This window comes from Rhodospirillaceae bacterium (assembly GCA_002746255.1).
In the GTDB taxonomy this organism is placed as follows: domain Bacteria; phylum Pseudomonadota; class Alphaproteobacteria.
On record NVWO01000013.1, the window covers coordinates 1 to 46,806 of the forward strand.

37 protein-coding genes and 2 pseudogenes are annotated in these 46,806 nt (G+C 56.7%); 16 read left to right on the forward strand and 23 right to left on the reverse strand.

The genetic code is table 11. The features are described 5' to 3' along the window. Positions 1 to 633 (forward strand): hypothetical protein (locus COA65_07690; protein PCJ58516.1); only part of this gene is annotated, 633 nt, incomplete at its 5' end. Here COA65_07690 and COA65_07695 read toward each other — a convergent pair. Both COA65_07695 and cysE read right to left on the reverse strand, forming a co-directional pair. Next, positions 534 to 824: pseudogene (locus COA65_07695) on the reverse strand (Rrf2 family transcriptional regulator). The gene COA65_07690 and the pseudogene COA65_07695 overlap by 100 nt on opposite strands. Continuing rightward, complete coding sequence (cysE, locus tag COA65_07700; protein PCJ58517.1) at positions 821 to 1,534, reverse strand: serine O-acetyltransferase; 714 nt, start codon at positions 1,532 to 1,534, stop codon at positions 821 to 823. The pseudogene COA65_07695 and the gene cysE overlap by 4 nt, the downstream one beginning before the upstream one ends. A 229-nt stretch (positions 1,535 to 1,763) precedes the next feature. On the opposite strand from cysE, the gene COA65_07705 reads away from it, so the two are divergent. Then, positions 1,764 to 2,420: an alpha/beta hydrolase gene (locus tag COA65_07705; GenBank protein PCJ58518.1), complete on the forward strand. Its 657-nt coding sequence runs from the start codon at positions 1,764 to 1,766 to the stop codon at positions 2,418 to 2,420. On the opposite strand, the gene COA65_07710 is transcribed toward COA65_07705, so the two are convergent. Continuing rightward, positions 2,417 to 3,532, reverse strand: a complete 1,116-nt coding sequence (locus tag COA65_07710) for an anhydro-N-acetylmuramic acid kinase (protein ID PCJ58547.1) — start codon at positions 3,530 to 3,532, stop codon at positions 2,417 to 2,419. The two genes, COA65_07705 and COA65_07710, sit on opposite strands and share 4 nt — an antisense overlap. Before the next feature lie 123 nt (positions 3,533 to 3,655). Between COA65_07710 and COA65_07715 the strand changes: the two genes are divergently transcribed. Continuing rightward, on the forward strand, positions 3,656 to 4,915 hold the full coding sequence (locus COA65_07715; GenBank protein ID PCJ58519.1) for a tyrosine--tRNA ligase: 1,260 nt from the start codon (positions 3,656 to 3,658) through the stop codon (positions 4,913 to 4,915). A 10-nt stretch (positions 4,916 to 4,925) separates the two neighbouring features. Here the strand turns inward: COA65_07715 and COA65_07720 are convergent, their stop codons facing one another. Next, positions 4,926 to 8,306, reverse strand: coding sequence for a hypothetical protein (locus COA65_07720; protein PCJ58520.1), 3,381 nt, complete (start codon positions 8,304 to 8,306; stop codon positions 4,926 to 4,928). On the opposite strand from COA65_07720, the gene COA65_07725 reads away from it, so the two are divergent. Together COA65_07725 and COA65_07730 are read left to right on the forward strand one after the other, a co-directional pair. Continuing rightward, positions 8,065 to 11,121 carry a bifunctional [glutamate--ammonia ligase]-adenylyl-L-tyrosine phosphorylase/[glutamate--ammonia-ligase] adenylyltransferase gene (locus tag COA65_07725; GenBank protein PCJ58521.1) on the forward strand — a complete coding sequence of 1,019 codons (3,057 nt, stop codon included), beginning with the start codon at positions 8,065 to 8,067 and terminating at the stop codon, positions 11,119 to 11,121. The genes COA65_07720 and COA65_07725 overlap by 242 nt on opposite strands. Beyond that, positions 11,111 to 11,575 (forward strand): thioredoxin-dependent thiol peroxidase, encoded by a 465-nt coding sequence (locus COA65_07730; GenBank protein PCJ58522.1) that lies wholly within the window; start codon positions 11,111 to 11,113, stop codon positions 11,573 to 11,575. The genes COA65_07725 and COA65_07730 overlap by 11 nt, the downstream gene beginning before the upstream one ends. On the opposite strand, the pseudogene COA65_07735 reads toward COA65_07730, so the two are convergent. The 3 genes and pseudogenes from COA65_07735 to COA65_07745 all read right to left on the reverse strand — a co-directional run bounded on the left by COA65_07735 (position 11,572) and on the right by COA65_07745 (position 16,385). Further along, positions 11,572 to 12,666: pseudogene (locus COA65_07735) on the reverse strand (peptide chain release factor 2). The gene COA65_07730 and the pseudogene COA65_07735 sit on opposite strands and share 4 nt — an antisense overlap. A 50-nt stretch (positions 12,667 to 12,716) precedes the next feature. Beyond that, positions 12,717 to 15,185, reverse strand: a complete 2,469-nt coding sequence (locus COA65_07740) for a penicillin-binding protein (GenBank protein ID PCJ58523.1) — start codon at positions 15,183 to 15,185, stop codon at positions 12,717 to 12,719. 51 nt (positions 15,186 to 15,236) lie between these two features. Next, entirely contained in the window at positions 15,237 to 16,385 is a 1,149-nt protein-coding gene (locus COA65_07745; GenBank protein ID PCJ58548.1) for an N-acetylmuramoyl-L-alanine amidase, read from the reverse strand. A gap of 518 nt (positions 16,386 to 16,903) precedes the next feature. On the opposite strand from COA65_07745, the gene COA65_07750 reads away from it, so the two are divergent. Next, positions 16,904 to 19,450: a ribonuclease E/G gene (locus COA65_07750; protein ID PCJ58524.1), complete on the forward strand. Its 2,547-nt coding sequence runs from the start codon at positions 16,904 to 16,906 to the stop codon at positions 19,448 to 19,450. Here COA65_07750 and COA65_07755 read toward each other — a convergent pair whose 3' ends face one another. Then, a complete protein-coding gene (locus tag COA65_07755; GenBank protein PCJ58525.1) occupies positions 19,451 to 20,599 on the reverse strand; it encodes a 1-aminocyclopropane-1-carboxylate deaminase in 1,149 nt (382 codons plus the stop codon). It abuts the gene before it with no gap. A gap of 49 nt (positions 20,600 to 20,648) precedes the next feature. Continuing rightward, a complete protein-coding gene (locus COA65_07760; GenBank protein PCJ58526.1) occupies positions 20,649 to 22,379 on the reverse strand; it encodes a hypothetical protein in 1,731 nt (576 codons plus the stop codon). On the opposite strand from COA65_07760, the gene COA65_07765 reads away from it, so the two are divergent. After that, positions 22,360 to 23,730 (forward strand): peptidase, encoded by a 1,371-nt coding sequence (locus COA65_07765; GenBank protein PCJ58527.1) that lies wholly within the window; start codon positions 22,360 to 22,362, stop codon positions 23,728 to 23,730. The genes COA65_07760 and COA65_07765 overlap by 20 nt on opposite strands. 14 nt (positions 23,731 to 23,744) lie before the next feature. Further along, positions 23,745 to 24,572, forward strand: a complete 828-nt coding sequence (locus COA65_07770; GenBank protein PCJ58528.1) for a hypothetical protein — start codon at positions 23,745 to 23,747, stop codon at positions 24,570 to 24,572. A 6-nt stretch (positions 24,573 to 24,578) separates the two neighbouring features. Here the strand turns inward: COA65_07770 and COA65_07775 are convergent, their stop codons facing one another. From COA65_07775 to thiS, 4 genes are all read right to left on the reverse strand, one after another. Then, positions 24,579 to 25,721: an ornithine decarboxylase gene (locus COA65_07775; protein PCJ58529.1), complete on the reverse strand. Its 1,143-nt coding sequence runs from the start codon at positions 25,719 to 25,721 to the stop codon at positions 24,579 to 24,581. Between the two features lie 93 nt (positions 25,722 to 25,814). Continuing rightward, on the reverse strand, positions 25,815 to 26,252 hold the full coding sequence (locus tag COA65_07780) for a hypothetical protein (protein ID PCJ58530.1): 438 nt from the start codon (positions 26,250 to 26,252) through the stop codon (positions 25,815 to 25,817). Positions 26,253 to 26,268: 16 nt separating this feature from the next. After that, on the reverse strand, positions 26,269 to 26,778 hold the full coding sequence (locus COA65_07785) for a hypothetical protein (protein PCJ58531.1): 510 nt from the start codon (positions 26,776 to 26,778) through the stop codon (positions 26,269 to 26,271). 167 nt (positions 26,779 to 26,945) lie between these two features. Further along, complete coding sequence (gene thiS, locus COA65_07790; GenBank protein ID PCJ58532.1) at positions 26,946 to 27,968, reverse strand: thiamine biosynthesis protein ThiS; 1,023 nt, start codon at positions 27,966 to 27,968, stop codon at positions 26,946 to 26,948. Between the two features lie 166 nt (positions 27,969 to 28,134). On the opposite strand from thiS, the gene aroQ reads away from it, so the two are divergent. The 4 genes from aroQ to COA65_07810 are packed head-to-tail and all read left to right on the forward strand — an operon-like array spanning position 28,135 to position 31,014. Further along, positions 28,135 to 28,584 (forward strand): type II 3-dehydroquinate dehydratase, encoded by a 450-nt coding sequence (gene aroQ / locus COA65_07795; GenBank protein PCJ58549.1) that lies wholly within the window; start codon positions 28,135 to 28,137, stop codon positions 28,582 to 28,584. Continuing rightward, positions 28,574 to 29,014: an acetyl-CoA carboxylase biotin carboxyl carrier protein subunit gene (locus tag COA65_07800; GenBank protein PCJ58533.1), complete on the forward strand. Its 441-nt coding sequence runs from the start codon at positions 28,574 to 28,576 to the stop codon at positions 29,012 to 29,014. The genes aroQ and COA65_07800 overlap by 11 nt, the downstream gene beginning before the upstream one ends. Positions 29,015 to 29,023: 9 nt before the next feature. After that, entirely contained in the window at positions 29,024 to 30,367 is a 1,344-nt protein-coding gene (gene accC / locus COA65_07805; GenBank protein PCJ58534.1) for an acetyl-CoA carboxylase biotin carboxylase subunit, read from the forward strand. A 32-nt stretch (positions 30,368 to 30,399) separates the two neighbouring features. Further along, positions 30,400 to 31,014, forward strand: a complete 615-nt coding sequence (locus tag COA65_07810; GenBank protein PCJ58535.1) for a leucyl/phenylalanyl-tRNA--protein transferase — start codon at positions 30,400 to 30,402, stop codon at positions 31,012 to 31,014. Positions 31,015 to 31,040: 26 nt separating this feature from the next. On the opposite strand, the gene COA65_07815 is transcribed toward COA65_07810, so the two are convergent. From COA65_07815 to COA65_07830, 4 genes are all read right to left on the reverse strand, one after another. Further along, positions 31,041 to 31,430: a glycosyl hydrolase family 5 gene (locus tag COA65_07815; GenBank protein PCJ58536.1), complete on the reverse strand. Its 390-nt coding sequence runs from the start codon at positions 31,428 to 31,430 to the stop codon at positions 31,041 to 31,043. A gap of 17 nt (positions 31,431 to 31,447) precedes the next feature. After that, positions 31,448 to 31,903 carry an outer membrane lipid asymmetry maintenance protein MlaD gene (locus COA65_07820; protein ID PCJ58537.1) on the reverse strand — a complete coding sequence of 152 codons (456 nt, stop codon included), beginning with the start codon at positions 31,901 to 31,903 and terminating at the stop codon, positions 31,448 to 31,450. A 64-nt stretch (positions 31,904 to 31,967) separates the two neighbouring features. Then, positions 31,968 to 32,426 (reverse strand): outer membrane lipid asymmetry maintenance protein MlaD, encoded by a 459-nt coding sequence (locus COA65_07825; GenBank protein PCJ58538.1) that lies wholly within the window; start codon positions 32,424 to 32,426, stop codon positions 31,968 to 31,970. A gap of 67 nt (positions 32,427 to 32,493) precedes the next feature. Then, positions 32,494 to 32,847 (reverse strand): NADH:ubiquinone oxidoreductase subunit NDUFA12, encoded by a 354-nt coding sequence (locus COA65_07830; protein ID PCJ58539.1) that lies wholly within the window; start codon positions 32,845 to 32,847, stop codon positions 32,494 to 32,496. Positions 32,848 to 33,201: 354 nt separating this feature from the next. Here COA65_07830 and COA65_07835 point away from each other — a divergent pair, with 354 nt between their 5' ends. Both COA65_07835 and COA65_07840 read left to right on the forward strand, forming a co-directional pair. Beyond that, a complete protein-coding gene (locus COA65_07835) occupies positions 33,202 to 36,879 on the forward strand; it encodes a ribonucleoside-diphosphate reductase, adenosylcobalamin-dependent (GenBank protein ID PCJ58540.1) in 3,678 nt (1,225 codons plus the stop codon). Positions 36,880 to 37,016: 137 nt separating this feature from the next. After that, positions 37,017 to 37,496: a hypothetical protein gene (locus tag COA65_07840; GenBank protein PCJ58541.1), complete on the forward strand. Its 480-nt coding sequence runs from the start codon at positions 37,017 to 37,019 to the stop codon at positions 37,494 to 37,496. A gap of 49 nt (positions 37,497 to 37,545) precedes the next feature. Here the strand turns inward: COA65_07840 and clpA are convergent, their stop codons facing one another. After that, on the reverse strand, positions 37,546 to 39,843 hold the full coding sequence (clpA, locus tag COA65_07845; protein PCJ58542.1) for an ATP-dependent Clp protease ATP-binding subunit ClpA: 2,298 nt from the start codon (positions 39,841 to 39,843) through the stop codon (positions 37,546 to 37,548). Between the two features lie 3 nt (positions 39,844 to 39,846). Then, positions 39,847 to 40,173 carry an ATP-dependent Clp protease adapter ClpS gene (locus COA65_07850; protein PCJ58550.1) on the reverse strand — a complete coding sequence of 109 codons (327 nt, stop codon included), beginning with the start codon at positions 40,171 to 40,173 and terminating at the stop codon, positions 39,847 to 39,849. 192 nt (positions 40,174 to 40,365) lie between these two features. Between COA65_07850 and COA65_07855 the strand changes: the two genes are divergently transcribed. Continuing rightward, positions 40,366 to 41,490 carry a D-alanyl-D-alanine carboxypeptidase gene (locus tag COA65_07855; GenBank protein PCJ58543.1) on the forward strand — a complete coding sequence of 375 codons (1,125 nt, stop codon included), beginning with the start codon at positions 40,366 to 40,368 and terminating at the stop codon, positions 41,488 to 41,490. Between the two features lie 15 nt (positions 41,491 to 41,505). Here the strand turns inward: COA65_07855 and COA65_07860 are convergent, their stop codons facing one another. The 4 genes from COA65_07860 to COA65_07875 are packed head-to-tail and all read right to left on the reverse strand — an operon-like array spanning position 41,506 to position 46,081. Beyond that, positions 41,506 to 42,918 carry a phosphomannomutase gene (locus tag COA65_07860; protein ID PCJ58544.1) on the reverse strand — a complete coding sequence of 471 codons (1,413 nt, stop codon included), beginning with the start codon at positions 42,916 to 42,918 and terminating at the stop codon, positions 41,506 to 41,508. Further along, the gene (locus COA65_07865; protein PCJ58545.1) at positions 42,915 to 44,240 is read right to left on the reverse strand and encodes a UDP-glucose 6-dehydrogenase; all 1,326 of its coding nucleotides are present in this window, start codon (positions 44,238 to 44,240) and stop codon (positions 42,915 to 42,917) included. Before COA65_07865 ends, COA65_07860 begins: the two co-directional genes overlap by 4 nt. A gap of 51 nt (positions 44,241 to 44,291) precedes the next feature. Next, positions 44,292 to 45,167: a UTP--glucose-1-phosphate uridylyltransferase gene (galU, locus tag COA65_07870; protein ID PCJ58551.1), complete on the reverse strand. Its 876-nt coding sequence runs from the start codon at positions 45,165 to 45,167 to the stop codon at positions 44,292 to 44,294. 8 nt (positions 45,168 to 45,175) lie between these two features. Then, the gene (locus tag COA65_07875; protein ID PCJ58552.1) at positions 45,176 to 46,081 is read right to left on the reverse strand and encodes a 3-hydroxyacyl-CoA dehydrogenase; all 906 of its coding nucleotides are present in this window, start codon (positions 46,079 to 46,081) and stop codon (positions 45,176 to 45,178) included. Positions 46,082 to 46,425: 344 nt separating this feature from the next. On the opposite strand from COA65_07875, the gene COA65_07880 reads away from it, so the two are divergent. Beyond that, a partial coding sequence (locus COA65_07880; GenBank protein PCJ58546.1) for a histidine kinase occupies positions 46,426 to 46,806 on the forward strand: 381 nt, incomplete at its 3' end.

Consider the following 46,806-nt stretch of genomic DNA (forward strand, 5'->3'; position numbering starts at 1 on the left):
TCGTATATCCGGGGCAGCGCATTAGATGCGCCATCTCCAGTTCAAATTATCGACAAAGAAACGATGAGAGCTCAAGGCGCTGCCAATGTCTGGGACGTTATTAAGAATTTGGAAATAAATTCTGGATCGACGACCGGCAAAGGCGGCCCCAATGAAGGCGGCGGCATAGAAGGCACTGCGAACATAAACCTGCGAAACCTTGGCCAAAATGCGACATTGACGTTAATCAATGGCAAGCGTCAAGTGTCGGCGGCGACCACAACTCGAGGGGGCGGCGAATTCGTAGATATTAATTCTATACCTACCACTATGGTAGAGCGAATCGAAGTGCTTACCGATGGTGGATCAGCTTTGTATGGCTCTGATGCGATTGCCGGCGTAGTTAATATCATCATGCGAACCGATTTTGTCGGCACCGATGGCGAAGGCGGGGATAAATTTATTGATGCCCAGACCCTGGCCGATGCGGTGCAACAGTTTTGGCCTAAAGGTGGCCCCGAAGGCGAAGGCCAGCGCTTTGTAATCTTGACCGGCGGCGAGCCGGGCTTGCAGCGGGTCGCCGCAATCGGTTCGTCCACCGCCATGATAACATCCGAAATCCGCATATCTTCACAATTGCGGGCAAGCAGATAACCGCCGCCCGGACCACGCACACTTCGCACCTGCCCGCCGCGCCGCAGCTTGGCGAAGAGTTGTTCGAGATAGGAAACTGAAATTTCCTGCCGCGCGGCGATGTCGGCCAGCGCTACCGGCGCACCATTGCCATGGATCGCCAGATCGACCATCGCCATAACGGCATAGCGGCCTTTCGTGCTAAGCTTCATGACTTCTCTCCCACCACTTTTCGTTCCGTATCCGGTGCCGCTTCCGACGCCGGTTCAAGCTGCGTTTCCAATTTCGCTACGCGCGCGGCAAGTGCGTTCAGTTGGCCATGCAGACCGTCAATGGCGCCAATTGCCGGATCCGGCAAGTTCGCGGACGGCGTTCCATAGGCGCAAAAGCTGTCCGTATGACTTTCGTCCCGCGATGCAACGATGCGCGCCGGCACGCCGACCATCGTGACGCCACCCGGCACATTCTTTAGAACAACGGCGTTCGAACCGATCCGCGCACATTCGCCCACCTCAATGGGCCCAAGAATTTGCGCGCCCGACCCGACAATCACGCCGTGCTTCAATGTCGGATGCCGCTTGCCTTCTCCCCTTGAGGTGCCGCCAAGGGTCACGCTGTGATAAAGGGTGACGTCATCTTCGATTTCCGATGTTTCGCCAATCACTACCCCCATCCCGTGATCGATGAAAAACCGCTTGCCGATCCTGGCGCCCGGGTGAATTTCAATGCCCGTGAGAAAGCGTCCAACATGGGATAGCAATCGCGCCGCAAAATGAAAACCATGGCCCCAAAACCAGTGGGAAAGACCGTGGATCCGGACTGCGTGAAAACCTGGATAGGCAAAGACGACGTCAAGACGCGACCGGGCCGCAGGATCGCGGAGAAGGATGGCGTCGATTTCATCAATCAAATTCTTGAACATGAATGAGCTCACTATGCTACAATTCGTTGTTATTCATCATCAATTCTGAGCGTTGTCGACGGAATTAGTGGCGTTTATGGAACAAAGTAACCATTGAAAATCTATATTTCCTGAGTAATTAAGTCAACTATTCGATCCAATTTTCCGCAGAATAGCAATATTTTAGCGAAAATCCCCCACAGGAATACTCAGATTTAAGCGCCGCCCCATAGAGGAGCACGAGAGAGCAATGTCGGAAGTCATTTTCAACGGCCCCGAAGGCCGGATCGAAGGGCTTTATCACCATGCGAGGGACAACGCGCCCATCGCGTTGCTGCTGCACCCCTACCCTAAGCAAGGCGGCACGATGAACAACCGTGTCACCTACCGTATTCATCAAACGTTCCTGCGGCACGGCTTTTCAACGCTTCGCTTTAATTTTCGTGGCGTCGGGCGATCCCAGGGCAGCTTCGATAACGGCCCCGGCGAGTTTAGCGACGCGGCAGCGGCGCTGGACTGGATGCAAAGCCATAATCCAGGCACTCCCGAATGCTGGGTCGCGGGCTTTTCCTTCGGCGCCTGGATTGGCATGCAGCTTTTGATGCGCCGGCCCGAAATTTCCAGATTTATCTCGATCGCCCCACCGGTGAATTTGTTCGATTTCAACTTTCTGGCCCCCTGCCCGACATCCGGGCTGATCGTCCATGGCCGCCAGGACGAGGTCATTCCGGAAGAGGCCGTCGCCAAACTTGCTGCCAAGCTGATGAGCCAACGCCGCATCGACGTCGACTACCGGGTTATCCCCGGGGCCGACCATCTGTTCAGCAACAAGCTGGATCAACTGCTCAAGCACGTTGAAAACTATCTCGCCACCACCCGCGAGACCCCAGAAGCCCCCAAGGATTAGGCTTTTTCCGCTGCTTTTTCTGCGCGATGAAGAACGCCGCCCGGTGTCGGGGCATGCACGCCCGTCGTCGTCGGCAGGGACAGCGGCAACCCGCGAAGGGAACGAACCGCCAAAAAGCCAAAGGCTTCGGCCTCAAGCACATCGCCATGCCAACCGGCAACCTCGACCGGCACGACCTCGACGTTGAGCCGTTGGCGCAGGGCCGCCATCAATGCCCGGTTCCATCGCCCGCCGCCGGTGATAAACCAGCGTTCAACCGGCGAAGGAAAGTGACGTTCCCCGGCCATGGCAACGGTGGCGGCGGTAAAGGCCGTGAGAGTCGCCGCACCGTCCTCGGGTGAAAGGCCGGCCAGGGCGTCGATGGCGAACGCGTTGCGATCCAGAGATTTCGGAGGCCGCTGCCAAAAATAGGGATTCTGCATAAGCCGTTGCAGAATGGCGTCGTCCACCGTGCCGCGCATCGCCAGCCGACCGTCGCAGTCATACGGGTCCCCCGTCCTCAGCGTCATCCAGTCATTCAGCAACGCATTGCCTGGCCCGGTGTCAAATGCCAGCAGAGCGTTTCCGTCCCCGATCCAGGTCACGTTCGCAACGCCACCGAGATTCAAGACCGCCAGGGGACGCGCAAGAATTTCCGCACGCGCCAGATGATAGAGCGGCGCAAGCGGCGCCCCCTCGCCACCGGCGGCGATATCGGCCGAACGGAAATCGTTGACGACATCAATGCCCGTAAGCTTCGCCAGCAGCTTGCCGTCACCGATTTGCAGGGTTCGATGCTTTTTCGGTTCGTGCAATAGTGTCTGCCCGTGAAAACCGATAATGGCGATGTCCGAGGCCGCGCATGGCGATGCCGACAACGGCAATGCCGTCAGCAATTCCTGAACCGCCTCAGCATGCAGTTCCGTCAGTTCCCGAGAAATTTCTTCGTTTTCTCCCTTGCCGCCAAGCGCGCCGCGCAGCTTTTCGCGAAAGGCCGGGCTGTAAGGCTTCATGCAGGCGGGGCCGATTTTGGATACGCGCTCGCCATCCGTGTGGACCAGGGCGGCATCAATCCCGTCCAAAGACGTGCCGCTCATCAGCCCTAACGCCCAAACCGCTTTAAATTCTTCCATCTTCGAACCAATCTTTGTCCGTTCCATTGTCCGGCCTGCACCGATTGTGTTAAATCACAGCACGTCCGGCAAGGGTTGCCTGGGACAGACGCCGCCACGCGACTAGGAATCGAGAGCATCCGAATGGCAAAGGCCGATTACCAATCTGATTTTCTGACAACTGCGATCGAACGCACATTCGTCCATCAATGCACGAATCTGGAAGGACTCGACGCACTTCTTTCTACAAAAGCGCCGGCACCGGGCTATATCGGTTTCGACTGTACCGCCGACAGCCTGCACGTTGGCAGCCTTGTGCCGATCATGCTGCTCCGCTGGTTTCAGAAGATGGGACACAAGCCAATCGTCCTTCTTGGTGGTGGCACGTCAAAGGTCGGCGACCCCTCGGGCAAGGAGGAAAGCCGCCAATTGCTGAACGATGCGACCATCGCGAGCAACCGGGAAGGCATCCGCAAAATCTTCGAAAAATTCCTCACCTTCGGCAAGGGTGAGACGGACGCCATCTTCCTCGACAATGCCGAGTGGCTGGACGACCTTGGCTACATCACTTTCCTGCGGGACTATGGCCGCCATTTTTCCGTCAACCGGATGTTGAGCTTCGACTCGGTCAAGCTTCGCCTTGAGAGGGAACATTCGCTCAGCTTTCTCGAATTCAACTACATGATTTTACAGGCCTATGATTTTCTGGAATTGATGCGCCGCCACGACTGTCGGCTTCAGATGGGTGGGTCCGATCAATGGGGCAACATCATCAATGGAGTCGAACTTGGACGGCGCGTCGAGGGTTGCGAGCTTTTCGGTCTTACCTCGCCATTGATCACAACACGCTCCGGCACAAAGATGGGGAAGACGGCAAAAGGAAGTGTCTGGCTGGATGAAAAAAGATTCTCGTCCTACGACTATTGGCAATATTGGCGCAACACGGAGGACGCGGACGTTGGCAAGTTCCTTAGCCTGTTCACCGAATTGCCAATGGCCGAAATTGATCGCCTGAGCAAACTTCAGGGAAGCGAGTTGAACGACGCGAAAAAAATCCTGGCCGATGCCACCACCACCCTTTGCCATGGCGAGGCGGCTGCGGTCAAAGCTGCGGAAACGGCGCGGAAAACCTTCGCGGGCGAAGCGGCCGCGGGCCTGCCCACCTTCACCGTGCCACGGAACGAACTGGAATCAGGCATCCCCGCCTTCGAGCTTTTTTACCGCACCGGCCTGGCTGCCAGCAATGGGGAAGCCCGCCGTCTCATCCGCGGTGGTGGCGCGCGCGTGAACGGCACCGTTCCACCGGAAGAAACGACGCCGATCCACCTGGAAGATATCAACCCAGAAGGCGTGATCAAGCTTAGCGCCGGAAAGAAACGGCACGCCCTCGTCCGGGCTGGTTAAGAGCCAAGGCTTAGGGTTTTGCTTCGGTTTCCGGGGGTGGTGCCGTCGAAGATGAGGGTGCCGGCGACAGGATTGTTTTGACCTCTTCCTCGAAAACATCGAAGAATTTGCGGAGGAACCCCGGCGCAAGCGCCGATAGCAAATTAACGGAAACCTTTGGATCCTCCCGAGACCCCTCGGCCTTGTAGGTGATGGCAAAAACGCCTTCCCCTTTGCCGCCGATCAAAATATTTCCAATGATGGGGATCTTCCCCAAAATGCGATTGATCGTATAGGCAGGAACAACGGTGCCCCGAATGTCCAGGACATCCTTCACCTTATCGATCCTGCCAGCAAAGGTGATGCCGAGGGAAGCCCCGAAGGCGCGGCCCTGATCAAGAAGAATTTCAGAGGGCGTGATCGTAAAGGGCACGTCCAGACGCGTGAATTCAAGGCCCTCCCCCGTCAACAGATTAAGGATGCCGGTAAGCGAAGCAACGGCAAGAACCCGAGTCAGTATCGGCGCATTGGCGGCACGGAAATCCTTCATCTTGATCCGCCCGCGAAGCGGCATTTCCGGTTTTTCGTTGTCGTGGAAAACACCCGAGATGACAAGCGAGCCGCCGTGCAAATTCTTCATGATGCCCAAGGCTTCCAGAACGGCGCCGCCAGCATCTGACGTTACTGTCAGCAGCCGAGTGTCTTTACCCGGCTGCACGACGATTTTCAGCGTGCCGCGTTTTTCCAACACGCCGTCAAGCATGATTGAATTCCAGAACTTGCCGTCATATTGCAGCGTCCCCTCAAGCCGGTCGATTTTCTCTCCGGAACCAGGGCCAAGACGAACAGCGTCCACCGCAACGGTAAGTTTCAGCGGCGGCAGGTCCGTCTCAGACTCTTCCTGATCAAGAATTTTTTCCGCATCAAAGCCACGACCGGTAAGCGTCACATCAAAACCGCCATCCGCAGCGCGCACCCCCTTTCCTTCAACATCCGTGAGCCCGAATTTCAGGCGTTCAAACTGCGCCCATTCGATCGTTTTCCCATCAAGGGCAAAACCAATTTCCCCCTTCACATCCAGGCCGTCGGCCGTCATCACAAGTTCACGAATTTTCCGGAGCCTGCCCTTGTCAAAGTTAATCTGAATGGTTCCCTTTCCCGGCGCGCCCACCGGCTTTGTCCATTCAAAACCAGGGACGCGAAGCTCTGCAGAAGCAAGGTCCAGATCGATCGCAAGCTGTCCCTTGTCGTCCCCGCTCGTATAAACAAGCGCCACCTCTGTCGGGCCGGAAAGAAAAGGCGCGCCGCTATAACCAAATTTTTGCCGCGCGGCACCGTCCATGCGGGCTTTCAGGGTGTAGCGACTTTGAAAGGCAGCCTTCCCGGAAAAGTTTTCCTTCCATGTGATCTTGGCAGGCACACCACCGATTTCGCCATGCCCTGTCATGGAAATCGACGACCCTTCAAGTTTCAGCTGCACCTCGCCCTTGCGAAGATCCACGCCGGGAATGGCATCTTTAAAAGAAAGCGCCTGAAGCGTCGCGTCGGCCCCAATCTCAATCTCTTCAAGCGCAAGGTCTGCAAGCAGCGGAAACTCTAAAAAAAGGTGGATTAAGGCCTCGCCTTCGAAGCGATCCGGCGAAAGCTCCATCTTTTCGAGATAACGAAGCTTTTGATGGTCAAGAAGTTCCAGGGCACGGCGAACGGGGCCGGCAACGGTCACATCCACCCGTGCGTACGGATCCTCGCTTTCAAGGTCAAAGATATGAACGCCACCCTTCGCCAGAACCAGCCCTTCATGGGTTCCCTTCGTCAATGCCAAATGGAGGGTTGCAAGATCGAAGGTTCCCGTTCCGCCGGCCCCAACCACGGCCGGAAAGTCGGACATATAAATCGTATCGATGCCGGAATATGCGATCGTTCCTTTTAACTCTGTAACATCGAAAGAAGGCCCTTTCTCAAGGTCAATCACGGCCGAAAAAATGGCGCGCGTCTCTTTGATGTTGCCAAAAGAAAGTTGTTCGTCGATCCATTCCCGTGTGTTGTCAGAGAACCCTAATGGCCAATATCGCGGCAAATCATCAATCGGCATGCTGAGAATTTCAACATCACCATTAAGAAAAAGTTTTTCCCCTTTGCGGTTTTCACGCAGGGCAACTTTGACGGTTGGGCCACCAAGATCGACAAAAAATTCTTCGATCACCCATGTCTCCAAGCCACCGCTTATCGTTCCGTTTAACTTCGCAAAGGCTATTTCCAGCCCTTTATCGTAAATACCAGGAATGAAGATGCGCCCTTTGCCACTGGAAAGATCGAGCGTCGCCTCGTCCAGCCGGCCATCTTTAAAGAGAGAAAGGCCGATGCTGCCACTCAACGGAATCTTCAGGCCAGACAGATGGCTAAGTGGCGTCGCCTCAATGGCAAACATCGCCGCTTCAATCTCGTGGAAATCGATTCCAACGCGAAGTTTTCCAACCTCATAAGGGTAAAGAATGTCGCCGGTAAAACGGGCGCTTTTTCCTAAAAGCTCGATTTCGGCAGCGTAATCGCCGGAAATTTCTTCTTCATCGCGGTAAAGGGCAAGGTCCATCCGAGGCAAATGCCAGGATGCCTCCAACACCTGATCGTCTATCGTGATCGACGCGCCAATCAGGCGGAATTCCGAAAGATAGCCGAGCGGATGCAACGCCGCCGATGTTCCGTGCAGGCCACTTCCCAACAAACCGGCAACCAGCCCGGCGAGGGTCGCGTCCTCGACCTCAGCCGCCACTTGGCCCGCCTGGGTTTGTGACGTTCCCAGGCGCCGCAACAGATGGAACACAGGCTGTTCCACCCGAATACGGGTGGGCGCCAGGACGCCATGAAGCATGGCGCGAAAACTAAGCCCCATCGTTGCCTTCGGCACCTCACCGATGCGCCCGCCATCCCCATCCGTTATCCGGGCCCCAATTGCCGCAAAACCCAGGCCGCCAGCAACCCCATCCCAGGTGAGCAGCAGCCTGTCCATACGGAGCTGATAGCCCCCATCTCCCTCGCTCAAGGCCGTCTCGACATTCCCTTTCAGAAAATCCAGGGAGATCGGCCCAGCGGAAAGGCGTAGACCCAGACCCAATATCGCGACAAAAAAGACGAAGGTCGCAAAGCCGACTATTCTAAGCAATGTTCTCGAGGTGCGGAGAATCACGCAAAACTCATGTGTAAGGCGCCAAAGTGAAAAGCAGTTAAAAACTATGCGGCAACCACCCCTCTTGTCCAATGTTGATGCTTGGCCACGGCCCGGCAACGCCGAACGCGCCACCATTGGGCGCGAACGCTGGTGCGAGCAGACGAAGAGTCTAACGGATGGCCCATTAAAAGCCTTTGCCGAGAGCTTCGTCGAGGATCCGACCGGGCGGGCGGTTCTCGACGCCATTTTCGGCAACAGTCCCTATCTTGGGGCCTGCCTTTTGAAGGAACGGGCCTTCTTCCGCGATCTGGTCGCCACCGGCCCGCAAGCCGCCGCCAGCCAGTTGCAGAATTGGATGTGTGAAGAAACAGCGGCCCTTACCGACGAAGCAACACTGAAACACCTGCTCCGCGTGGCAAAACGCCGCGCCGCCCTGCTGGTCGGCCTTGCCGACATTGCGGGCCTTTGGTCCACGGAAGACGTCATGAGGGTTTTAAGCGACTTCGCTGACACGACCCTTCGCCTCACCGTCGACGTGCTGCTTCGCGGCGCCGCGAAGGATGGAAACCTAGCGCTCGCCGAGCCGGCAGACCCCGCCCTGGGTTCCGGGTTTATCGTATTGGCCATGGGAAAATTGGGCGCACATGAACTGAATTATTCAAGCGACGTGGACCTGATCGTTCTCTATGAGGCCGAGCACGTTCATTTTCTGGGCGATGGGAACGTGCAACGTTTTTTTGAACGCTTAACGCGTTCCTTCGTCGCCATTCTCGAGGAAAGAACCAAAGACGGATATGTTTTTCGAACGGACCTTCGCCTGCGTCCGGACCCCCGGGCAACCCCGATCGCCCTTTCCGTTGCCGCCGCCGAAACTTATTACGAAAGCACCGGACAGAACTGGGAACGCGCGGCCTTCATCAAGGCGCGCCCGGTGGCCGGCGATATCGAAGCGGGGAATAAATTTCTGGAAGGCCTGCAACCTTTTCTTTGGCGAAAGTCCCTCGACTTTGCCGCCATTCAAGATATCCATTCCATCAAACGCCAGATCGAAACCCATCGCGGCGGCCACACTATTGCCTTTGCCGGCCACAATGTGAAGCTTGGCCGCGGCGGCATCCGTGAAATCGAACTTTTCACTCAGACACAGCAACTCATCTGGGGCGGGCGTATGCCAAAATTACGCGCACGCAAGACCTGCGCTGCACTGCGCGAATTGGCCGATGCCGGACGCATCAATGAAACAACCGCAAAAGAATTGACCGAAAGCTATTTCTACCTTCGCCGGGTTGAACACCGCTTGCAGATGATCGATGACAAACAGACCCATACGCTTCCCAAAGACGCCAACGCGCTTCGTGAGATTGCAGTTTTTCTTGGCTATGACGACACGGACGCTTTCGAGGCCGAAATGACCCGGCATTTAACCCGGGTCGTTGACGATTCCGCCTCACTGTTTGAGGAAGCGCCAGCCCTTGGAACGAAAGAAGGAAAGCTTGTCTTCACCGGTGGCGAGGATGACCCGGAGACGCTGGAGACCTTGGAAAGGATGGGTTTTCAAGATGCGCCGAACGCCGCTTCGGTGATTCGCGCCTGGCATTACGGTCGCTATCGCGCCACGCGCGCTGAACGAGCGCGTCAGATTTTGACCGAGTTGATGCCAACCCTGTTGAAGGCCTTTGCAAAGACCGTCAACCCGAACGTCGCCCTCATGAAATTCGACGAATTTCTTTCAAAACTTCCGGCAGGCGTGTCGCTGTTTTCGCTTTTCCAGGCAAACCCGCTGCTTCTCGATCTCATCGCCGAGATCATGGGAAGCATGCCCAGCCTCGCCGACAGCCTGAGCCGCCACCCGATCATTCTGGACGCCGTGCTGGAGGAAGATTTTTTTGATCCGCCACCACCGAAGGCGCGCCTGGCAGAAGGGCTGACCCAGGCTCTCCAACAGGCCCGCGACTTTCAGGATGTGCTCGACATCTCGCGGCGCTGGACAAACGATTGGAAATTTCGGATCGGCGTGCAGGTGCTTCGCAATCACCTGCTTTCGGACGAAGCCGGATTTCCGCTCTCAGATATAGCCGATACGGTCGTTACGGCCTTGCTTGCCCATGTCGAGAAGGGAATCGAAGCACGGCACGGCACGTTTCCCGGCGGCGGCATGGCCGTCATCGCAATGGGCAAACTTGGCGGGCGCGAGCTTACCTTCCAATCTGACCTGGACCTTGTCTGCATCTATGACGCGCCAAAGGATGCGTCACTGTCGGATGGCGATCGCACGGTGTCACCAAGTCACTATTTCATTCGTCTTACCCAGGCATTGAATTCTGCGCTGACGTCCCTTACCGGCGAAGGCCGGCTTTATAAAATTGACATGCGGCTGCGGCCCTCCGGAGAAGCCGGCCCACTTGCCATAAGCCTTACAGCCTTCGAAAAATACTTTCACGACACCGCCTGGACATGGGAGTTTCAGGCGCTTACCCGGGCGCGAGTGATCACCGGCCCGAAGGTTTTGTGCGCGGCGGTGGAAAAAGCAATCGATACGGCCCTGCACCGGACAACCGCCCAACAAGCAACGCTTATCCGCGACATCGCCGACATGCGCGAACGCATCGCACGCCAACGACCAGGAAAGAATTTCTGGGACCTAAAGAACCGGCCCGGTGGCCTGATCGATATTGAGTTTCTATGCCAGTATCTCGTGCTTTCACATTTTGCAAAGCACCCGGAAATTCACTCTACAAATACGCTAGTTACGCTCATACATATTCGCGATGCCAATATCCTGGCGCCGAAAACAATCGAGATGCTGATCGAAGCTTCCCGTTTCTGGAATCGCCTTATCGGGTTGTTGAGCCTTTCCTTTGAGGGCCCTTTCGAGGAAAGCGAGCTTCCCGAAGGCCTGCGCCAGGCTTTGATCCATTCCGTTTTATGTAAGGATTTCGAGCACCTGAAAATCCGCATCGAAGAAACCGCCAAAAGCGTTCGCGGCCAGTTCGACGCCATGCTGACCACGCCCGAGAAGCACCTTCCCCCAAGTAAAAAAGGAACACCCAATGCCCCTTGAACCTGGCGACAAGGCACCTGATTTTACGCAGCCGACCGATGGCGGGGGCACGCTTTCCCTAAAAACACTGCGCGGAAAGAAAGTTGTCCTTTATTTCTATCCGAAGGATTTGACACCGGGCTGCACGAAGGAAGCCTGCGATTTCAGAGACGCCTTCCCTGCCCTCAAGCGAAAAAAGGTGGAAATCATCGGCGTTTCGAAGGACAGCGTCCTGCGCCATGACAAGTTCAAGGAGAAATACGACATCCCCTTCACCCTGCTATCTGACGAGGAAGGCGAAACCATCCAGGCCTATGGCGTGTGGAAAAAGAAAAGTCTCTACGGTCGCAGCTTCATGGGCATTGAACGCGCAACCTTTTTGATCGACGAAAAAGGCACCTTGCGCAACATCTGGCGGAAGGTGAAGGTAAAAGACCATGTGGAAGCGGTCATCGCGGCGATCGAAGCCCTTTAGTTCGACTTCGCCGCAACACCGACGCGCTGGGCCAGAGAGGCAGACAGGAAGGGATCGAGATCGCCGTCAAGCACCGCCGGCGCGTTGCCGGTTTCAACGCCGGTCCGCAGATCTTTCACCATCTGGTAGGGGTGCAATACGTAAGAACGGATTTGATGCCCCCATCCAATCTCCTGTTTTTGCACGGACTTTGTTTCCGCCTCGTCTTCGCGTTTTTGAAGCTCAAGTTCATAAAGGCGGGCGCGCAGCATCTTCATCGCTTCGGCCCGGTTGCGGTGCTGGGACCGGCTTGACTGACATTGAACAACAATGCCGCTTGACAGATGGGTCAGGCGGATAGCGCTATCCGTTTTATTGACGTGCTGTCCCCCGGCACCCGAGGCGCGATAGGTGTCAACCCGCAGGTCCTTGTCCTGAATTTCTATTTCAATGTCATCATCGATAACCGGATAAACCCAGACAGAGGCGAAGCTTGTATGCCGTCGCGCACTGGCGTCAAAGGGGGATATCCGCACCAGCCGATGGACGCCGCTTTCCGTTTTCAGCCAGCCAAAGGCATTCGTGCCGGCAAGCCGGATGGTCGCTGATTTGATTCCCGCCTCATCGCCCATACTTTCCTCCAGCCACTCGGCCTTGAAGCCGTGGCTTTCCGCCCAGCGGACATACATCCGGAGCAGCATTTCAGCCCAATCCTGGGACTCGGTGCCGCCGGCGCCCGCGTGAACCTCGAGAAAACAATCGTTCGCGTCGGCCTCGCCCGAAAGCAGACTTTCAAGCTCAAGCTTTGCCGTACGCTCGCGAAGGACCGCAAGCGCCGCTTCGGCTTCGGCAACGACCTCTTGATCTTCCTCCGCCTCGCCAAGCGCGATCAGGTCGGACTGATCGACAAGCTCGCGTTCGATCTCACGGCAGGAATTAATCGCCGCCTCCAGCCGCGTACGTTCTTTTAAAATCGTCTGAGCATGTTCGGGCTTGTCCCAAAGGGCTGGGTTTTCCGCCTCTTTGTTTAATTCTTCAAAGCGCTTAAGGGCATTGTCCCAGTCAAAGATGCCTCCTTAGCAGTCCAAGCGACTGCCGAATGGCTTCTGCACAGCTTTCCATCTCTGCCCGCATGTTTGTCTCCCGATGTTTTTCTGAAAATTTAATATAGGCCGCCGGTGCCATCCGTGGGAACAACCGGTGTCCCAACCCCGCCGGTGCCGTCAAGCACCGGCGCACGTTCTTTCGGCTCCGTCCCCGGCTTGAAGGCCTCAAGGATAACCTTGCGATCCCCGGCCCTGGCCGGCAATCCGGTTTGCGCGTTCACACGAACCAGTTGAATTCCCGGTGGAATGCGAAAAGGGACGGCTGGCTTGCCACGCAGGGTGGCGGCCATGAAATCGCGAAAGATCGGCGCGGCGGCCCGGGCGCCCGTTTCGCGCCGGCCCAGCGACCGTGGCACGTCGAACCCGACAAAGACCCCGACGACAAGATCCGCCGTGAACCCGACAAACCAGGCGTCAATACTTTCATTCGTCGTCCCCGTCTTACCGGCAAGGGGTTTGCGGACTGAACGGACCGAACGCCCAGTGCCACGCTGGACAACCCCCTCCAACATGGAAACGACCTGATAGGCAGAGCCTTGATCGGCAACGCGTTCTCTGACGTTCAGAATTTCCGGCACTTCCGAGAGAGAAGGCACACTGCTTACCTCCCCTTCCCCAAGCATGTCTTCATTCAGCCATTGGCGAACCGCGCAGTTTTCGCATTCCCGGTTATCCTGGCGAAAAATCGTTTTACCGTGACGGTCCTGGATGCGATCGACAAAGGCTGGTTGCAGGCGGTTGCCGCCATTGACCAGCATTGCGTAAGCGTTTGTCAGCCGAAGCAGCGTCGTCTCACCCGCACCAAGCGCCATCGAAAGAACGGGCGGCATATTATCAACGATACCAAAACGCCGGGCCACCTCCGTAACGGCATCCATGCCAATGGTCTGGGCAAGGCGAACCGTCATCAAATTACGGGATTTTTCGATGCCGAGGCGCATCGTGCTGGGACCGTAGAATTTATCGCCATAATTCATCGGCTTCCACTTCCCAAGCCCCGGCCCCTGATCGATCACAAATGGCGCATCAAGGATCAAGCTCGACGGCGTAAAACCCGCATCCAGCGCCGCCAGATAGACAAACGGCTTGAAAGCGGAGCCGGGTTGGCGCATGGCCTGTGTTGCCCGATTGAATTCCGATTTTTGGAAACTAAAGCCACCGGTCATGGCAAGCACGCGACCCGTATGCGGGTCCATGGCGACAAGCGCCCCTTCAACCGCTGGTATCTGGCGCAAGCCATAGGTTCCGGGTGGTGGTGTTACCTTCGCCACCGGCGCGCGATCCGCCTCCACCGCAACGACATCGCCGATATGCAGCACGTCCGAAGGTTTTTCCACCTTCGGGCCAAGAAATTCGCCCTTCAGCCATGCCCGTGCCCAGCGCATCTTGCCGAGCGGCACCTTGCCGAGGCTGCCATCCGTAAATCCGATCCACGCCGCATCCCCGTCCAGGTTCAGCACCAGCGCCAGACGCCACGGATCAAGCCCGTCAGGCTTGTGCACGGCAGCCAGTAATTGCGGCCAGGCGGGCCCTACATCAAGCCTGGCGACCGGCCCGCGCCAGCCATGGCGGTGATCATAGGCGATGAGGCCGGCGCGCAACGCCGCCTCGGCATTTTTCTGAAGCTTCGGGTCCAGGGTCGTGCGTACGGAAAGCCCACCATGGTAAAGCCCGTCCTTGCCGTAGCGTTCCAACAGCTTGCGACGCACCTCTTCGACGAAGAAATCGGCCTTGGCAAGGTCGGCCGGGCCGCTCTTACGCGCCACATCCAGCGGTTTCGCCTTCTCCACCTTTGCTTCCGAGCGACTAATGAAGCCTTGGGAGGCCATGCGCTCGATCACCCAGTTCCGGCGTGCACGCGCCGCCAGAGCTTTGCGCACCGGGTGGTAATTGTTCGGTGCCTTGGGAAGGGCCGCAAGATAGGCGGCCTCTGAAATTGATAGCTTGTCCAAGGATTTATCGAAATAATTTAGCGCAGCGGCGGCGACCCCATAGGAGCCGAGGCCAAGGTAAATCTCGTTTAGATAAAGCTCGAGGATGTGGTCTTTCGAAAAGGCATGCTCGATCCGAAATGCCAGGATCGCTTCTTTAATTTTGCGATCCAGGCTCAATTCATTCGTCAACAGGAAGTTTTTCGCCACCTGTTGGGTGATGGTCGAGGCCCCCTTTGGCCGGCGGTTCTGACCAAGATGGGCAAGGTTATCGATCATCGCGCGAAGAACGCTGGTGAAATCGATGCCGGAATGGTCGTAGAAATTCTTGTCTTCGGCGGCAAGAAAGGCCTTCACGACCCGCTTCGGAATGGCCGTCATCGGCACAAAAACCCGCTTCTCGACGGCATATTCGGCCAAAAGCCGCCCATCGCCCGCGTGAAAGCGCGTGACGGCCAACGGTTCGTAATCCGCCAATTGCTGATAATCCGGCAGCCCCCTTCCAAAATAAAAGAAGACGCCAAGCACCCCCATGACACCGAGAAAGGCGACGAAGGCGATAACCACAAACAGGTTAAAGACGAGACGTGGCATCACACCCCAACAAATGATTCTCGGTCAAAAGACCGGAAAGTGCTGTGTACATCAAAGATCGCGCCCATCGAAATATTGGTTTGCCGCCTTTACAATCGCATCTGCCAACCGGGTCTGATGGGACCGCTCCTGCAGAAGTTTCGCTTCCTTGCGGTTTGAAAGATAGCCCATCTCGACCAGGATGGACGGAACGTCCGGGGCTTTTAAAACCGCAAATCCGGCATCTCTGCGCGTATTTCGAACCAGGCGCGTGACCTTACCCATCTCCTTTATGACTAAATTGGCGAATTTCAGCGACGACTTCAGGGATTGCCATTGCGACATGTCGATCAGGATGTTCGTCAGCACCGGGTCTGGATAATCCGTAAAATCAAGCGCGGCGATAATATCCGCCTTGTTCTCCTTGGCAGCCAGGGCCGCAGCCTCTTTATCTGAGCCCTTTTCGGAAAGCGTGTAGACCGAGGCGCCACGGGTCTTGGAATTGCGATGCGCATCCGCATGAAGCGAGATAAACAGGGCCGCGCCCGCCGCCCGGGAAATCGCAACCCGCCGGCGAAGGGGAAGAAAAATATCCCTGTTTCGGGTCAGCAGGACGCGATAACGGCCCGTCGCTTCAAGCCGTTGCTTCAGCTTTCTGGCAACGTCCAGCGTAACTGTTTTTTCAAGAAGGCCAGAACGGCTGTGCGTCCCTGGGTCCACCCCCCCATGGCCTGGATCCAGGACGATTAGTGGTTTTGCTCCATTTTTCGGAGGCGGCGCAACGGCCAGGGCAACTTTTTTCGATGTTGGACGCGCAGTCTTGCCGTGACTTTTCCTGAAATTCTTCTCGCTTACCGCTTCAAGATCGAGAACGAAACGGTAGCCATGCTGCCCGACCGGGTTGAGGAGGAAGACCTTCCGCACGGCGACCGGCTTTTTGACATCCAGCACCACGCGCGACGTACCGGACGTGAAAAGGCCAAAGCGAAAGCCCCCGATCAGCCCCTTCCCCTCGCCAAGGGCGTTCGGGCGAATGCGCCAATCCATTTCCGGAAAATCGATTACCACCCGATATGGCTTGGCCAGGGTAAAGACCTCGAAATCAACCTTCTCTGAAAGGTCGAGGACAAAACGGGTCATGGAGAGATGCTCGGCCACACGCACGCCCGAGACGGCGGGTTCCGCCGACAACAGGGAAGGCCACATCATCGCTAGCAACATCAGAAAAGCAGCGCGTCGCAACCGAAATCCCGCCACATCTAGAGTTTGAAGAAGGTGTTTCATACCACATCTCGCGCCAACACCGGGTTTTTCCCGAAAAACCCTACGCAAAAATTCCCAATACTGGAAGAAAGCGACCCGTTTTCATACGGTTATACAAATTCATTGGCGAAAGGCGAAGGGGCAGCGTATGGTCGCCCAGCGATATTTCGTAGGGCGTCTGTATCAATCCCTTCTTTGGTGATTGCAACAGGGGCGCGGTGGCCGATCTTTGGCCGGGATTTTTTTATGAATTCCCCCCGGCAATCGGTTAACGGCGTCAATGACTTGCGAAGCGATGTTGAACCTAGAAGTCGTCTTTCCCCCTCGGGGGCAGGTCGCCAAAGCGGCCCCGTCCTGACCAAAGTGGTTGGCGTTCGACGGGTTGATAACGCAAGGCGCCGCCGACTTCGCAGATTAGCCGCGCCGACTTTCGCCATCGCACGAAAGATCGGTCTGTGGCATGGAGTTTTTGCCGAATGGCAAAGCGGATGTTGGTCGATACGACGCACCCGGAAGAAACCCGAGTCGTCATTCTGGATGGAAACCGAGTCGAAGCGTTCGATTTCGAGGCCTCTACCAAAAAACAGTTAAAAGGAAATATCTATCTCGCGAAGGTGATGCGCGTTGAGCCGTCCCTTCAAGCCGCGTTCGTCGAATATGGCGGCGGTCGGCACGGCTTTCTCGCTTTCAGCGAAATTCACCCGGATTATTACCAGATCCCTATTGCTGACCGGGAGGCCCTGCTTGAAGAGGAAGCCGCCATCCATAAATCGGAAGGCGCGGAAGAGCCAACCGAAACACCGGCAGTCGCAAAGCCCGATGAGCCTACCGACGCCGAACCTTCCGAAGCCGAAGCCGAGGGCGAGTCTTCCGGGGTCGAAAGCAAGCCTGCCGATGAGACCGAGGCCGAAGCCGGGTCTGCCGAAACCGAGGCTGAAGCCGGGTCTGCCGAAACCGAGGCTGAAGCCGGGTCTGCCGAAACCGAGAGCGAATCTTCCGGAGTCGAGCCCCGCAAAGCAAAAGGCAGAAGGGCTGCCCCCCAGCCAGCGGCAGAAACGCTGGAAGAACATGTGGAAACCCTTGGCGGCGACGAGATCGAAGACGTCGCGCGGCGCAGTCGTCCTGCCCGCAATTACAAAATCCAGGAAGTCATCAAACGAAGGCAAATCCTGCTTGTCCAGGTCGTAAAGGAAGAACGCGGAAACAAAGGCGCGGCCCTGACAACCTATCTATCCCTTGCCGGTCGCTATTGCGTGCTCATGCCGAACACGGCCCGCGGTGGCGGCATCTCACGCAAAATCACCAATCACAGCGACCGCAAGCGGATGCGCGACATTCTCAAGACCCTGTCCATCGCCGACGGCATGGGCGTCATCCTGCGCACGGCCGGGCTGGAACGAACGAAGCCGGAAATCCGGCGGGATTTTGACTATCTGCTGCGCGTCTGGGACAAAGTCAGAGAATTAACGCTGCAATCAACGGCGCCAGCGCTGGTCTACGAGGAAGCGAATCTGATCATGCGCTCCATTCGTGACCTCTATCATAAGGATATCGAGGAAATCCTCGTCGATGGTGAGGCTGGCTATCGGACGGCCAAGGACTTCATGCGCATGCTGATGCCATCGCACGCAAAGCATGTTCAACCCTACAAGGATCCGCACATCCCGCTTTTCCGACGTTATCAGGTCGAAGCACAATTGGATGAAATTCACAGCCCCCGGGTCGAACTGAAGTCTGGCGGCTACATCATCATCAGCCCGACGGAAGCCCTTGTTTCCATCGATGTAAACTCCGGACGTTCAACAAAGGAACGCAACATCGAAGGCACGGCTGTCAAAACAAACCAGGAAGCGGCAGAGGAAGTCGCCCGCCAATTGCGGCTGCGCGATCTTGGCGGACTTATCGTCATCGACTTTATCGACATGGATGAAGGTCGGCATCGGCGCCAGATTGAACGTACTGTCAAAGACGCAATGAAGACGGACCGGGCGCGAATTCGCCTTGGCAAAATCAGCGCCTTCGGGCTTCTGGAAATGTCCCGTCAACGATTGCGTCCAAGCCTGCTTGAAACAAGCTCGGAAACCTGCCTGCACTGCGAGGGGACCGGCATCATCCGTTCGACCGAATCGACCTCCCTTTACGTTCTACGCGCTATTGAAGAGGAAGGCGTTCGCAAAAGAAGCAGCGCCGTCACCGTTTTCGTGCCGACGGACATCGCCCTTTACCTCCTCAACCAAAAACGCGAGACGTTGGCGGAAATACAGGCCCGCTTCCACTTTCAGATTGTCATCGCGCGAGACGACAAATTAATTCCACCTGCCTATCGGATGGAACGCACAAGGTCCCAGGACGGCATAAAAGAAGAGGTCACGGCGGCTGCATCTGAAAAAGCCGAGGCCGGAAAGGCCGGCACGGAACCAGCCAAAGAAGGGCGCCGGTCACGCCGGCGCCGCCGGCCCAAAAAGGAAACCCAGACGGAAGCCACCGCCGAGGCAACAACGGCCGCAGAAACAACACCCGAGGCAACAACGGCTGTGGAGACCACCGCCGGGGCAAACGCCCCCGCCGGAGAGAACGCTACCGCCGGGGAAAACGCCGAAGGCGATGCGCAGCCTCGCAGCAAACGCCGTCGGCGCGGACGTCGTGGCGGAAGGCGGCGTACCCAGGCAAAAAACGCACAAGAAGGGCAAGCCCAGAACAACGCTCCGGTTGCAGAGGCTTCGGCTCCGGTTGCAAAAGCTCCGGCGCAGGCCACAGAAGCTCCGGCTCCGGTTGCAGAGGCTTCGGCTCCGACCACAGAAGCTCCGACCCCGGTTGCAAATGCTACAAACGACCAGGCAGACGCTCCAAAAAAGAAACCGCGTCGGCGCCGGCGGCCAAGCCGCAAGAAAGAGGGCGGCGAGGCATCAACATCCGCGGACACGGCGGCGAGCAACCCGGCATCAACGGCCAGCCCCGAAACGGCCAGCCAGACGACGGCAAAAACGCCGTCGGCCCCCGCCGAAGCGCCCACCGGCGAGTAATCAGGGTCGCCAGTTTTTTAGGCGGCGTGCCGCCTCAACCATCGTTGCGGTGGTAYCGGCGAAGGAAAAACGGACGGCGCGGTTTCCCTCGACAGGATCAAAATCAATCCCCGGCGTCGCGGCGACGCCGGTTTCTTCCAACATGGCACGGCAAAAACTCTCGCTATCGCTGGAAAAGGACGAGATGTCCGCATAAAGATAGAAAGCGCCATCTGCGGGCGCGAGTTTGTCAAAACCCGCCTTCGGTAATTCTTCCAGAAGCCATTCGCGGTTTTTTGCATAAGCGGCAACGGTCGCGTCCAATTCCTCCTGGCAATCAAAAACCGAGATGGCGCCGTGCTGTGAAAGCGTTGGTGGCGARATAAACAGGTTTTGKGCAAGGCACTCGATCGAGCGCAAAAGCGGTTCCGGCACGACCATCCAGCCAACMCGCCACCCCGTCATTGAATAATATTTCGAAAAACTGTTAACAACGATCGCTTKGCKATCAAATTCCAGRGCGCTTGCCGCCGGTTYGCCGTAAGTGATGCCATGATAAATCTCATCCGAGATCAGACGAATGCCACTCTGGCTGCAAAACGCCGCCAGATGTTTAAATGCGTCCCGCGACAACATGGTGCCGGTCGGATTTGAGGGGCTTGCAAGAATCAGCCCGTCCAGGTTGCTGGCAAGCGGCACAAGCTGTTCAACGCTTGGCTGAAAGCGGTTTTCCATAGAGGCCCGAATGGCGACCGGTTGAAGATCAAGCGCGTTGAGAATATTGCGATAGGCTGGATAGCCTGGTTCGACGATCCCTACCCGGTCGCCCGCTTCAAACGCGCTTAGAAAGGCCAGCAAAAAGCCGCCCGAAGCCCCCGTCGTAACGACGATCCGCTCCGGCGCCACATCAAGGCCATAGGCTTCGCCATAATGCGCCGCAATGCGCACGCGAAGGCGTGGAAGGCCAAGCGCCTCGGTATAGCCAAGCGGATCGGAGGCAAGGACCGCCTGGGTCGCAGCGACCACCGCCGCCGGCGCGCCGGTTCCAGGCTGGCCCAGTTCCAGATGCAGCACGTCTTCCCCGGCCGCCTCGCGTTCGTTTGCGGCACGCAGGACATCCATAACGAGAAAAGGTGGAACGGCCCCCCGTTTGGAAACCTTCAAAACCATGTCGTCAAAATCATGTGACGCGACCTACTCCCTTGTCCCGAGGGCCAAGCTAAAAACCGCGTAGATCGTTTACGACTTCGCAATTTTCCAGACCCAGGCGAACACCCTGCATGCAGGAAATTGCATTTATATGGCCAAGCTGTTCGACCACTTTTGCCCGGTGATCCCGCTCCAGCAAACCCTGTATTTGCTCACTGCCTGGTTTCTCCTCAACGGAAACGATGTCCGGCAAACCGCCATGGTGAATGCGCGGTGCTGCCATGGCATCAACAAGGGGCTGTCCCAAGAGCAGCACCTCGGCCGCTACCTTTGCAATCGCCGTCACAGACGCGGCCCCACCGGAAGGCCCGGCGAGAAAGACGGGGTCCATGTTGATGTAAGGCTGCACTGCCCCTTCCGCATAATCCAGTGGGTCCGTTCCTTTCATTTCCAGAAAACCAGTTTCTTCGCCCCCTCTTTCCGGAAGCCGTGCTTTGCCGACATCGCGCATCACCAGAAGAGGCGCCAGGGCAATATCATTGGCTAGCACCATCGGCCCGCTAAAGAAGATACCAACACCGGGAACGACGGCACCGGTGCCGAAAGGACGATACATCGTATGGGAACAGATGACGGAAAGGCCCTTCCGGTCGACAACCGCATAGCTCGTTGTTGCCGGATCGTCTGGAAATGCGGTCGGCGCGAAGGGAAGCCGTTCAACCGGCACATGGCTTTTCGGATCGTAATCCGCCATCCAGCCTTCCCGATCCCCTTTCGTGTTTGCACCGGCAAAGGCGCGCATGCTGATTTCAGCCAGCAGATGCGGCCTTTCTTCAGCGGATGCCGTCTGATAACGCGCATCCTGGATTAGCATTTCCCACAATCGGACAAGGGCACGACCGCCGGTGCTGCCCGCCGTATACAGGCTATTCTCGCCAAACTTTACTGTGAGCGGCAAGCGCCAAGCCGCGCGAAAAGCACCAAGCCGCGCGTGATCAAGCACACCGCCCCGCACTGCAGAAACATTCACCAGTTTCTTGGAAATCGCCCCTCGATAAAAGGATTCGGGGCCCAATGCCCCTATGTGCTTGAGGGTGCTGGCGAGATCGAACTGATAGAGTCGGCTTCCCTCACGCAGAATTCTTCCTTCGTGATTTGCCAGAAGGTGGCGTGTCTCCGTGTGCGAAATAAGGTGTCCACTTTCCCGGTCGAGTGCCCTGGCGAGGCTTCTGGAAACGCGGATGCCCTTTTTTGCGTAGCTTTCTGCCGGTGCAATCAGATCACGCCACGCCTTGCCTTGAAACCGCTGATGCAGGGCCGCCATGCCACCTACATTGCCCGGAACAAGACCCGCCTGTGCGGTGTCCGTCACGGGCAGAGACTGGAGAAAGTCCAGCACCGCCACCTCCTGATTTTGCGGGTCATACACGAGGCAAACACCGCCGCCGCCAAGACTGGCCGCCGCCGGAAAGGTCACGGAAAGGGAAAAATAGAGCGCGACGGCAGCGTCGGCAGCCGTCCCCCCCGCTGCAAGCACGTTTCTTGCTGCCAGTGCGGCAAGGGGCTCATCGACGGCAACGACTCCGAAGAAGCGGTCATCTTCGCCGACGGATAGCCGCGATATAGCCCCGCCCACCGAGGTTTTCTTAGGTTTTTCGAGGTTAGCCAGCCATTCCGGTACCTCGCCGGTGCCAAATTCGCAGGCCCCCAACGTTAAAAGGCTGAAAAGCAGGAAAAAAACACCATATTGACGGCATCGGCCTGCGTACCTAGGTTGCATATTGGGGGTTGGAGTTCGCATATTGTTTTTCCGTTTTTCCTACTTTGTCCGCCTCGTCGCAGCGAGTCTCATCCTTATCGGCTTTTGGCCTCAGGATGCCTTGGCGCAGACACGCATTAACCTCATCCGCGACGCGGAAATCGAAACTATCATCCGCAACTACGCGACGCCACTGTTCGAAGCAGCCGATCTGGACCCGGCGGCCATTGGCATTCACATCGTCGCCAACCCGCGCCTGAACGCGTTCGTTGCCGCAGGCCAACATCTCTTTCTAAACACCGGCCTACTTATAGAAGCCGCAAATGCCAGCCAGGTGATCGGCGTGATCGCTCATGAAACGGGCCACATCGCAGGGGGTCACTTGATACGCGGCCAGGAGGCCCTGCGCGGGGCTTCGATGCAGACGCTTATCGCCGCCATCGTGGGCATCGGCGTCGGCATCGCGACTGGCAATGGCCAGGCAACGTCGGCCATTCTTACGGGCGGGTCCGGCATCGCCACCAGCAACTTCCTGCAATTCAGCCGTGGCCAGGAAGCGGCTGCAGATCAGGCTGGCCTCAGCTTCCTGGAAGAGACCGATCAGTCTGCAACGGGATTTCTCGAATTCCTGGAAATTCTCGAAAAACAGGACCTTCTCAGTTCGAGACGGCAATCGCCCTATTTGCGAACCCATCCCCTGACGCGCGATCGTGTCAGCTTCGTTCGCGAATATGTCAACACGCATCCAGGCGGCACCGAGCCCTCACCCGAAATTACGAAAAGCTTTCGCCGCATACAGGCAAAGCTCATTGGCTTCATGCAACCCTTCCGGCGTGTCATGAGGCATTACCCGAAAAGCGACACCAGCCTGGAAGCCCGATATGCGCATTCCATCGCCTATTACCGGCGGGAAGAAATCGACCGGGCACTGCCCCTTATCGATGGCCTGATCGAATTGGAACCGGACAACGCTTATTTCCATGAGCTTCGCGGACAGATGCTGTTCGAAAACGGTCGTCTTGAAGAATCGCTTCCTTCCTACAAGAACGCCGTGCGCCTGGACCCCAGCTCGGCCCTGTTGCGGATGGGTCTGGCCCATGTGCAGCTGGAAATACCGGATTCGAGAGAGAACCACCCCGCCATGGAACACCTCCTTTACGCGATTGAGAAAGAGCGGGATAATCCCCAGATATGGCAGCTGCTTGCCATCGGCTACGGTCGCGAAAAAGCCTATGGAATGAGCGCCCTGGCGCTTGCCGAAAAAGCACTAAGGCTCGGCGATAAGGTGACGGCAATCCAGCAGGCTACCCGCGCCCAGAAAAAAATGCCGAAAGGATCCCCCGGTTGGATTCGCGCACAAGACATCAAAATCACCACGAACCTGCACCCCTAGCCGATACGGTCGGCATGGGGGGTAACGGCCCCTGCCACCTGCAAAACATCAAAATTTTTGGCCTATCCCGCCTGGGGCTGCCATTTTTTTCTTTCGGCCTTCTCCTGTCCATGGCTCTGGTCGCCTGCGAATCAACCCCCCGCCTTCCCAGTCCGGCCCCGGCATTCGCCAACGCTGGCCTGCCAGGCGACTGGATTCCAGACCCAAAGACTGCCGGTCAGACGATTTCCTTCACTGAGAAGGAAGGCATTCCCGCCTTAAAAATAACCGCAACTTCGGAACAAACCTTCTCTGGGCGGAGGCTCAACATCGCCTTGATCGCCAGCCCGTATTTGCGCTGGTCCTGGTATCTGGAAACGACGCCTCTCGACGGTTCGAGCCCACATATCTCCGACGCGACGGCGCGCCCTAAAAATCCGATGCGGCTGCGCATTGCCTTTCACGGCGGCAGCCGCGAGGAAGACGGCAGACCTGCTTCGCCCTGGCGCGCACCGGGCATTCCTTCCCACGACCGGCTTCTCGATCTGATCTGGGAATGGCAGCCGGCCACCCGCACCCAGGGCGGCGACTGGCGCCCGGTCGAGCTTCCAACCACATCCTTGCCAAAGGCAAGCGGGGCTGGCTTTGTTCCCGGCTGCTCGGTCCCCTGCATTGTTGTCCGGAACGGGCTGACGGACAGTGACCAATGGTGGCTGGAAGCGGCTGACCTTGAAAAAATCTATAAGAACTTCTGGCCCGAGGACCACCTCACGAAGGTCCGCGTCGTCTTTGTGGCCTTTGGGGTGGAATCGTCACCGGTGCCGATGGCCGGTTATCTGGCCGACCTCGCCTTCCACCGTTAAGAAGGATCAAATGTAATAAGCTTTGAGCGGCGGCAGCCCGTTAAACCCGACGCTCGCATAGGTCGTGGTGTAGGCCCCGGTGGAAAAAATTTCGACCCGATCCCCAATCGCCAGATCAAGCGGCAAAAAATAGGCCGCCTTTTCATAAAGAATATCGACGCCATCGCAGGTTGGCCCGGCAAGGATAACCGGCCCGACCGGTTCGCCATCGTGGGGCGTATGAAAGGAATATTCGATGGCTTCGTTCATTGTTTCGGCAAGCCCTCCAAATTTCCCAATGTCCAGATAGACCCAGCGAATTTTATCCTGCGCCGCCTTTCTGGAAATCAGCACAATTTCGCTTTGAATGATGCCGGCCTCCGCGACGATATAACGGCCAGGTTCAATCATAAGCTCCGGCATGTTTTTTGAATTCGAATCCGAAAAATGCCGGGCCACGGATTCTTTGATCCTTTGCGTATGTGCTTCGATCGGCGGAATTTCCACGCGGTAGTTGGCAGGCAACCCACCGCCAAGGTTGAGCATCTTCAGAAAAATCCCATCCGCACGCAGCCGTTCAAATAGCCGCTTGGCGGTTGCAATCGCCGCGTCCCATTGTTCAGGCCTTGTCTGTTGGGACCCCACATGAAACATCACACCGTATGGGTCAACCCCCAAGCCGCCGGCCTGGCGCATCAAGTCGCAAGCCATGTCGAAGGCGCAGCCAAATTTGCGGGTAAGCGGCCAATCAGCGCCACTATCCGAAACCCATATTCGACAACAGACCTTTGAGCCCGGCGCCGCCTCGGCGATCTTTTCAAGTTCCGCCTGGCTATCAAACGCAAACAGGCGAATGCCAAGGGCGTAGGCGGCGGCGATTTCCGATTGCTTCTTGATCGTACTGCCGTAGGAAATGCGTTCAGGCACCCCCCCCGCATCCATGACGCTTTTGATTTCCTGGATGCTGGCCGCATCGAAGCCGGCACCAAGCGTAACCAGGCGCGATAAAATCGCCGGCGCCGGATTGGCCTTCACCGCATAATAAATACCTATTTTTGGAAGCAGTCCCTCTAACGCACGATATTTCTCAGCAACGACGTCCAGATCAACCACCAGGCAAGGCGTGTCCGGCCGTTGTTCCTTCAGGAACCTGAAAATTTTATCGGACATGACGGGTGCCGCCCCCAGTCAACGCAACAGGAACGGCGTTGTAATAAAATTACCCTGGAATGCCAAGGAAAATCCCGCATTACCGCGACAGGTTTAGAGCATATCTGCCAGGTAACGAATGCCAAGGATAAGCCCAACGCCAAACACCACGATGCCCATGGTCTTGAAAAAGATCATCACCATCGCTGCCTGGAAGCTCTTTTTCTTCTTTTTGACGGCTGCTTTTTTTGCTGCATGCCCCTTCTCGACCTTCTTCTTGGCGTTTCTGGCCTGCACTTGCGCGCGAACCTGTTTCCTCTGTTCGAGAGCTTCCGCGTTTTCTTTTGCAACCTTACTGCCGCGGAAGATGGTCCGCGCATTCACCGTTTGAGCCCCTTCGTCAAAAATTTCCTCGACGACGCGGACGCCGCTATAGCGAGTGCCTTCGTCTATCCGCCGGGCTTCAGACAACGCAAGATCGCGGCTGTCGAAAATCGAATCGATTTTCCACTCGCCTTTTACAAAGGTATGAATTTCGTAACTAACGATCATGCAACACAGTCCAAGGTCAGTTTTTCATTCTATTTGGCTTCGGGTTCTTCAGATAGTTTGCCCCGCCAAGGATCAAGCTTATTGTCTCGTCGTCGTCGCTTAACGGCAGCAGAATGCTGCGACATAATACGCCTTCCCCATCTTCGCCCTTAAAGCTATCGCCATAGGAAATCGGAACACCTTTGCGCAAAATTTCGCCGGCATACGCGGTTACACAGGCAAGAAGGCTGTCTTTACGAAGCTCGGAAACACGAAGATTCTCACAAGGCGCGCCATAACATGCGACAAGCTCTTCACCCACGTAGCGTAAAATTGGATCCTCTTTGTTATCATCAACATCGAGAATAAAGCAGAAGGGCCACATATCAGTGATGTCATCGGAACGGATGTCACTCATCGACGGGTAGGTGCGGTCCCCCACAACCCCACGCCAATAGTCAAGCAGGCGAAGAACAAGCCGACGCTCTCTTCCCGATCGCCGCGCAGGCTCAGGGGAGGCTCCCGTAACATTCGCTACTTCTGTCATGCGAGCTCCTTTTCACCCATTTTTCCCAACTCGCATACCAACGTATGCGGACGGACTATCCCTAAAAGTCTAGGTTAACTGCTCAGACTATGGGCAGCACATCCTTAAAGATCAGTAAATTATGGGCCGCGACGGGCCAAAATGGCAAGGAACACGACGCTCCCAGATCAGATAAGGCCAGCCAACGGCGAAGAAGGGTCCGCATAGTACTTTTTTTTCATACGCCCGGCCAGATAAGCCAAACGGCCGGATTCCACGGCAAGCCGCATGGCTTTTGCCATGCAAACGGGGTCCTGGGCCTCGGCGATGGCAGTGTTCATCAGAACGCCGGCGCAACCCAGCTCCATGGCGACCGCCGCATCGGACGCCGTGCCGACACCGGCGTCCACCAGCACGGGAAGTTGCACAGCCTCGACTATGAGGCGAATGTTCACGCGGTTCTGGATGCCAAGGCCAGAACCGATAGGCGCCGCCAACGGCATGATGGCAGCGCAACCGATCGCTTCCAGGCGTTTCGCCATGACCAGATCGTCGCTGCAATAGGCGAGCACCGAAAAGCCCTCCTTCACCAGAATTTCAGCCGCAGCCAGGGTTTCCACCATATCGGGATAGAGCGTTTTCCGGTCGCCGAGCACTTCCAGCTTCACCATCTTCCACCCGCCCGCTTCGCGCGCAAGACGAAGCGTGCGCACAGCCTCTTCCGCCGTATAACAGCCGGCCGTATTCGGAAGATATGTGTATTTCTTCGGGTCCACATAATCGACAAGCCGTGGCGAGGCGGTGTCCGAAAGGTTGACGCGACGAACGGCAACCGTAACGATTTCAGCCCCAGACGCTTCAATGGCAGCCGCTGTTTCCTCAAAGTCCCGGTATTTTCCAGTGCCAACAAGAAGCCGCGATGTAAAACTGCGGCCCGCAACCTCAAACGAGCCACTACCTTTGGCCCGTGCAACCGGCGGTGCCGCATCGTCCATGCCGCCGCCTATAAAATGGACAATTTCCAGCCGATCCCCATCGGCGACAAGCGTTTCCTCATAGGCCGAACGGGGCACAACCTGGAGGTTGCGCTCAACCGCCACTTTGCGGCAATCAATGCCAAGCTGCGCAAGAGCAGCGACCAGGTTCAACGGCGAATCAAAGGAGTGATCCTGGCCGTTTACCGTTATTCGCACGGGCGTTCCTGCGTTCATCAATCGACCCTTCCTCCATTTTTCGGCAACATTCCTTACCTTTCAACAAACATGGTGCGGCATGCAGACAGCCGCAATCCCACCCCAACCATCGGAAAGCATTGCACCTTTCGGCCTGCATGCTATAACCCCCAAACATGAGAGCGGAAACGTGGAAGGTGCCCCGATGCCCTCTCCTATCCTGATCCTCAACGGCCCGAATCTCAACCTCTTGGGAGAACGGGAGCCGGAAGTATATGGGACGGAGACCTTGGCCAACATTCAAGCTGCCTCTGAAAAGGCAGCTTCTGGACTGGGTCTTACGGTCGCGTTTCGGCAAACGAACGCAGAAGCCGATCTTGTCACCTGGATTCAGGAGGCACGCAATGAATATGTCGGCATCATTCTCAATGCAGGTGCCTTCACCCACACGTCGGTTGCTATCCTCGATGCGCTTCAATTCTACAAACAGCCTGTAATCGAAGTGCATTTGTCAAACATCTTCCGCCGCGAACCGTTTCGCCATCACTCTTACGTCGCGCCGGCAGCGCATGGTCTGATCTGTGGTTTTGGTGGACATGGTTATGTGCTGGCGTTGCAGGCAATGGCAAGGATTTTGGATTCAGATGCGTCATAAAAACAAACACCCGGTCAACCACGATCTTGTTCAGGAACTTGTCGAACTTCTCGACACGCACGGGCTGACAGAGCTTGAATACGGCACCACCGAGTGGCATGTCCGGGTCGCGCGTGGCGGCGGAAAAGCGGCAAAAACTGTCGCTGAAAGCACAACCGCCGGCGAGGAACCCGAAACAAACGATCTTGCTGCCCACCCCGGCGCTGTAAAATCGCCAATCGTTGGCACCGCCTTTCTGGCACCCGAACCGGGATCGCAGAATTTTGTCAATATCGGCGATGTCGTAAAAGAAGGCGAAACACTGCTTCTCATCGAAGCAATGAAAACGTTTAATCAAATTCGCGCGCCACGCGCCGGCAAGGTTATGCAGATCCTTATCAAAAGCGGCCAACCTGTTGAGTTTGGCGAAGTTCTAATGTTGCTTGAATAGCTACTGCCTATGTTTGAAAAAGTCCTGATCGCCAATCGCGGCGAAATCGCGCTTCGCATCCATCGTGCCTGTCACGAAATGGGCATACAGACCGTTGCAGTGCATTCGACGGCAGATGCCGACGCAATGCATGTGCGCCTTGCGGATGAAAGCGTATGCATCGGCAACCCGCCGGCGCAAGCCAGCTATCTAAACGTGGCGGCAATTCTTTCGGCAGCGGCGCTGACGGACGCCACCGCCATTCACCCAGGCTATGGCTTTCTGTCGGAAAACTCGAATTTTGCGGAGCTCGTCGAAGAACACGGCTTTACGTTTATCGGGCCGACCGCCGATCACATTCGGATCATGGGCGACAAGCTCACGGCAAAAGCCATTATGCGCGACCTTGGCGTTCCCGTTATCCCCGGCTCCGAGGAAGCAATTGAGAACGTCGAGGATGCGATGCGCATCGCCGACGACATCGGCTACCCCGTCCTTGTCAAGGCAGCCCATGGCGGCGGTGGACGCGGCATGCGGGTTGCTGCCTCGGCCCAGGATCTTCGCCTCGCCCTATCGACGGCACGCGCAGAAGCCGAAAGTTATTTCAAGAACGGCGCGGTCTATCTTGAAAAATATCTCGCCCGGCCACGCCATATCGAAATTCAGATTCTTGCCGACATGCATGGCGAGGTTGTGCATTTCGGCGAACGCGACTGTTCCATTCAGCGGCGACATCAAAAACTGCTGGAAGAAGCCCCCTCCCCCTCGCTGAACGCCGATCAGCGTACAAAAATCGGCGCCATGGTGACGGCGGCCGTTGCCAAACTTGGGTATCGCAGCGTCGGCACACTGGAATTCCTATATGCGGACGGGGTCTTCTATTTTATGGAGATGAATACTCGTCTCCAGGTTGAACACCCGGTTACGGAAATGATTTCCGGCGTCGATCTCGTGCGCGAACAGATCCGCATTGCCACCGGCGCTCCGCTTGGCTACAGCCAGAAGGACATCCACCTTCAGGGGCATGCCATTGAATGCCGGATTACAGCCGAGAACGCAGAAACCTTCGCCCCTTCGCCTGGACGCATCACGGACTACCACACGCCGGGCGGGCTGGGCGTGCGCGTGGATTCCGCCCTCTATGCCGGCTATACGGTCCCGTCTTATTACGACAGCATGATCGCCAAGCTAATTGTTCACGGTCGCACTCGCAACGAAGCACTCATGCGACTGCGCCGCACCCTGAACGAATACGTCATTGATGGCATCGATACGACAATCCCGCTTTTCAAGCGCCTGATTGCCGAAAAAGACTTTGTAAACGGAGATTACGACATTCATTGGCTCGAACGCTTCGTCGAACGTAAGGATTAGACAGCCCTTTACCCACACACGAAAAGCAACCCATGGACCTTCGCCCGGAATTGCTGCTTCGTACATACGCCGCCGGGATTTTCCCAATGGCGGAAGACCGGGATTCCAAAAATATCTTCTGGGTCGACCCGGAGCAACGCGGCATCCTGCCGCTTGACCATTTCCACATTCCAAAGCGATTGCAACGGACCCTGAAAAACTGTCCCTTTCGCGTCACCTTCAACATGGCTTTCGAAACGGTTATACGAGCCTGCGCGGAACCCACGCCGGAACGATCGGACAGCTGGATCAACAATACGATCATCGGGGTTTATTGTGCCCTGCATCGCCAACACCACGCCCATAGCGTCGAGTGTTGGCAAGGAAACCGGCTTGTCGGCGGGCTTTACGGGGTGGCTCTTGGCGGCGTCTTTTTCGGGGAAAGCATGTTCAGCAAGGAACCCGACGCAAGCAAAATCGCGCTTGTCCGACTTGTCGAACGTCTTCGCGAAGGCGGCTTTACGCTGCTGGATATTCAATTCGTTACGGATCACCTAAGCCAGTTCGGGGCCGTGGAGATCTCCCGCGACGAATTTCACACACGCCTCGCCGAGGCCCTGAAGAAAGATGGTTGTTTTCATTCCGAAACGGCAAACAAGACCAGCTAGCCGGAATCCGGTTAGCCGGAAGCCGGTTAGCGATCGTTCAGGCAGTCCAACACCCAGATGTCGTAGACGGGATGCTCCAGCGCCGAGAGGGCGGGGCTGGAAGCAAACATCCAACCCCGGAAAATATTTACCGGCCCTGTGTCAGGGCGGATATCGCGAATGACGAGATAGGCTGCACTTTCCGGCAACTCCTCCGGCGGACGCCGATCGCAAGCCAAAGCGGTGATTTCAAGCGATCCGAAACGCACCGTTTTGTTCATCGGTGCTTCGACCGTCGAAACGCGCGCCGTAATCTTGTCCAGCCCTTGCAACAGGACGCCGCTTGCAGCCTCAGCCGCGTTCGATGCCAAAAGAAGAGGAAGCAGCACCAAACAGGCCCGCCGAAGCCGGAACGATGGATTGGACAACCACCCCATGGAAACGGCCGGCAGCCCTACTCTTCCGCTTCCGGTTTGCTGAAGATGAACTCGCCAATGATTTGTTCAAGGCCGAAGGGGCCTTCCGTTCTCTTGATTTCACCATCGGTCAAAATGATGGCTTCCGCCTTGCCCTGCTCCAGGGAAAGATAGGTGCCGCCAAGAAGCCCCTCGGAGACGACTTTCGCCATCGCGTCCTTGGTGAGCTTGATCTGTGGTGACACGCGGATATAAACAACGGGGAGTAAATCCCGGCTGCTAAGCTCCTGCTTCACAACCGAACCCACCTTGATGCCGGCTATTTTGACATCGGCACCCACCTGAAGACTGCCGATATTATGGAACTTTCCCCAATATTCCTTGCCGTCCGCCTGGCCCTGAATACCCGCCGAGGTGTACGCGAAGAAAAGAAAGAACCCCGCGACGATCAGCACGACACCGCCCATCACCGTTTCAATCATATTCCTTCGCATCTACCCAATCCCTCTCATTTTTTCTTCAACGTCCGCTGCCATCGGAAACGGCAAGCGACGCACCCTATTTGTCTTCCGTCGCCCGGTCGAGCAGCATCTTCCCCAGCAATTCCAAAAGATCAACCGGCGGCTGCGTGAATTCGATCTCGCCACCCGGTTCGAGATAGCTGTCCTCGCCACCCGGAACAAGCGCCAGATATTTCCCGCCAATCAGCCCGTCGGAAGCGATTTCAGCAACGGTGTCTGTCGTCAGCTTTACGTCCGCATCGACGTTCCAGCGAACCGTAGCAAGATAGCCTTCCATATCGAGGGTCTGTTCAAGCACCGTGCCGACCGTGATGCCGCCGATCTTGACGTCCGAGCCCAGCTGCAGGCCATCCACCCGGTCAAACTGGCCCCATAATTCGTAACGGTCGCTCGCGCCCGCACCCGCGCCCGTGTAATTGTACGCAAATGTCAGGAACAGCGCGGCTACGATCAGCACCACACCGCCCATCACCGTTTCGACCATGTTTCTTTGCATGAAGTCCTGCCCTCTGTTTTCCTGGCCTTTTATTTCGTCTGCCCACGATTTTTCCGGGTTCGCGTCGTCAGTTTGGTCGCCATGCCTCGTAACGCTGCGTCTGCGACTTCGGCACGGCCGTCTCGATCGCCCCGGATGGCCTATATGCCTTTGATGTACCTGTCAAATTCGCTAAGTGCTCCTTGCGCCAAGATGCCCGCGTCGGGACCTTGTCGAAGGGCGGTTCGGCGATTGTATGACAGAGCCATGCGTGCCACATCGGCGGCACCTTCGATGCTTCCGTTTCTCCCCTGTAAACCACCCAACGCTGCTCGCGCCGCATATCGCCGCGCCTGCGCGCACGATAATAGCGATTGCCCAACTCATCGGCACCGACAAAGCGACCGCGAAAAATCGTAAGAAGCCAAGTTCCAAACGTCATGGAAACAAAAATCCACAGCTACGAAAACGAAACATCGAAAAAGGCCGAAACGAACGGTATGTATCGCATCCGCCCCCCCCCGGCGTCTAGCCCTCTCCCTTTCCCATCTGGCCGAGCTACTGGCACCGCCAGGGAAGTGCCCAGCCACGACCCCGGTCGGACACGTCCCCAGACATGCTATGGACGCACCGACGGAAGTATTTTGCTAAAAAAGTCAGCCGCTTATGCAATATTTTGTGTTTGGCATTGCCTTCCACACAACATCTGGTTAATTTCTGTAAACATTGGGGGGCTCGTTCTAAAATAAGCCGGACATAGAAATTTACGCCCTCCTCATAAAAGCTTGGGGGAAACATGCGAATTTCACGCCGTTATACGACCGAGGGTGCCTCACCATATGAGGGGATAACCTTTTGCAAAACGACGAGTGAAATTCGCAATCCAGATGGTTCCATCGTCTTTCATCTCGATAACGTCGAGATGCCGGAAAGCTGGTCGCAAGTTGCCTGTGACGTCCTCGCCCAGAAATATTTTCGCAAGGCCGGGGTGCCGACACAGCGAAAAGCGATACCGGAAACGGACGTTCCCAAATGGCTGTGGCGACACGAAGCCGACAGCGACGCCTTAAAGCACCTTCCCAAATCCCAACGCTATAGCGGCGAGACCAGCGTTTGTCAGGTCATCGACCGGCTGGCCGGAACCTGGACATATTGGGGATGGAAAGGTGGCTATTTTTCGTCGGAAGCCGACGCACACGCCTATTTCGACGAAATGCGCTACATGCTCTGCACCCAGATGGGGGCACCGAATTCGCCGCAATGGTTCAACACCGGCCTGCACTGGGCCTATGGCATCGACGGCCCTGCCCAGGGCCATTACTACGTCGATTTCGAAAATGGTGAGCTGACCGCTTCGGCCTCGGCATACGAACATCCCCAGCCCCATGCCTGCTTCATTCAAGGCGTCGCAGACGACCTTGTGAACGAAGGCGGCATCATGGATCTCTGGGTCCGCGAAGCACGGCTCTTCAAATACGGCTCCGGTACAGGCAGCAATTTCTCGAAACTGCGCGGTGAGTCGGAATCGTTGTCCGGGGGCGGCAATTCCTCTGGTCTGATGAGCTTCCTCAAGATCGGCGACCGGGCGGCTGGCGCTATCAAGTCCGGCGGCACGACCCGCCGGGCTGCCAAGATGGTGACGGTCGATATCGATCACCCGGACATCGAGGCCTACATCAACTGGAAGGTGAAGGAAGAGCAAAAAGTTGCCGCGCTTGTCGCCGGATCGAAACTTTGCAACCGTAACCTGAACGCGATCATTCGCGCCTGCCACCTGGACCCGGACGCGCCGGACACCGACAACACGTGTTTCGACCCAAAAGAGAACAAGCGCCTGCGCGACGCCATTCGCGAAGCACGCAAAGCCCTGATTCCGGATAATTATATCCAGCGCGTTATCCAATTTGCCAAACAGGGCTATTCGGAAATTGAGTTCGAGACCTATGATACGGATTGGCAGTCCGATGCCTATGCCACCGTGTCAGGGCAGAATTCGAACAATTCCGTACGCCTCACAAACGCCTTCATGGAACAGGTGCTTGCCGATGGCGAATGGCACCTCATCCGACGGACGGATGGCAATCGCCACAAAACGCTTCGCGCCCGCGACCTTTGGGAGCAAATCGCCAACGCCGCGTGGTCCTGCGCCGATCCAGGCGTGCAGTTCGATACGACGATCAATGAATGGCACACCTGCCCGAGCGGCGGTCGGATCAACGCCTCCAACCCGTGTTCGGAATACATGTTCCTGGACAATACGGCATGCAACCTGGCGTCGATCAACCTTCTCGCCTTCCACATGGAAGGGGGCGATTTCGACATCGATTCTTTTGCCCACGCCGTGCGGCTATGGACCGTCACGCTTGAAATATCCGTTCTCATGGCGCAGTTCCCTTCCAAGGAAATCGCGCAGCTTTCCTACGAATACCGCACCCTTGGTCTTGGCTATGCGAATCTCGGCGGCCTTCTGATGGCCAATGGCATTTCCTATGCCAGCGAGCGGGGTCGGGCGCTTTGCGCTGCCATCAGTGCGATCCTGACCGGCGAAGCCTATGCGACCTCCGCTGAAATGGCCTCTAAACTTGGCGCCTTCCCCCAATTCGCCAAAAACTCGGAAGAAATGCTTCGGGTTATCCGCAACCACCGCCGGGCGGCCTATGGCGAAGCCGAGGGCTATGAGGCGCTCAGCATCACGCCCGTCCCCCTGAAAATAGAAGACTGCCCAGAAGCGGCGCTTGTCGAAGCGGCGCGTGCGACATGGGACCGCGCGCTTGAGGTCGGCCAGCAATATGGCTACCGCAACGCGCAGGTCAGTGTCGTCGCCCCTACGGGGACAATTGGTCTCGTCATGGATTGCGACACGACCGGGATCGAGCCGGATTTTGCCATCGTCAAGTTCAAGAAGCTGGCTGGTGGCGGCTATTTCAAGATCATCAACCGTACGGTACCGACAGCGCTCAGCACCCTCGGCTATGACGACGCAACAATCGAAAAGATTGTGCGCTACGCCACCGGCCACGGAACGCTCCAGAATGCGCCGGGGATCAATTTCGATACGCTGCGCGCCAAAGGCTTTACGGAAGGCGTCCTGGCCAATCTGGAAAAGACGCTGCCCAGCACGTTTGACATCAAATTCGCCTTCAACAAATGGACGCTTGGCGAACTCTTCTGCCGCAACGCCCTTGGCTTTAGCGAAAAGCAATTGAACGACCCGTCCTTCGATCTGCTTCCGGCCATGGGTTTCAACCGCAAAGAAATCGAGGCCGCCAATGTCTATTGCTGTGGCGCCATGACGTTAGAAGGCGCGCCGAAGCTGAAAGAAGCCCATCTCGACGTCTTTGACTGCGCGTCGCCATGCGGGCGCATCGGCCAACGCTGCCTGTCCGTCGAAAGCCACATTCGAATGATGGCGGCATCCCAACCGTTTATTTCGGGTGCAATTTCGAAAACGATCAACATGCCAAACCAGGCAAGCGTCGAAGACTGCAAGGATGCCTATTCCCTCTCCTGGCAGTTGGGCATAAAGGCAAACGCGCTTTATCGCGATGGGTCAAAACTTTCCCAGCCCCTGAACGCCGCCACCTTAGAAGGCATCGACGAGGAAGACGACGAGAAGGCGGAAAGCTGGGTCGAAAAAGTCGTCACCGCGCCGGCGCAAAAACAGGCTGCCATCCTGGCAGAACAACTTGTCACGTCCCGTGCAAAACGGGACCGCCTTCCCCATCGGCGCAAGGGATACACGCAAAAAGCACTGGTCGGCGGTCATAAGATTTATCTGAGAACCGGCGAATATGAAGATGGCACCCTTGGCGAAATCTTCCTCGACATGCACAAGGAAGGTGCGGCCTTCCGCAGCCTGATGAACAATTTCGCAATCGCCATCTCGATCGGCCTGCAATATGGCGTGCCACTGGAGGAATATGTCGAGGCCTTCACCTTTACGCGGTTCGACCCGTCCGGCCCCGTCGAAGGCAACGACGTCATTAAAATGGCAACCTCGATCCTGGATTATGTATTCCGCGAGTTAGCCGTCTCTTATCTCAGCCGCAATGACCTTGGCCATGCAAGCCCGGAGGACCTGCTGCCGGACAGCCTTGGCATTGGTGATACAGAAGGCAATCTGACCTCGAACAAAGAAACAGGCCAGGTGACCCCTGCCGTCGCCCGGGTCACAAGCCGCGGCTATGTACGCAAGAATCTCTATGTCCTGAAAGGCGGCCGCAGCGCAAAGGCCGCGCCGGCACAGACGACGCAGGCCAGCGCCGCGCCTGCCACAGCGCCTTCCACAGCGCCTTCCACAGCGACGGTGACCGCGACACAAACGGCAATAGCTGTAGAAACCACCGCCTTCGTCCAGGCCCGGCTTCAGGGCTATGAAGGCGACGCCTGCGGGGATTGTGGAAATTTCACGCTGGTCCGTAACGGAACCTGCCTCAAATGCAACACCTGCGGGGCAACAAGCGGATGCAGTTGATGTAATTTACAAATTCGTCTTCCTCCCTGAAGACTTGAGGGGTGCAGCGTTACGCACCCCTCCTTTTTTCCAAGCGTTTTTCTAGACCGGCTTTTTGGAACCGTCTATCCTGCTGGCCCAATGCAAAGGAGCAGAACATGGCCAATATTCCAGAAACACCGGACGAGCGTTTGGACGCGCTACGCATCAAATTGCCAGACACGGCAGCTCCCCTCGCCCATTACCTGCCTTTTGTTGAGGCCAGCGGGCTTGTCTTCATTTCCGGACAAATCGCGATCTGGGAAGGCGTGATGCAGTTCGAGGGTAAAATCGGCGAAGACCTTGGCCTGGTCGAAGCCCGCCAAGCTGCACGGGTCGCCGTTCTCAACGTGATCGCACAAATAAAGGCGGCGTGCGGAGGCGACCTTGCCCGTGTAAAACGGTGCGTACGCCTTGGCGGTTTTCTAAACGTCGCCCCAGGTTATGCCGAACTTTCACCCGTCATGGACCATGCCTCGGATGTGCTTGCCCAGACCTTTGGAAAGGCCATTGGACAACACGCCCGCTTCGTCGTCGGGGTAAATTCGCTGCCGAAAAATTCACCCGTTGAAATCGAAGCCATCTTCGAAATCGCCTGACGATCCAGATGCCCTGCCCAGACGCCCTGCCTTTTGGCAATGGATCGCCTTAATCGACGAGTTCGGAATCGGCCTTGCGAGTCTCTTTTCCAGCGTCCTTGCCTTCTGGATAGACAAAGGTGAGCTTTTCGTCCCGAACGTCGATCCGCACATGGCCGCCCTTTTCGAGACATCCAAAAAGAAGCTCCTCCGAGAGCGCCTTTTTCACCTTCTCCTGAATGACGCGGGCAAGCGGACGGGCACCGTATTGTTCGTCATACCCCTTTTTCGCCAGCCAGGCGCGCGCCGCTTCCGTCAGCGCAATCGTAACCCCACGATCCGCAAGCTGCGCTTCCAGTTGCATGACAAATTTGTCGACGACCTTCGCCATCACCTCCGGCGTAAGGCTGGCAAAGCCAATCGTCGCGTCCAGGCGATTGCGAAATTCCGGCGTGAACAGGCGTTTGATCGCTTCTTGATCCTCACCTTCCCGTTTTGCCCTCTCAAAGCCGACCGCGTTTTTCTCCATTTCCGCGGCACCTGCATTCGTCGTCATAATCAAAATCACATTCCGGAAATCAATTGTCTTGCCGTTGTGATCCGTAAGCCTGCCATGATCCATAACCTGCAACAGAAGGTTGGAAAGGTCGGGATGCGCCTTTTCAATTTCATCCAACAGCAATACCGCATGGGGATGCCGGTCGATGGCATCCGTCAACAGCCCGCCTTGATCGAAGCCGACATAACCCGGCGGCGCCCCAAGCAGGCGCGAGACTGTGTGCCGTTCCATATATTCCGACATGTCGAAACGCACCAGCTCGATACCCAGTATCAAAGCCAACTGGCGCGCCACTTCCGTCTTGCCGACGCCCGTCGGGCCAGAGAAGAGGTAGCACCCAATCGGTTTTTCCACCTCGCGCAAGCCGGAACGCGCCAGCTTGACCGAGCTTGCCAAAGCAGCAATCGCCTTGTCCTGCCCATAGACCATCGTCTTGAGATCACGCGCGAGATTGCGAAGGGATTCCCTGTCATCCTTCGTGACGGATTTCGCCGGAATCCGTGCCATCACGGCAATGATTTTTTCGATGTCCTTCACGGTGATCTTCTTGCGCCGCTTGTTTGCAGGCAAAAGCATCTGCGACGCACCCGCCTCGTCAATGACGTCAATTGCCTTGTCCGGAAGGTTCCGGTCCGAAATATGGCGCGACGAAAGTTCAACTGCGGCACGAATCGCCTCTGCCGTATAGCGCACCTGATGATGTTCTTCGTAATGAGGTTTCAGGCCGCGAAGAATCTTGATCGTGTCCTCTACCGATGGCTCGTTTATATCTATTTTCTGGAAGCGGCGAACAAGCGCACGGTCTTTCTCGAAATAAGTCCGGTATTCCCGATAGGTCGTCGAGCCGATGCAACGAAAATTGCTGCTGGACAGCGCCGGCTTCAACAAATTCGAGGCATCCATAGCGCCGCTACTGGTCGCACCGGCACCGATCACCGTATGGATCTCGTCAATAAACAGAATGGCGCCCGGAATCGAGTCCAGCTCGGCAAGCACCCCCTTAAGGCGTTCCTCGAAATCCCCGCGATAGCGCGTGCCTGCAAGCATCGCACCCATGTCCAGAGCATAAATTGTCTTGTTCTGGAGAACTTCCGGAACATCGCCCGTCACAATCCGAAGGGCGAGGCCCTCGGCGATCGCCGTCTTGCCCACCCCTGGGTCGCCGACATAAAGCGGGTTGTTCTTCCTGCGCCGGCAGAGAATTTGAATCGTACGAGCCACCTCCGATTCGCGACCGATCAAGGGATCCACCTTGCCAGCACGTGCCTTTGCATTCAAATTGATGCAGTAGGATTCCAGCGCCTCGAAGCTGGCCTTAACGACCTCGTCGTCGTCTTCCTCAACGCCGCGAATTGTGCGCGTTTCCGTATGCTCGGAAACTTTTGCAATGCCGTGTGAGATGTAGTTCACAGCATCGAGACGCGACATGCTCTGCTCTTTTAGAAAATAGATCGCGTGAGATTCCCGCTCGGCAAACATCGAAACCAGCACATTGGCGCCGGTCACTTCCTCACGGCCCGCCGACTGAACGTGGATGGCCGCACGTTGAAGCACCCGTTGAAAAGCCGCCGTCGGTTTTGGATCGCCGCCGTTCTCGCGGGTCAGAAAAGCCAGATCGTTGTCGAGGTAGTCGATGAGATCGCGCCGAAGCCGCTCAAGATCAACGCCGCAGGCACGCAAAACCGCCACCGAATCACGGTCCTCGGTCAATGCCAGCAGCAAATGCTCCAGCGTTGCAAATTCATGGCTGCGCTCATTGGCAAAGGCCAGTGCCCGATGCAGGCTTTGTTCGAGTTTTCTGGAAAGCACCGCTTATTCCTTCTCAAAAGTGCATTGCAAGGGGTGCTGGTGCTCCCGTGCAAAATCGACAACCTGCTGCACCTTCGTCTCGGCAACCTCGCGCGTGAAGACGCCGCAAATGCCAACGCCACGCTGGTGGACCTGCAACATGATCTGGGTCGCTTCGCCCCGCTCCTTGTTAAAAAAGCCTTCCAGAATGTGGATGACGAATTCCATCGGCGTATAATTATCGTTTATCATCAAAACCTTATACATAGATGGCCGTTTCGCCTTGGGCCGTGCCTTGACGTCGCTGCCGGGGGCTTCATGGCTGTTGTTTTGAGGAAAATTCGTCGTCATGGCCTCACCGATGGTGCGCAGCCCTGTTTTTTCACGGGCTAACGTAATGATATTGCATGTTATTACCTTTTCGCAGGCCATACAAACCGGAACCAAGGATCAGTATGGGTGCTGTAATTTAAGCAAAAATTAAGCCTACTCCGCCACCCTTGCTTATTGATTGCCAACCCCCTGGAGTGGCCAAAAACAGGCATGCCCAGCTTCCTCAAAAAATGCCGCATTGCGAGCCTCACCCTGTTCGCCAGCCTATGCCTGTCACAGGCGGGTCTCTCGCAAGCGAGCCTGGGGCAGGCCTGGGCGGGCGAAACGGCGGCGATCGTTCTTGATGCCGACACGGGCACCATCCTTCATAGTCACGCCATTGACCAGGCTTCCCCCCCGGCCTCACTTGCAAAGATGATGACCCTCTACCTCACCTTCAAGGGGTTAAGAGAGCAAGCCTTCCTTCCCCAGACGCGCCTGAAAACCTCCGCCCACGCCGCCCGGCAGCGCCCCTCACGCCTGGGCCTGCGCAAGGGAGAACGGATCACCACCGAACAGGCTATCCTTGCTCTGGTAACAAAATCGGCAAACGATGCCGCTGTTGTCCTGGCGGAAGCGGTCGCTGAAAGCGAAGCCGGCTTTGTCGAACGCATGAACGAAACGGCAAAGCGCCTAGGCATGAAAAATACGCAATTTCGTAATGCTTCGGGCCTGCACAAGCGCGACCAGGTCAGCACGGCCCGCGACCTTGCCCTGCTTGCCCACGCGCTCTTCCGGGATTTTCCGGAATACACGCCCTATTTCACAGTTCAGAAATTTCGTTTCCGCAACCGGACCTACCGCAACCGCAATGGGCTTCTGGACAGCTATCCCGGCGCCGACGGAATAAAGACCGGCTATGTGCGGGCCTCTGGTTACAATTTGGCCGCGTCTGTCCGCCGCGGCAAACATCGTTTTATTGGCATTGTGCTCGGCGAAAAATCACCCGTCGCCAGGGAAAAGCGGATGCGCATACTTTTTGACCAGGCCTTTCAGACGGCTGCCGCCATCGAACGAAGCTGGGAAATCCGCGTGGGCAAAGTCGCACGCCTTGCCACGGCGCATCTGGTTGCTTCCGGCGCGGCCCGGCGCGTCCCGGGCCTGCTGCATCGCGCCGTTCTTTCCATCTCGCCGGTGCGTGACGCAAAAGGCGTCTTCTACCGTGCCCGTTTCACCGGCATCCGCGAACCCCTTGCACGCAAGGCCTGCGATCATCTAAAGCTGCAGGGTATCGCCTGTGACATTGTTTCGCCCTTCCAGGCAGGGCAGGTCGAACGTGCCTGGACAAAATCCTAAAGAAACGCAACGGCGTCAGGAAGAAGCCCCGAACGAAATCGCCGGCAGTTCAATCCCGCTTGCACGCAGTTCGGCCGCAAGTTCTGCCTTCAGGCGTTCCAGCCCTTCTTCATCCGTCGCCTCGACTCGAACAACCAGCACCGCCTGGGTATTTGAGGCGCGAAGCAGCCACCAGCCTTCCGGCCTCTCGACACGCACGCCGTCAATGTCGCAAAGCGTGACACCGGCCACCGGGGGCCGCTGTTCGAGGCGGGTTTTTACCTCTTCCAGCACTTTAAATTTGCGTTCCTCCGGACAGGCCAGGCGAATTTCCGGCGTGTTCGCCAATTGGGGTAAATCGTCCCGCATCTCCGCCAGACTTTTTTCGGAACGGCCAACGATGTCAAGAAGCCGCACGGCAGCATAAAGCGCATCGTCAAAACCAAAATAATGATCGGCAAAGAAAATATGGCCGCTCATTTCACCGGCCAATGGTGCCTTCATTTCAACCATCTTCGACTTGATCAGGGAATGCCCGGTCCGCCACATCAGCGGCTTTCCACCCGCCTTCGCGATTTCGTCAAAAAGAACCCGGCTTGCCTTTACGTCAGCGATGATTGGCGCACCGGGATGTTCCAAAAGAACCTCCTTCGCGTAAATCGCCAGCAATTGATCCCCCCAGAGGATGCGACCCTTGCCATCAAGGACGCCTATGCGGTCGCCGTCGCCATCCAGGCCGATGCCAAGATCGCAACCTTCCTCAAGAACTTTCTGGCGAAGCTGCAAAAGGTTTTCCTCGACCGTCGGGTCCGGATGGTGGGCAGGAAAGGTGCCGTCTATCTTTGCGTTCAACAGGAAGTGCGTTCCGGGAAGCTTCGCCGTCAACGCCGCCATTGCCTCGCCCGCCGAACCATTGCCTGCGTCCCAGGCAATTTTTAATTTACGCGCACCGTGATAATCCGCAAACAGCCGTTCGACATAGGCGTCAAAGACGGGTTCTTCAACAACGCTCCCCTCGCCCACCGCAAAATCGCCCTTCCCGGCCAAGGCCTGCAATCCCTGGATATCGTCTCCATAGAAACCCGCCTCACGCAGCATCATCTTAAAGCCGTTCTGATCCGGCGGGTTGTGCGAACCGGTGATCATGATTCCGCCATCGCCCCCCCGGGTCCGGACCGCGAAATAGAGCATTGGCGTCGGCCCAAGACCGACGCGATGGACCGTCATCCCCGTCGCCACCAGCCCCTCAACAAGGGCCTTTTCCAGAGAGGGAGAACTTAGCCGCCCGTCATAGCCAACCATGACCTTCGTACCCCCGGACCGGGCCAATAGGGTGCCAAAGCTAAGCCCAAGCGCCCTGGCATCGGCCTCGGTCAGCGTTTTTCCAACAATGCCGCGAATATCGTATTCACGCAGAATGGTCGGATCGAAACGGTGTGTCATCGTCATGAGGAAGCCTCGTCCGCCATTGGCCGGCCAATGGCGCGATAGTCAAACCCGGCAGCCCGCATCTCGGATGGATTGTAAACGTTGCGCAGGTCAACAATGACCGGGCGACGCAAAAGCTGCTTCATGCGCACAAGGTCGAGGCTGCGAAACGCGTTCCACTCCGTCAAAAGAACGAGAACGTCCGCACCCGTCATCGCCTCGTAGGAATCTTCGCAATAGGTTACGCTTTTTAGAAGCTTTCTTGCTTCTCCCATGCCCTCCGGATCAAACGCACGCACCTTGACGCCCGCTGCTTCAAGTCCAGGCACAATATCGAGGCTTGGACTTTCGCGCATGTCATCCGTATTCGGCTTAAACGTAAGGCCTAAAATAGCCACCGTCCTGCCATCCGGGTCCGACCCGATCGCGGCCAGAATACGTTCGGTCATCTGCTTCTTGCGCGCCGTGTTGACCTCGATGACCGCTTCGATCAGGCGAAGGGATAAACCGGCACGCTTTGCCGTTTCGACCAGGGCGCGCGTGTCCTTTGGAAAGCAGGAGCCGCCATAGCCCGGCCCGGCATGTAAAAACTTCGACCCGATGCGACCGTCAAAACCAATGCCGCGCGCCACGTCATGAACGTCGGCACCCACCTTTTCGCAAAGGTCGGCAATCTCGTTAATGAAAGTGATTTTCATCGCCAGAAAGCCATTCGCGCTGTACTTCGTAAGTTCCGCCGTCTGCTGGCTTGTAAAGTGAATGGGCGTTTCAAGAAGATAAAGCGGGTGGTAAATACGGCGCATGACTTCACGCGCACGTTCCGATGCCGCCCCGATCACAACCCGGTCCGGACGCATAAAATCATTTAGCGCCGAGCCTTCCCGCAAAAATTCCGGATTTGATACGACATCGATTTCGCAATCGGGTGCAAGTTTGCGGAGCAAATCCTGAATTTCCCTGGTCGTGCCGACCGGCACCGTCGATTTCATGGCAACAACGGTGTAGCCCTGCAACGCGCCTGCGATTTCCTCAGCAGCGGCCCGCACGAAGCTTAAATCCGCATAGCCGTCACCATGGCGACTTGGCGTGCCGACGGCGATAAAAACAGCATCCGCATCGCGAACGGCAGCAGCAAGGTCCGTCGTAAAGGAAAGGCGGCCCGCTTTCATGTTTTTCTCAACAAGCGCGTTCAGGCCAGGTTCGTAAATTGGAATTTCCGCGCGGCGCAAGCCCTCAACTTTTTCCGCATCCTGATCGACACAGGTGACGTGCATGCCAAACTCGGAAAAACAGGCGCCGGAAACGAGGCCTACATAGCCGGAGCCGATCATCGCAATTTTCATAAGGTTCTTTCTGAAGACCGACCCTTTGCCGGTCGCATGTGGAAATAAAGGCTAGTCCTTTTTAACATAGCCTTCGAGCATGGCGCGCGCGCTTTCGCAGAATTCTTTCCGCGCCAGTGCGTAAGCTAAATTTGCCTCCAGAAAACCGAGACGATTGCCACAATCGAAGCGGTGGCCTTCAAAACGAAGGCCGTGAAAGGGCGTCTGCCCGATCATCCGCGCCATGGCATCTGTCAGTTGAATCTCTTTCCCGGCGCCACGCCGCTGTTCTGCCAGAAGATCGAAAATTGCTGGTTGCAGAACGTACCGCCCGATGATGGAAAGGGTCGAGGGCGCTTGCGCAGGGTCTGGCTTTTCAACCAGGCCCTGGACTTCCGCCAGACGACCGTCGTCTTCCCCCACCTTCAAGATGCCGTAATTTCGCGTTTCTTCACGTGGGACGTCCATGACGGCAACGACGTTGCCCCCTTTCTCTTCGTAAACATCCAGCAACTGTTTCAGACATGGCGTCTGCGACTGAACCAGGTCGTCCGCAAGGACAACGGCAAATGGCTCATCCCCCACCAGGTCACGCGCGCACCAGACCGCATGGCCAAGGCCCAGGGGTTCCGTCTGCAAGATAAAATGAACCCGGCTTGAGTCCGGAAGATAGGCCGTCACCGCGTCACGGGCGTCGGATTTCCCTTGAGTCTCCAGCGCATGGCTTAACTCCGGGTCGGGGCGGAAATGCGCCTCGATTGCTTCTTTCCCCGGGGCCGTCACGAAAATAAATTCCTCGATCCCGGATGCACGCGCTTCCTCAAGCGCATATTGGATTAGCGGCCGGTCAACGACCGGAAACATTTCTTTCGGAACGGCTTTCGTCGCCGGCAGGAATCGCGTCCCAAGTCCGGCAACCGGAAATACCACTTTACGAATGGATTGCATCGGCATCCTTAGATCGGGTCCCAGTGGAAAATATCCGCCGACCGATCCAGCGGATAAAAGGAGTCGCGAAACGCCGGCAGCAATTCATCGGCAATCCCCTCCGGGGTCCAGCCTTCGCCACAATGAACCTTTGCAAGCGGTCGCGGCTGGCTCATCAGAAAAATTTCGTTCCTGCGGACCGCAAAAACCTGCCCGGTCACCTCCTTGGCCGCATCGCTCGCTAGAAAAACGGCCATCGGCGCAATCTTTTCCGGGGTCATCTGCTTCAGCTTATCAACCCGCGCCTTCTGCTCTGGCGTATCGGTTGGAATCGAACTGATCATGCGGCTCCAGGCAAAGGGCGCAATGCAATTCGAACGCACGTTGTAGCGCGCCATATCAAGGGCAATCGACTTTGAAAGTGCAGCAACCCCCAATTTCGCAGCCGAATAATTCGCCTGGCCAAAGTTACCGATGAGACCCGAGGTTGAGGTCATGTGGACGTAGCTGCCGCCTTCCTGCTTGCGAAAATGAGGTGCCGCCGCGCGGGAAACCAGAAAGGCCCCGTTTAAATGGACATCAATGACCGCTCGCCAGTCCGCTTCCGTCATCTTGTGAAAAATGCCGTCCCTGAGAATTCCGGCATTGTTGACCACGCAATCGATCCGCCCAAAGGCATCGATCGCGGTTTGCACCATCCGTTCGGCGCCTGCTGCCTCTGCCACGCTGTCGCTATTGGCAACCGCCTCGCCACCGCCGGCACAGATGGTTTTCACAACGGCCTCGGCAGGGGAAAGGCTGGCACCTTCACCGGATAAACTGGCCCCGATATCGTTGACGACGACACGCGCGCCAGATGCCCCCATACGCAGAGCAATCTCCCGACCGATGCCGCCACCAGCTCCGGTCACCAACGCAACCTTGCCCGCAAGCATGCCTTTTCCTTCCGTCATTTTCCCTTCCCCCATTCCTTCTTCATCTAAGCCAGACCTTCATGTTCGCGTGGCTCGATGCTGTCAAGTCCTAGGGCGGTATTTGCAGACAATTTGCCGCCGCAACCGCCGCCCCGGACTACGAAACGTCTCTATACAATTTATACGTTAGTGTTCTTATAAAAATACACGCTAAATTAATGGCGTATTAAGGATTAACGCGAGATAGTGACAGCACCATTCAACCATTACGTGTTTTGTGATGCTGGAAGAACGCCAGGAAGAGACACCGCCGGACCGTAATGACCGCAGAATCTAAGGAATCGCATCGAGAAGGATCAGCAGCCATGAAGACGAATACGCAAGAAGCGGTGGTAGAGGAAGTCGAAACACCGATAGATGAGCAAGAATCGGCGACCGTAACAAACAGCAAGCAAACATACGAAGCTCTTGCACAGCAGCTTTCAAATTTCCGCCAGATGATCGACACCATGCCGATCAACGTCATGACCTGCGATCCGATTGATCTCAAGATTAATTACATCAACCAGACCAGTATCGACACTCTCAAAACCCTGGAACATTTGCTGCCGGTCAAGGCCGACGATCTGCTTGGCCAGTGCATCGACATTTTTCATAAAGACCCATCGCATCAGCGCAAGCTGCTGGGCGATCCCAAAAACCTGCCCCATCAGACGCATATCCAGATCGGCGATGAGACCCTGGAC

What these genes read in the sequence shown, in the direction of transcription:
- cysE (PCJ58517.1), bottom strand. Translation starts at nt 1,534, where the DNA reads ATGTTCAAGAATTTGATTGATGAAATCGACGCCATCCTTCTCCGCGAT.
- COA65_07705 (PCJ58518.1), top strand. Translation starts at nt 1,764, where the DNA reads ATGTCGGAAGTCATTTTCAACGGCCCCGAAGGCCGGATCGAAGGGCTT.
- COA65_07710 (PCJ58547.1), bottom strand. Translation starts at nt 3,532, where the DNA reads ATGGAAGAATTTAAAGCGGTTTGGGCGTTAGGGCTGATGAGCGGCACG.
- COA65_07715 (PCJ58519.1), top strand. Translation starts at nt 3,656, where the DNA reads ATGGCAAAGGCCGATTACCAATCTGATTTTCTGACAACTGCGATCGAA.
- COA65_07720 (PCJ58520.1), bottom strand. Translation starts at nt 8,306, where the DNA reads ATGGCGTCGAGAACCGCCCGCCCGGTCGGATCCTCGACGAAGCTCTCG.
- COA65_07730 (PCJ58522.1), top strand. Translation starts at nt 11,111, where the DNA reads ATGCCCCTTGAACCTGGCGACAAGGCACCTGATTTTACGCAGCCGACC.
- COA65_07740 (PCJ58523.1), bottom strand. Translation starts at nt 15,185, where the DNA reads ATGCCACGTCTCGTCTTTAACCTGTTTGTGGTTATCGCCTTCGTCGCC.
- COA65_07745 (PCJ58548.1), bottom strand. Translation starts at nt 16,385, where the DNA reads ATGTTGCTAGCGATGATGTGGCCTTCCCTGTTGTCGGCGGAACCCGCC.
- COA65_07750 (PCJ58524.1), top strand. Translation starts at nt 16,904, where the DNA reads ATGGCAAAGCGGATGTTGGTCGATACGACGCACCCGGAAGAAACCCGA.
- COA65_07760 (PCJ58526.1), bottom strand. Translation starts at nt 22,379, where the DNA reads ATGCGAACTCCAACCCCCAATATGCAACCTAGGTACGCAGGCCGATGC.
- COA65_07770 (PCJ58528.1), top strand. Translation starts at nt 23,745, where the DNA reads ATGGGGGGTAACGGCCCCTGCCACCTGCAAAACATCAAAATTTTTGGC.
- COA65_07775 (PCJ58529.1), bottom strand. Translation starts at nt 25,721, where the DNA reads ATGTCCGATAAAATTTTCAGGTTCCTGAAGGAACAACGGCCGGACACG.
- COA65_07780 (PCJ58530.1), bottom strand. Translation starts at nt 26,252, where the DNA reads ATGATCGTTAGTTACGAAATTCATACCTTTGTAAAAGGCGAGTGGAAA.
- COA65_07785 (PCJ58531.1), bottom strand. Translation starts at nt 26,778, where the DNA reads ATGACAGAAGTAGCGAATGTTACGGGAGCCTCCCCTGAGCCTGCGCGG.
- thiS (PCJ58532.1), bottom strand. Translation starts at nt 27,968, where the DNA reads ATGAACGCAGGAACGCCCGTGCGAATAACGGTAAACGGCCAGGATCAC.
- aroQ (PCJ58549.1), top strand. Translation starts at nt 28,135, where the DNA reads ATGCCCTCTCCTATCCTGATCCTCAACGGCCCGAATCTCAACCTCTTG.
- COA65_07800 (PCJ58533.1), top strand. Translation starts at nt 28,574, where the DNA reads ATGCGTCATAAAAACAAACACCCGGTCAACCACGATCTTGTTCAGGAA.
- accC (PCJ58534.1), top strand. Translation starts at nt 29,024, where the DNA reads ATGTTTGAAAAAGTCCTGATCGCCAATCGCGGCGAAATCGCGCTTCGC.
- COA65_07810 (PCJ58535.1), top strand. Translation starts at nt 30,400, where the DNA reads ATGGACCTTCGCCCGGAATTGCTGCTTCGTACATACGCCGCCGGGATT.
- COA65_07815 (PCJ58536.1), bottom strand. Translation starts at nt 31,430, where the DNA reads ATGGGGTGGTTGTCCAATCCATCGTTCCGGCTTCGGCGGGCCTGTTTG.
- COA65_07820 (PCJ58537.1), bottom strand. Translation starts at nt 31,903, where the DNA reads ATGCGAAGGAATATGATTGAAACGGTGATGGGCGGTGTCGTGCTGATC.
- COA65_07825 (PCJ58538.1), bottom strand. Translation starts at nt 32,426, where the DNA reads ATGCAAAGAAACATGGTCGAAACGGTGATGGGCGGTGTGGTGCTGATC.
- COA65_07830 (PCJ58539.1), bottom strand. Translation starts at nt 32,847, where the DNA reads ATGACGTTTGGAACTTGGCTTCTTACGATTTTTCGCGGTCGCTTTGTC.
- COA65_07835 (PCJ58540.1), top strand. Translation starts at nt 33,202, where the DNA reads ATGCGAATTTCACGCCGTTATACGACCGAGGGTGCCTCACCATATGAG.
- COA65_07840 (PCJ58541.1), top strand. Translation starts at nt 37,017, where the DNA reads ATGGCCAATATTCCAGAAACACCGGACGAGCGTTTGGACGCGCTACGC.
- COA65_07850 (PCJ58550.1), bottom strand. Translation starts at nt 40,173, where the DNA reads ATGACGACGAATTTTCCTCAAAACAACAGCCATGAAGCCCCCGGCAGC.
- COA65_07855 (PCJ58543.1), top strand. Translation starts at nt 40,366, where the DNA reads ATGCCCAGCTTCCTCAAAAAATGCCGCATTGCGAGCCTCACCCTGTTC.
- COA65_07860 (PCJ58544.1), bottom strand. Translation starts at nt 42,918, where the DNA reads ATGACGATGACACACCGTTTCGATCCGACCATTCTGCGTGAATACGAT.
- COA65_07865 (PCJ58545.1), bottom strand. Translation starts at nt 44,240, where the DNA reads ATGAAAATTGCGATGATCGGCTCCGGCTATGTAGGCCTCGTTTCCGGC.
- galU (PCJ58551.1), bottom strand. Translation starts at nt 45,167, where the DNA reads ATGCAATCCATTCGTAAAGTGGTATTTCCGGTTGCCGGACTTGGGACG.
- COA65_07875 (PCJ58552.1), bottom strand. Translation starts at nt 46,081, where the DNA reads ATGCTTGCGGGCAAGGTTGCGTTGGTGACCGGAGCTGGTGGCGGCATC.